Below are 56626 nucleotides of genomic sequence, written 5' to 3'. Positions count from 1 at the left end.
GGAATCCGGCAGGCCCACCGTGCGCGAGATTATGACCCCGGACACCACCTGCATCGGCGCCGGGGAAACCGCCTTGGACGCGGCGAAGAAGATGTCCGCATTAGGCGTCGGGGCCATCTCCATCTGCGGAACCGACGAAAACTCAAAGGCATGCTCACCGACCGCGACATCGTCGTGAAGGTCCTCGGCGCGGGCAAGGACCTGCCCAGACCAAAGCCGGCGACCTCGCCCAGAACGACGTGGTGACCGTCGGTGCCGACGACGACGCCGAAGAGGTTCTGTGGCTTTATCGAGCAGTAGTGCAGTTGTGACGTCGCTTGTCGATGAGTTTGGGAGGCGCCCCGTTCCACGGACGGGTGGTGTTGAGGAGTTTGGGAGGCACCGGGTCTCTTGCCAGGGCAGCATCGGGATGCCCCTGGTGAAAGGTGCTGGTCATGCCCCAGATGTCGAAGGTCGAGCTGTACGCGGCGATCCGGTGTGACCATCGCGGCGGCATGTCGATGCGGGAGCTTGAAGGCAAGCACGGCGTGACGTGGCGGACGGTTCGCATGGCGCTGGATTCGGCCTGGCCTGAGCCACGGAAGAAGCTGCCGCCCCGGGCAACGGCTCTGGATCCGTACAAGCCGGTGTTTGACGGCATCCTGCGGGCGGATCTGGATGCGCCGCGGAAGCAGCGGCACACCGCCACCCGTATCTTTCATCGCCTGACCGATGTCGCCCGCGTCCTGCCCGACCCCAAGGTGGGCGACCTCCTCGAGACCATCTCTGCCTGACGCAAGCCAACGTTCCCAGGCGAAATCGGGTGTGAGTAGTTGGCCTGCGAGCAGTAGCGCTGAGATTGATCATGGTTGTGGGTTGGGGGCAACCGTTGTACCGATCCAAGGCGGACACGTGTACTGACGCAACGCAGGGTTCCCGCCGCATGTCGAATGTCGTACTTGCCCGCTTTTGAGTACGGGTTGCTCAGAGAGATCGGGAGGCGGCCGAGGAGAGTGGTCGGTGGAGAGAGAAAACCAGGGCTGAAACAGCTGTTCTTCGGAAGTGATCGTCATGTATGCCACCGGATGCGACAGGTTCACCGGCCGGGCCGGTGGCGAGGGGATGCGGGTTCCCGCTCCGCGCCGCCCGGTGGACGACAGCAATGACGTGACCGAGGTCCTGGAGCACCGGCCGCAGGCCGCTGGTGCCGCACGGCATGCCGCGCACAGAGCGCTGGAGCGCTGGGGCATGGACAGTGACGCCGTGCTGCTGGTGGTGTCTGAACTGGTCACCAATGCCGTCGAGCATGCCGAGCCGCCGCTTGCGCTGCATTTGCACCGTGAGCGGGCCGGCAGCCGGGTGTGGGTGGGGGTCACCGACGGCGGCCCCGCCGAGACGGAAGGCACCTGGACTGCCTCCTGCGCGGACGACGAGCACGGCCGCGGCATCACCATCGTGGACACGATCGCCGACGTGCACGGCACCCGCACCCACGGCGGCGGCGCCACCCACTGGGCACGCATCCCCGCCTGAACACACAGCCCCGGCCCCACCCTGATACGGGGCCTGGCCGGTCCGGCCGCATCAAGGGAGCGCCATGCGTGCCGGGCCATGAAGGGGGCGGAATTCCGGGTCTTCCCGCCGGGATTCCGCCCCCTTCGCCATGCCGGACGTCCCTTTTCGGCGAGACGGTCGGCTCCCCGGACGGGCGGTGGCTGCCGCTCGGTATCGGGTCACCGGGGCTGTGTGGGGTGCGGCTCGGCGCGGCGGTGGCTCCTCCTGATGGCCGTATGTCCCGGAATGTGTTCTTGGTCGGTTGGTGGTTTGCTGCGGGTGCGGTGGGCCGGTGTCCGGTGCCGCCGTTTCGTGGTTCGTATCCGCCGGAACTCAAGGAGGAGTTCTATGTCCGTCTACACCCCTCAGCAGATCGGCCAGCAGCAGACGCAGCAGCCGTACGGCCAGCAGTTCGGCCAGCAGCCCTGGATGGGCCAGGGCCAGTTCGGCGGCCAGCAGCAGCCTTGGGGCCAGCAGGGCCAGGGGCAGTTCGGCATGCAGGGGCAGCAGCAGATGCCCCTGCTCGTGACGGAGTTGTCGCTCAGGTGTGCGTCGAGTGCGGTGACTGCGGTGGTAGAGCAGCTGCGGATGGACCCGCAGATCCTGATGGGCATCCAGGCGCAGGGGCAGATCCCACCGCACGCGTTCAGCGCGGTGCTCACCGAGTGCGCCCGTCGGATCGCTCCGGTCGTGCACATGGCACTGGGGCAGGTCTCCGGCCAGGGCCAGGCGAGCCCGTACGGCCAGCCCGGTCAGGGCCAGTTCGGTCAGCTCCCCGGCCAGCAGGCGCAGGGCCAGTTCGGACAGCTTCAGGGGCCTGGTCAGGGCCAGCCTGGTCAGGGGCAGTTCGGTCAGCAGCCCTGGGACCAGATGCGTGGCCAGCTGGGACAGTCCGGGCAGTTCCCCGGCCTGGGGCAGGGTTCGTTGGGGCAGCCGCAGTTCGGCCTGCAGCCGGGCATGTGAGCCCCGGCCGGGCAGCGCCGCACCTCGCACAGGGCGTGCTAGTCCTGCCCGGCCGGACGCCTCCGCGCCGGACTCCCGAGACACGGGCGGCGGGCGGCTGGCGGGAGCGGAAGGGTGCCCCGCTCCCGCCGGCGACCTCTTCGGACACGAACACACAGGTGAGATGGCGGTTGACGGATGAGTGAGCAGGATGGCAACGGCGGCAACGGCCGCGTGAAGCCAGGCAACGGCGGCAAAGGGATGAAGTCCGGAAGCGAGTCGGGAAAGCCCTCTCGGGCCGCGGACGAGCCAGCCGAGGGGCGGAGCGAGGAGCGGCGCGAGCCGGCAACGCCGCAGGACCGGGCCACCACTGTGCGGGAGGGGTGGGGCAGGTATCTGGTGACGCCGCGGCCAGTGGGGCTGTTGGGCGGAGGGGTGCCGCCGATCGAGGCGTCGGCGCTGTTCGCGCTGCTGGAGGAGGATCCCGACGTGGAACCTGTGGTGCAGCTGCCGCCCTCGCGCCGCCCACATGGTCTGGGCGCGATCGCAGAGCCGCACCCGGCCTGCCCGCCGACGGCCGTGGTCGCGATGCCCGACGAGCGGGCCCGCGCGCTGGCCGCGAACCCGCAGGTCGTCGTGGAGATCGACCAGCCCCTCTCCTACAATCCCGCCCCGGCGTTGGGCGGCGTGACGCCGCTTATGGATCCCGCGCTGGCCGTGGTGCTGGAGGAGCCGGAGCACATCCGGGTGCTGGTCAAGGGCAGCGACGGCGACGTGCTGCCCGGCGCGCACGTGTGGGCGATCGGTGCCGCACCGGTGCACGGCGTGACCGGCAGGGACGGCCGGGTGAATCTGCAGCTCGCCGCGGACACCCCCGCCACCGTGCGGGCGCTGTATGTCCGCCCGGTGGCCGGTTACTGGCCGCTGCGCATCGACCACCCCCGCCTCACCGGCGGTGGGGAGATCATCATCGAGGTACAGGCACTGACGGAGACGTTCGAGAATTTCCCCGGGCGTGCTGTGACCGGCTGGGGGACACAGGCGATGCGGCTGCACCAGATCCCGCCCACCTACCGCGGCCACGGCATCAAGATCGCCCTGCTGGACTCTGGTGTGAACACCGCCCACCCCGATCTGAAGGACACGGTCGCTGCGGGGCATGATTTCACTGGCACAGACGGGGCATGGCAGGTGGATGCCACCGGTCACGGCACCTGGTGTGCGGGAGTGATCGCGGCGGCCGACAACCGCACCGGTGTCACCGGGATCGCCGCCGAGGCCGAGGTGCACGCGCTGAAGCTGTTCCCCGGCGGGCGGGTCAGCGATCTGCTGCAGGCCGTCGACTACTGCATCGCCCACAACATCGACATCGCCCAGATCAGCCTCGCCTACACCGTGCCCTCTCAGTTGGTGGCGTGGAAACTGATGGACGCGCACGCCGCCGGCATCACGGTCATCGCCCCGGTCGGCGACACCGCCGGCCCGGTCACCCATCCCGCCGCCCTGCCCGGGGTCCTGGCGGTCGGGGCGATCGCGCACACCGGCACCTACCCGCACACCCACCCGCTGACCGCCGCCCAGCCGCCATGGCCCGGCCCCTACTCCGCCCCCTTCACTCCGGCGGGGCCGGGTGTGGATCTCGTCGCGCCCGGCGCCGCGGTGGTCACCACCGCCCTCGGCGACGGCTACACCCCGGCCGACGGCACAGCGATCGCCGCCGCCCACGTCACCGGCCTGGCCGCCCTGCTCCTCGCCCACCACGACCACCTGCGCACCCAGGCCCTTCCCCGCACCCCCGCCCGCGCCGACCACCTCCTGGCCCTTCTGCGCACCGCGTGCCGCCCCGTCCCTGGCACCGACCCCTCCCGTCTGGGCGCGGGAATCGCGGACGCCCCCACCGCCCTCGGTACCTCCGCCGCCTGGCAGCAGGAACACGGCACGCACCAGATGTATGCGGCGGCCGGCGGGCTGTACCCGCCCCGGCCCTGACGCCAAGGGCCGCTCCGATGCTCCGTCCCCGGCGCACACCGGTCGCTGCAGCCACAGCGCCGGGGACGGACCCGCATGCCAGCCCCCCACAAGGCTCAGGCCGTCGGCTGTCCAGTGCCGAACCTCGAAAACGGGCCTGGCCTCACACTCCGTCCCCGGCGCCGTGGCGAGAGCGCTGGGGACGGACCCGTGCATGTCAGCCGAATAAGTCCCGCGCCCGGATCGTGCGGATGCGTAGCCCACCGCCACCGTGCCCGGCGCGGCGGCAACCGCCCGCCCAAAGCGGCGACCGTCGTCGGGCGCGGCGGTTGCCAGTCGGCGCGCACTGCGTCCCAGAAGTCCTGCCAGGCATCAGACTCGGTCGCACCCTGTCCGACCACGTCCGAGCCCGGGCAGGAGACGACGTAGCCGTCCGGAGTCACCTCAACCGACACCATTCGACGACGCTCCACGGCCTTCACCACCCAAAGGGCGAAACGGAATCGTCAGCAGATGCGGCGCAGTGTGCCGCTCAATGCCCCGATTCCGGGCCGGTGCGCTGTGCGGAGTTGTCGACGACGCAGCCCGGGCCGGGGAAGACCTCGCTCTCGTGGCCGTCGTCGTAGCGCACCCGGTACGGCGCCTCGCCGCCCGGCCCGAGAACTTCCACCACCCTCACGCGGTGCTAGGCAGAGCCGACCTTGCGACCGGGAAACCGCAGCACATCACCCACATTCACCTGCATCCGCGACTCCTTCCGCCGGTCCGGCCCAAGGGCCGGAGGTGACTGATGGCCTTCAGTGTGCGCCCGGCGACACGAACCCGCACACGGAAAGATGAACCCGCACTCCAGCCCACACGTGCGAAAAGCCGTACCGAAATGGTTACTTCTTATGGTTCCCTTCGGTTCCACGGAAGAAGAGCGGCAATGATGCTTCGCGGTACCAGCACGGACCTCTTCGACGTGTTCGGCCGTTCCCGGCTGAGGATCGAGAAGATCGGAGATGGTGCTGAAGGACGGCACTGTGCGAACGGTGCGGCCCAGCCCAGGGATCCGCACGAGTGCTTCTTCTGCGAGGCCACGCCCACCCACGTCTACACGGGCCAGGCGGTGGTGATGAACATCAAGGACACCGTCTACGGGCGTGCCCTGGGGAACCCGACGTCAGCGCCCGGCACGTCGGCCAGCAGCCTGCCTGCGGAATGGGGCCTGATCCGGGCCGCGCCGATGCTACCGGCCCGCGCGATGCGGCAGTCGCCTTCGCTGGCGCAGCAGCCGCGCGCGGTCCCCCGGCCCGGGCCTTCCCGACGACACAGTCCTCCCCGGCGCCTGCGCAGCAGCCAGCGCCTGACGCACATTGGAAGCGGTACGGATGTCCAGCCCCCCGGCCACGGTGACCACATCATGCCACCGCCCCGGACCGACGATCGTGGGGCCTGGTGCAGGCGTGCGGCGAGGGTGGATTTGTCAGCCCCCGTCGATGCCGGTGACGGTGATCTCCCGCCCGCGTCCGTGTCGTGTGCTTCAACTGTCATGGTCATGTTCCTCCGGGGTGTTCAGTTGGGGCGGGCGGCCAGGCGGCCCGCGATGATGTCGCGGATCCGGTCGATCATGAGCGGCGCGTCGCCGGACGACATCGCGGTGACGCTCATTGGGCAAGTCCGCGGAGTAGTGGCAGGAGAGTTGTTGGAAATGGCGTGGAGGTAGCCGAAGCCGATCCCCGCGTTGCGGGCGGCGGCGCACATGGGGCCGATCTCCGGATCGACGAAGGCGTGCTCGGGCTGCTTCGTCAGCCAGTCCTGATCCTCGAGCAGGATCGACGGCGAGGTCACGTGGAGCAAGAGTGCGAGGTTGGTTCTTATGCCGGTCCGGCTCGATTTGGTGGTCGGTGAGGACGCTGGCGGGGACGCCAGTTCTGGCGTGTGGCTACGCGCCGCGCGTATGCGGTGGTCTGCGTTCCGGAGCACTGTCAGGGCTCGGAGAAGTTGCTCAGCTTCCCAAGGCGCCTTCCACTGCGGGACGGGGGTGCACGGTCATCGGACAGGCCGCTCTTCGTGAGGGACAGGGGCACTCGATCCTGTTGGCTCGTGGGCGATGCCGTGCTCGACGTGGATGCGTGCTGAGGAGTGGGCGAAGCGGGCCGCTTCGTGGTGTGCCATGAGCCGTGGCAGGTGTTCGAGGTGTTTGCCGCGGCGTTTGCGGGGTGGTGTGACGACCTGGCTGTAGGTCTGTGTTGTCAGGCCCTGGTAGCCGGCGTCGGCGAGGACGTGCAGGTCGATGGTGTCGGCGAGGGGGTCGACCAGGCCGGCGTCGCGGGCTTGGGTGATGTCGGCGACCGACCCGGCTCGCACGTCACCGCAGAACAGCAGGGTCCGCGTTCGTCGGTGAGGACGAGGGCCTTCGTCGCGTTGATGCGGCTCTTGCCCGAGATGAAGCGACCGCGTCCGCCGCTGTGCGCGGAGGGCCGTCGGACCCGGATCTCGGTGGCGTCCATCAACGCGGTCTGCCCTGTGGGGCCGAGATGAGCGATGACATCGGCCAGCGTGCGAAGCCGCAGGCCGCCCTCGATACGGCAGCCGCGGTCGGCGAGCAGAGGCCTGATCTCGCCGACCGCACGCGTAATAGTGGAGCGATCGACCTGAAACCAGCAGGCGAGGACATCGTGCGTGACACCGTGCCGAAGGTGGACGAGCGTAGCCAGCAGCCGGTCGACGAACACCAGCTTGACTTCGCCCCCGCACCCACGGCTCGACAGCGCGGACGATCAGCCCGTTCCGCATCTCTCCGGGCCTGCCACACCGGCCCCAACTCCGCCACCAGAGCGGCGATCACGGACGCCGAAAGGCCCGTGACCGCGCTCCGACATGATCAACCTGCGTGCCTCGACCCTCACCACACACAGCCCAACGACCCAACCCAGCCGTCGTCACCGGTGCCCATGCACGAGCTCGTAAGTACCAATCACTCATCTCTGCACGCGCGCCGGGCTGCTTCACTGCCTTCAGCCCTGAGGAGCAGGGTTGCACTAGAGGGAGAATGATCATGGGTGACAACACCACCGTCCACGGAGCGATCAAGCTTGTCTGGCCTCCGCCTGGCGAGGTTGAGGCGGCAACGCTGAGCGCCGACGAGCAGGAATTCATTGCCGCACTCGAGCAGGAAATCTAGTCCTCACAAACGGCAATAGAATGGCGGTGGGCACGTACGTGTCCACCGCCATTTAGCAAGCAAGGGAGCCAGGATGACAGTCATTCCTCAGGGAAAGATGAGCATCGCCCCCAGCACGGAGCGCTCATTTTCACTCTTCGAAGCTGCCCAATTAGCCGAAAAGGCACTCCAAAAGCTTGGCCTGAGGCCGGAGCTACGCGACGCCGGTAACGGTGCAGATCCAACCGCCTGGCTCTGTATCCTCCGTGACAGTGAGGGAAGATGCCCCCCCAGGGGCGGCGGGCTCGGAAAGGGGAGTCGGGAAGAATCTCGAGTCGGCGCAATTTTCGAAGCCATTGAGCACGTCCTGACCGGACCTTTACAGTTTCCGTTTCAGCATGCCGAAATGAAGTCGGCCATCGATGTCGCCGAGCAAATACGAGATGAAGCCAGTTCGCAGATCCTCGCCGATGCGGGTCGTGAACCTATCGCATGCTTACCCTACAGCTCAATTTCCGGCAACAGGACCCTCTGGGCTCCCGCATACCTCTCATGTCCCTGGTATGTAGACCCCAGTGAAGATCGGTACCGCAACTATCTGGGTGACAGTACCGACTACCGCCAGCTGATGCGCTACACAAGTAATAGCGGCCATGCTATTGGGGCCACGAAGATAGAGGCGATCGTCCATGCCCTGAACGAAGCAATCGAGCGCGATGCACTCTCGCTGCTAATCATTCGCGCATTCATGACAAAAACCTCACGGCTGCGGGTGGTCGATCCGGATACTTTACCTGCCGATTTGCGCAATATACTCACGAAGGTGCAGAACCACACAAGTCGGCCAATTCATCTAATTGAGATGACCACCGATATAGGGGTTCCGAGCTTCTGTGCTTACCTGAAACCAAGTAATGCGAAGCCTGCTGAATGGGGGGCCGGCACCTCGCTCAGTCCCCACTATGCCATACGTCGCGCACTTACGGAACTCCTCCAATGCCTGCTTTTCGAGGGGCAGATGGAGCCTGTGGATCGAGTGGACCGAGTAGCGCGCATGAGAATCTGGCCGATTCTGCACACCTGTGCGGCTATGGACTTGACACGGAACCTGCAAGAAGCTCTCGCAAGAGACTATGAAGATCGGGAAGCCCCAAACACTCCGGAAGAGCACCTGCGGGAGTTGATCCGCCTGCTAGAACGAAAGAACCTGACTCCTTATTGGCGGGATATACGAACACTAGAAAACGGTATCTCTGCCGGACATATTCTAGTGCCAGGACTTGAAAGATTCATGCTGATCACCTCTGGCGGCGTTATACTTCCGGGGCCGCGGGGAAAGAATGCTCGGTTGAACATGATGGATCAGTAGGTCACCGCCTACGCGAACGCTCTTCACCATTAGTTGACGAAGAGAGACGGGCCGGTTCCTTTAGGCTGGACCCACCGCGTTGAGGCAAGCTTAGAATCAATCAGGCAGGAGCATGAAACGCATAGAATCCAGGCTCACGCTAAGCTTCCAGAGGCGCCCGAGTCGACCCGCTTGGGCTAGTCGTAACTACTGTTATCTAGTGATTTCTGCGAGCATCAGCGGGGTAGGGACTTATGGTGCACAAGTTGCAGCCGCCGTCATCGTACTAAATCAAGACGGTGACACTGGCGATGTCGGGCTCGTGGTGATCGCTCGAACCATCCCTCTGATAGCCCTCACAATAATTTCGGGTGTGATTTCAGACCGTCTCCCGCGACATATTGTGATGCTTTCTGCAAACGTCATCTGCTTGTCGGCGCAAGGGACTCTTGCACTTCTCTTCTTTACGCAAAGCTGCCAGTTGTGGAAAATTATACTGCTGGCAGCATTGGGCGGAATCGGGCAATCTCTATTCTCCCCGGCAGCGGAGGGAATGCTGATGGCAACGGTACATAGGAATAGTGCAGCAAAAGCCTTTTCCTTTTACCGCTTGTGTGTGCAATCCTCTGGGGTGGCTGGTGCAGCCGTTGGGGGCGTGATGATCTCGATGATCGGTCCTGGCTGGTTACTTGCAGCCGAAGCGGGAACGTTCGCGCTTGCCGGCTCCTTTTACTTACGCCTAGATACCCCCCCGCCCTGCAAAATAGCAGCGAGGGAGAGATTTCTTTCTGGACTACGCGCTGGATGGCGCGAGGTCGTGACTCGCCCGTGGCTGTGGGGGATCTTGATCCAGTTCGCTATAATCAATTCCGCTCTATGTGCCATCATGTCTGTGTTTGGTCCTACACTTGCCGAAGACAATCTAGGAGGAATCTGGGTGTGGGGCATTTCAATGGCCGCGTTCACGGCAGGCATGGCAATTGGGTCAGTATTGATGATGTATTGGGAACCACGGCGCATGCTTTTCGCCGGAACCGTTTGCGCATTTCCTATTTCTGGACCTGGGATAAGTCTCGCGATTCCTCTCCCAGTAGCCCTCTTGGTGATTGTGATGCTTCTATCCGGCCTGTGTATCGAGGTTTTTAGCGTCAATTGGATGACTGCCCTTCATCAGGAGATACCGCCGGACAAGCTCTCCCGAGTGTTGGCTTATGAGTGGCTAGGCTCTGTGGCCCTCCTGCCAGCTGGAATTGCTCTCGCCGGTCCATTGGAGAGGACAGCAGGCATTCCGCACACCCTCTACGCTTGCTCAGTTCTGATGACCCTCCTGACTGCAAGTGTGCTGACCATACCGGGAGTGCGCCGAATGGTCCGTCGAGCCACCTAGAGATGCTTTCAAGAGGAAGGCATTTCTGCCCGTGTAGGAAATGGCTGGATTTTCTAGGATGTCGCATTTCATTGAGGAGGAAATCAGCCGTGAATACGGACACTAGATCATTAATCCCCCAATGCTTTTCGGTGGATGACCCCTATCCTATCTATGCTAGGATACGCAAACTCGGACCAGTACAGCGGGACAAAGAATCAGGATACTGGTGGGCATTCGACTATGAATCAGTTCGCGCCCTGACTTTTGCATCTCACAGCGAAGCCGCTGGCCTCAACCTATTTCCTTCAGAGTACGGGGATCGGCCGCTGTTCAAACTGTTGAAGAAAACTCTTCTAGATCCTCCGGAGCACACTCGGTTTCGCGCGCCACTGGCCCGTTGTCTTGGTCGAGCAAAAGTGGAAACCTTGCGCGAGGAAATCGCAAACGTGGTTGACGATCTGCTCGACGACCTGGCACGAAAGGCGGCTTCTTCGGGAACTGTAGAATTCGTTTCACAATTTACCGAACCATTGCCGGTCTCTGCCGTGGCAAAACTACTAGGCGTTTCAGAAATGGATGCGAACATAGTCCCCTGTCTTAGAAGTTTGAGTGCTGCTCTGGGGCCCGGGGCAAGTAAAGCGAATATCGAGGCGGGCGACTGCGCCGCAAATTACTTGGTAGATTGGGCCGCTAATCACATGCAGGTTTCTGAAAAGGGTCCGATTTCGTTACTTCTCCACCTCCAGGAGAGTGGTGACGTTGTGAGTGAATCCGACTTTATCGCGTCAATGGTCTCGATTCTATTCGCAGGGATCCAGACGACGAGCTATCAGATCGGAAACTCCCTCCTCGCCCTTCTGCGATTCCCTGAGCAATTGAAATTCTTCCATGAAAGCAAAGGTGATGCCTCGACGGCAGTGGAAGAACTCCTACGCTTTGACACATCGATGCAATTTAGATCTCGGTATATCACCGAGGATGTGGAGGTGAAGGATGGGGTGATAATCCCAGCCGAGTCCAATGTTATAGCCATGGTCGGTTCGGCGCATCGCGATCCAGAGTACTTCGATCGGCCTGATGAACTGGATTTGAGGAGAGCTCCGAACCCACATTTAGCGTTTGGTGGCGGAATCCACTACTGCCTTGGTGCTTCACTTGCTCGATTGGTGCTGACAGTTTCCCTACCTGCCCTAGTGGAGCGATTCCCGAATCTTCGCATTGCAGGTGAGTGTAAACGGTCCGCTGGTGGTGCGTTCCGCGGCTTTGATCAAATTCTGCTTGTGCTGGGCGCCAGCTAGTGTCCTGAGTCGGAGATTCGTCGTTACAGCAGTCCGGCATGAGTGGTCCCGGTCCGAAGATCCCGCCGCTGTCGTTGACCGATGCCCGACGGGCGGTGCGTGAGGGGTTGGGTGCGTCGCCAGTCGACCGAGCAGGCGCTGGCTTTGCGGTCGCGCGTTGTGTTTGCGTGCGCTGAGGGACACTCGATCATGGAGGTGTCGCGGCGGCTGCGGATCGCCCCGGACGCTGTACGCACCTGGCGAAGGCGCTTCCTCGACCGCGGTTTGGACGGCCTGTGTGACGAGCCGAGGCCGGGGTTCCGCGGAAGATCACCGATGCCGATGTCGAGAGGGTGATCGTCACGACTCTCGAAGAGTGGCCGCGAACGCCACGCACTGGTCACCAGGTCGATGGCGAAAGAGATGGGCTTGTCACAGTCGTCGGTATCACGGCTCTGGCGGGCCTTCGGGTTGCAGCCGCACCGGTCGGAGACCTTCAAGCTCTCGACCGATCCGTCCTGCTGCGCGCCGGCCTCGTCGACATGGCCGCCACCGGCGACGGGTTCGTGTACGGAGCCACGCGTGTACGGAGCCACGGAAGAGGCCGCGAGCTTCCTCACGTCTTGGAATCTCCCTACGTCGGCAAGCTCATGGAACGGGCCGACTGGCTGACCAGCACGTATATGAACGAAAGGAGCGGACGTCCGCGACGGCATGAAGCAGATCACCCAGCGCTGGTCCGAAAACCTCAGGGCTGACGCCCCGCCCCTGGGAGAAGGTGACCAATTGTGAACAGGCTGACACTGGTACACCTGACCTTCCTCGGCATGGGCAAGCCAGCCGCCGCGGTGGAATTCAGCCCCGGACGACCGTGATCTACGGTGCCTCCGATACGGGTAAGTCGTACATCGAAGAGGCCGTGGACTACATGCTGGGCGCAAGCGACCTCAAGTCCATCCCGGAGGACGACGGATACAGCAGCATCCTGCTGGGCCTGCGAGTGGACGACGGCCGGGTTCTCACCCTCTCCCGCGCCCTGGGCAGCGACAACATCGCGGTGTTCAACGGCGACCTACGGGGATTCCCGTCCCAACCGGCCGACGCGACGCTCAAGCACAAGCACCACCCCAATTCCCAGAAGAACATCTCCTGGTACTTGCTCAAGGTGATGGGCATCGACGGGCGCCGAATCCTACAGAACTCGCGGGGTGACGTCGTCCCGCTCAACTTCCGGGACCTCGCCCGCTTGGCTCGTCAACGACACACGCATGGCCGCATGCGATCTCCCGTCCTCGGCACCAGGCGCAGAACGGGACCAACGAGAAGTCGGTCTTCAAGCTGCTGCTCAGTGGCCAGGAAGAGCCGGCTCGCCCAGCCGGCAGCGGGCTCAGCCAATCCCCTCTGCGGCATCGGCAACGGATGGCTGAGGCGTGCTCGCTGTGCTGCTGGGGACGTGTACGGCTCGAGCGCACTGTTCGTCGCTTCCGTCACGGCCGTGGTTTGTGCCCTGCTGGCGGCCGCCGACGGGGCCCGTCCCGAACTGGTGGTCTGCTGCTGCTCCCCCCGGCCGCCGTGCAGCTCGCCGCCGTCGACCACGCGGCGCACCGGTTGCCCGACGTGCTCACTCTGCCAGTTGCCGCGGCAGTGCTCGCCCTGCTGGGCGTCGCCGCGCTGCAGCCGATGCCGGCGGCAGCTGGACGTGCGCACTGTTCGCTCTCTCACTCTGGGAGCCAGCTACTTCGCGCGCTGGAGCGGTGCCCCGGCCGGCGGCCAACCGCCGACGCTTCGCTCTGTTCCCACCGGCCACCAAGACGGCAACTCACCACCACAGCCGACCCGTAGGAGAATCGATTGATGACTCACTTCGACGAACTCAAGATCGACCGGCAGCGCGGTAGCCGCGCGCACGAGGCCCTGCTCCTTGGAGCCACATGGAGCGAAGTCATCGCGTCGCTGGATGTCACCTCCGACAAGGCCCGCGGCGCACTGCGCTTGTACGCCGACGGCCAGCACTTTCTCTACCAGGAAGACGTTGAGCGCGGCGAGGCCCGGCCCCGCGGGTTCGACGCAGCCCAGTACACCACGGCTCTCGCCCTGATCAACTTCGGCGACGACGAGCCGACGCGAACCGCGACGAGCCCGCGAGCCGGTCGGCCGGTACCCGGCCGCCGACGGGGCGGCTCGCGATCTGCGGGAATAGCGGTGGGTGACCGTTCCGGATGCACACACCGGAGGGCATTGCTTCGCTGAGATGGCCCCTCTCCCCGATCAAGGAGTGATCATGAGCCTTGGAGGCGTCCCCGGTGGCCGTGCCGAGCAGATGCGCCAGAAAGTGCAGGACCTGAAGGAGGCCGCGGAGCGCGCGACCGACCCGGACGAGCGTCGTCGGCTCCAGGACCAGGCACGCAGGCTCCGTGAGCAGAGCAAGCAGGCCGATGCCAGGGGCGAGGAGGACGTCGACCCCATGTAACGGCCTGACCCCGGCCGCGTGATGGCGCTCACGCAGCTCTCAGGGCCCGCCGGTCGTTGGATCACGGTGCAGACCGCGCTCTGGCTGCACCCGCCCGCGACCGACCGCGGCACCGGCGGCCCTTCTCCCCACCCCGGGGCTTAGGGCCGCCTTGGCGTCCGACGTCGGGCTGCACGAGCCCTTAGCCTGGCACTCATGGCCTCTCAGCCCAGCCGTCCGCTGAGGCCGAGCACCAGTGCGCCAATCGCACTTTCCGCAGCACGCGCCACCATCATCAGCCGGCTGCCCTGAATGCGGGTCGATTCCAGGCGGTCACTGCACGCCATGGACGCCTGGGAGCGTCAGATAGGTCATCTCCCGCACCGCCAAGAGGTTCTTGTCTTGAGGTCCTCGGAGATCGCCGCGAGGCGCTCGATTTCGGCATCTGCGTCTGCAGGCCGTCGGAGGCGTGCCCGGAGCTGGGTTCCGAAGGGATCGCCGCGTGACCGGCCCGCAGCATGACCGCGAACCTGCAGAGCACCAGCGTTACGGACGCTACCTGCAGGCCCTCGACGCTGTCCCCGGCAGCGGAGGAGGCCGACCTGGTCGCCGCCATACTCCGTGACCCGGACGCACAGATGGCGCAGAGCGCGGTGGTCCACCACCTGGATCGCCGGGCCGCTCAGCTGCTGACCAAGTCCAGTTGACCACCTGGGCTCACCTCATGACCACCGTCATCGAGCACCGGGACGGACTTCCTCACCCGCCGGCCGCGCGAGTGGTCGCTGCTCAGAGCCATCGCGCTGCACGAGCCATGGGCCGCGGAGCAACTCACCGCGGCAAACCCACTGGTTCAGCGCCTGGCCGTGACCTTCTAGATCATCACGTCACACGACGCCCTCAGCCTGCTCGCCGAACGGTGGCGAGCCCGTCGAGTCCGCAACGCGGCGAGCCGCTGGATGGAACAACTGGATCAACCGCCGAACTGACTAGGGTCCGTCTTCAAAGATCATCGGATGGTGGATCATGGTTGGGTGATACGTCGCCATGAACTCACTGATCAGGAGTGGGAGTTACTTGCTCCGCTGATACCGCGGGCCTCCACCGGGCGGCCACGTGTTGAGGACCGGCAGGTCTCCCTCCGGAACGGGGCCTGGGAACTACGCTGGCACCCCCCTCTGACCGCCGAGGGAGCAGCGTGCCGCCGTCCTTCGTCCACCGGATCACCAAGTACAACCCCGCCGACCGCGACGAGCGCGGTCACTACACAGGCGCCGAGGACACTGTCAGCGAGCACGGGCCGGTCGAAGCGGCGTACCTGGCGGCGGTGGCCGCCTTTGCGGAGGGGACCTCCGGCGTCAATCGGCTGGAAATCCGCGAGCCTGCGGTCATCGGCCCCACTTCGGCGTAGAGCCGCCAACCGGGGGACACAGCCTCGACGGGCTCTTCCCGCCCGACCTCACTGGCTACCACGACGGGGCCGAGGTCTCCCTCCCGGTCGCCCTGGAGCTGATCCGGGCCACGCTCCGAGAACAGGGTGCCTGGTGCCGGCTGGAGGCGGGGGACACCTTCACCGTGCACGTCGGGTGGGACCAGTACGTGTATGTGGGCAGCGACCGGCCCTGCGTGGACGCCGTGGCCCGTACCCGGAAACTCGGACTTTTCCCGGAACCGCTGCCGGCCTCGCCCTACACGGCGGAGTCCGACGAGCCGGAAGTGGCGAGGGCAGCGAACGAGGACTTCTGGACGTGCGTGCGCACGACCCTGGCCTCACGGCAGACGGCGCTCCTGGAGGAGACCTACGTATGCAACGCCACACGCTGGCACCGCATCACGGCCGAGAGCCTCGACGCTGTGCGCGCAGGTCTCGGCCCACGCGCCCTGCTGACTGTCTGGCCCGACCTGACCCCCGACGTCGGCGCGGTCCTCGCCGCGCTGCCCCCGGAGCACTCCGTGGAGTTCGTGTGGGAGACCTAGGACGGGACGATCAACCACGCGATCGACGACACCGAGTCCCCCAAGCTCGCCGCCCTGGTGGCTGGCGTTCGGGCGGCCCGCGCCCTGCCCCTGACCCTTGAGGAACGCCACCCACTGCTCAGCGCCGTCCTGCCTGACGGCGACGGCGTGCTGCGCGCCCGGTGGTGGACGGATCGCGCCGGGCGGGCCTCGACCTCAACGAGGCGCTGCAGGGGGCGGAGGTCGCCTACGTGTGTGTTAAGCCGCCAGCCGAGTTCGACCTTGGGGTCTTCGCAGCGAAGACGGCGATCATCCGCAATGAGGTCCGTGCACCCATGGCCGTAGATGCTCGGACGGCTGGTGCTGTGGATGCGGGCGGCCCCACCCACAGCGGAGGAGCGAGCCGGATCAGGCGCCGCCATGGCGACCCGAGAGCGGGCCCGCACCGCGAGTCTGGACGTGGCGCCGGTGCCCATGTCGGCGGGCGATGGCGGTACGCGTCGGTCATCGCCCGGCACGTGCACGGCGATGGGAGGGAGTCCGTCCAGGTCGCCATCGACGTCGACGGCTCCACGTCCGTGACTGTCCGGTCGTACTGGTGGCCCCAGGTCGGCATCACGGCCGCGCACCCAGGCTCGGTGGAGCCGACCACCGGTCGAGCGCAGCACGCTCCCGCCGAGATGCCGGCGGCACCGCCCCGTCACTGAACCCGGGCTATAGCTGGCGCAGAGCCTTATCGGCCAACCTATCTCCCGTCCGCTCGGTGCTGCCCTCGCCGCGGGTTCCCTGGTATGCGGGGAGATGATCACCGTAGACACCCCCCGCCGTATCAGCGTCTACGAAGGAGTGCGAGCCATGCTGAGGCTGGAGAGCATCATGGGGCACACGGTGAAGCTGTGCGCGGCCGCCAGGCCCACGGGCGCGGAGATAAGCATCGGTCTGGAACACGGATCACGGGACTTACCCCGCGAGCTCTCGTTCGCGGTGCGGGCGCACCGCCACACCCGTCTTCACCCTCGGCGCCGCGTGTGCAGGTGCCGAAGGCTTTGGATCGGGCGCGGCCAGGACCTGCACGTATCGCATGTCGAGTTCGAGCGCCTGAGGGCCGGCGAGCACACCGTGCGAAGGTGGGACGGGGGCTACCTGGGGTGGACGGGGCTGCACGTGGCCACCCGAGGTGCAGACCTCCCGAGCGGTGCCCTTGCCACCATGCAGTTCACGCCAAATGGCCTTGAGGAGCTCGGTCCATACCTCGAGCTGCGGTTTGAGGCCGCGATCGGCGGGGTGAGCATCGGTGAGACCGGCCGGCTGTTTCAGGTAGAGGACAGCCGTTTCCTGCCCGTGTGAGCCGGAACGAGACAGACGCCGTGCGTGCCCTCCACGGTGTCTCGCGCGCCGGGCCCCGTCCTGACCCGCAGGCGGGGCCCTCCGCACGCTCCGGCAGTTCCACTTCTGTCACCGGTATTGGACGAGGCGCCTATCGTGCCGTGAGGTGGAGAGGTGCCACTGCCGGTGAAGTAGCGTCATGGTCATGTCGACGCCGCAGAACCCGTACGGGCAGCAGCCGAATCCGAACGGCCAGCCGCAGTATCCGCAGTACCCGCAGCAGCCGGGGCAACCGCAGCCCGGCTACGGCCAGCCACCCTACCCGCGGCCCGGCTACGGGCAGCCGCCCCACCCTGCGGCGGGCGGCTGGGGCGGCCCGCCGCCGTACGGCCCGCCACCGGCGCCGCCGAGGAAGAACCGGACCGGCCTGACGCTCACCCTGGCGCTCGGGGCGATCCCGCTGGCGACCAGCGCTCGGACGGCGCGGGCGGCGGCAGCGAATTCCCGGCGGCCGACACGGCCGCCAGCCAGGTCCAGGACATCTCGATCAGCTTCAGCAGCTCGGGCTCGTCGTTGGCACCGAGGGCCAGGGTTTTTGTCGTGGTGGCCTGCATCGCTGCGGTTGCGTACGTGCGGCCGTAGGTGCCGCGGTACTTGGCGAAGCGCATGATGATGAGGAGCTCTTGATGGCCCCGTACGGTGACGTCGACTGCCGGCCGGGCACCGCAGAACTCGCAGCCCGGCGCCCACTGCGCGTACGGAGCGTGTGCGGCTGCGGCTCCGTATTGATCGGGGTAGGGCGGCAGCGGAGACTGGGGTTCTCCGTGAGGGGTGGTCATACTGCAGCCGTCTTTTTTCGTGCTGCTGGCTTGACTTGAGGGCGGCCGCGATGTCCGGGTGGGCGGAAAACGCGGCAGCGGCGACGCACTGGAGCGTCCACCACAGGGTGTCTATCTGGCAACGAAGTAGTCGTCCACTGGGAAGTCGGTAACGCGGTCGTGCTTCTCCTCGAACTCTGCCAGGACGGCGTGGATGCCTGCGAGCGCCTTGCGCTCCGCTTCAGTGGCCGGGGCAGGGAATGCCGTCACTGCGGTGACCTCCTGCCCTCGAGTGCTCGGCGGCGTACGAGCCGTTCGTGCGTGAGACGGATTCCGCCAGCCCCGGGACAACCGTGATCCGGTGCTGAGTCGTGTCCTGGCCCGGGCGGAGAGCGACCGCCGACAGCAGGAGCAGGCCACGCTCGGGATGGCGGGCGATGCGGCAGCGCACCGTTCCCTGCGTGATGCCGAGTGTCGTCACGACGCGGGCCGTGTAGAGGGACAGGGAGCGGTGGAGCAGGCCGGTCCGCGGCAGGCGGTCACGGTGGCCGCGTGGTCTATGGGCTTCGGCCCAGATACGGACTGCCGCTTCCGGGTCCTTTGCCGACCGGTCGACGACGTAGTGCGGGCCGGTGATCAGCTCCTGGACCACGACGTGGTCGTCCAGCTTCTGCGCGGCTGCAGCCTGTCGGATTCTGTTCCAGGCGCACGTGAGTTCGTCGGCGCTGCCGCATCTGAAGGGCTGCGAGATGACTCCAATGTGGGCGGGGGTCACCACGAAGGCGGGCAGTTGAAGGAGTTGAGTCCAGCGGAGGGCCTGACCGAGGCTGGCCGTGCGCAGGGTGCGAGGGGTCGGTGTCCCTGCGGATTCCAGGGCGGCGGCCTGGAATCCGCGGTCGTGGGTCGGTACGGAGGTGCTCATCGCACGCTCGCGACGTGGTGGACTGGTGCGTCGATGCCGACGACGAGCCGATCGGCGATGTCGGCCAGGCGCTGGGCGCATGCTCTGGCGTCGGGGCCCTGCACGACCCAGTGGGCCAGGCGGTCGTCGATGCTGCTGAGGGGCGGCGCAGAGACGTAGGCGCCGAGACGCTGGGTCAGCACCAGTCGTTCGAGCCAGGGCTCGAACGTGTCCAGACCGGGCTCGCCGGGACTGGACGCGCTGAGTTCGGAGATCCGGCCGCTGAGGCGCGGGTAGGCGAACTGGACTGCGGCAGCTGATGCGGCCTGCTGGGACAGGTCCGGTTCGGCCCCTGTGACGACGCGGCCGCGGCGGCTGGCAGGTCGATGCCGAGCGCGAGCTCGACCAGGAGGGGGATGAGGTCGCCTCCCAGGGTGGGGCTCACGTGGATGATGCGCGGGCCCCTATGGGTCGCCGCAGCCTGATGTGGAGCAGGCCGCACGAGATGCCGAGGGTCTCCACGGCGCGGCGCACCACGGACATGACGGCCGGATCGCGCACGAGGGGGTCATGTGCGCGCACCACGTGGCCCACCTCAAGGACCGTAGGCGCCGGGCCCAGCAGCTTGCGGGTGATGGCAACGATGCTGGTCCGCTCCGGCCCCAGCACGATCGTCTCGGCGCTGACCTCCTCGCCCTCCACGAACTCCTCCACGAGGCATCCCGTCACTGCGAACGCCGACAGGCCCAGGACGCTGGAGCTGGTCGCCGCACGGTAGGCGGCGCGCACCTCTGCATCGCTGTACGCGCGCCAGAGGCCCGCACTGGCGTCCAGGCCGCGCGGCTTGACGACAACGGGAAAGCGGAGCAGGTTCGCGTAGTCGACGGCGTCCTGCTCGGTGTCGGCCGGATAGGACCGGGTCGTCGGCACGCGGTGCTCCGCCAGGAGGCGCCATGTCTCGGCCCTGTCCCGGCAGCGGAGCGCCGATTCCGGCGCCATCCCCGGAAGCCCGAGATCCTGCGCGAGGCGCGCAGCAAGCTCGACGTGCTGGTCCATGTACGTCATGACGCCGGCCACCGGTCGTTCGGAGGCGAACTCCTTCACCTTCGCTGCGGCCAGGTCGGGCGCTCGTAGGTCAGCACTCAGGAATCTAGCGGTGTGCGAGGTCGTCCACGTCGGTGCGCTGCTGTCCACGAGCACAATCGGATGGGATGCGGCGATGCGTTCCAGGCAGTGCCTCGTGTTGAGCTGGCTGCCCGCGTCCAGCAGGAGGACGGGGGCGGTGGAGTGCGGATAAGGCATGTGGTCGGTCCTTCAGGTGTGGTGCGAAGAGGAGTCAGGAGGTCACTGAGGCGGGAGCTGGAGCAGACGCGGGGTGCAGGAGTGCCCGCAGGGGCAGGCAGAGGGCGGCTCCGAGCAGTCCGGCTGTGAGGACCGTGGCCGCGGCGAGCAGGTCCCCGCCGGTCTCGATGGCCCAGGAGGCGAGGAGCGGCGCGGTGATGACGGCCAGCGCAAGCTGCGTGCCCCACACGCCGGCGTACAGGCCACGGGCTTCGTCCGGGCTGATGCGGTTGATGAGGTCGGAGGCCGTGCTGAAGAGAAGGACTTCGCCGGTGACCGCCGCGGCGGCGGCAAGGCTGTATCCGACCGTCGTCGAGGCGAATCCGGCCGCGCTCATCCCGACGCCGAGGATCAGCGAGGAGAGCGCGAAGAGGCCCACCATCGGCTGCGGGCCGGCGGCGCGGCGGCTCAGCACGGGCATGAGGACCGGTGTCACGATGACGACGCCCGTAGCGGCCGCCACCTGGGTCCAGCCGTAGGCGGCCGCGTCCAGGCCGTCGACCGCCATGAGCATCGGCAGCACGGTGAACATCCCCGCGCATGCCGTGAGGGCGCACAGGCTGGCCAGACACACGAGCCAGAGCCGGATGTCGCGGAGCGCCTGACGGTACGACGAGCTCACGGCGGGTGCGGGCCGCCTCCCGGCGCGTGCCTTCTCCGTGCGCATGAACACCGCGGCGATCAGAGCGAAGACGGCGCAGGCGACGGCGTTGAGAGAGAAGAGGAACCCGATGCCCGTGTCGGCGGCGAGCATGCCGCCGGCCGCGCCGGTCACGGCCGCGCCGACGTTGACGGCGAAGTGGCGCCAGCCCGAGACGAGGGCGCGCCCGGCCTCCGTGGGGATCTGGTCCTGAATCGTGGCGGAGACGATCGGCCGGTGGGCGTCGTAGACGACGCCCACGACGAACGACGCGGCGATCACCGCAGCCGTCGATTCCGCGACGGCGAGAAACGGCAGGGCCGCTGCGGCGCAGACCATGGTGGCGATCAGCGCGGTGCGGCGGCCGAGCAGGTCCGACAGCCAGCCGCAGGCGAGTTGGCCGACGAGCCAGCCGAGCCCGAAGGTCGCGATCGTGCCGCCGGTCAGCTGGGTGCTGTATCCGAGCTCGGCGAGCCGGTAGGACAGGAAGGGGAAGGCGAAGCCTGCAGCGCGGGCGATGAAGGTGCCGATGAGCAGTGCCCAGATGACCCGCGGCCACCGTGCGGACGGCGGTGAAACGGGGGCGGGTGTGGGTGTTGGGGACAGCGACATGCGTACCGCGGTGGTCACAGGCGCTCCAGGGATGAGGCGGGAGAAGCGGGTGCGGGGCGCCGCCGATGTGGTCGGGGCGCCCCGCTGGGGCTGGCTGCCTCCGCGTCTGCAGATGCCCGAGGATGTCCGACGGGGGGCGATCACCCTCGGTGCGGGCCAGCCCGGCCATGGCGAGGGCTCAGTGCGTCAGGTAGCTGTAGTAGACCCAGCCCGTCTTACCTGCGTTTGCGCCGCTCGTCACCTTGCCCCACGCCCAGTTCTGGCCGTTGGGGTAGGCGAGGCAGTAGTGGGTGAAGCCGGTGCCCTTGGAGAGGATCCCGAGCGACGTGTAGCCGGTGCCCGGGCCTGTCCGAAGGTTGACGGCCGTGGTCGTCGTCGCCCGGTGGGGCTCTGCCCACTGCCACTGGCACTTGGAGGGAATGGCTGCGGACGCGGTCGGTGCGACGGCCAGGGAGGCCCCGCCGATCGCCATGACGAGCGCGCTGGTGACGGCCACAGCACGAGACTTGATGCGCACTTCTACTCCTGATGGTGAGCTGAGGATGGGCCGACAGAGGGCCGGCGGGAAGGGCGGCTGAGAGACGCCGCGCGATGAGCGCGTCCGGCGAGAGGGCGCACTGAGGGGGGCCGTCTACACGAGGGGGGAGGCCGTGAAGTTGTGCGTCTGGTAGCCGGCGCCGTCGTTGCGCCAGTCGAGCCGCAGCTGGCCGTCGGCGTAGGCCTTGGCGGAGCCGACGGGGTAGCTGATCGTTCCGCTGGTGTAGGAGCCGTTGCCGTAGCTGTTGCTGTGCTCCAGCTTGTACTCGATGCCGTGGTAGTAGCCGTTCTTGACGACCGGGTCGGTGCCGTAGACGGACTTGGCGATGAAGACTCGCAGGTAGGCGTCGTTGAAGGTGCCGGTGTCGCCGATGGCCATGACCGGCCCGTCCCACGAGACCTTGGCGTAGGCGTAGACCGTGCTGCCGGACCGCGCCGAGCAGAGGCTCACCTTGAAGGTGTAGTTGTCAGCCCACGGGCCGCTGTAGCCAGCGTGGTCGACCGTCTTGGTGCTCGTGCTGCACTTGTAGGTGAGCGCGGACGCGGGCGTGGCGGTCAGCAGGGTCGTGCCGGCGAGGGCGACGGTGGCGAGCGCGGCCGCTCCGAGTCGGCGTCCGGCGGACATGGAAGTGCGCATGGTGAATCGGCTCCTCGTGAGATGTGCCGCAAGCGGGCATGAGAGGGCAGGCGGAAATCAGGCCAGTGGTGGCGTGAAAGGAATCGCGGCATGCGTCGCGCTACCCACGTGGGGGAAGGCGACGGAAACCGGAGAGAACTGATGCCTCATCGGGCGCGAACCAGCTGTTCGCGCTCAGGGCACCTTTGAGGGATTACGCGGCCAGGCAGAACCGGGACGCTTCACGGCCTCGCCCCGCATTCACCGCAGGGCTCACGAACAAGGCCCGCCGCGCCGTCACGGCGCGCAGCATGGACCTACGAGTGATCGTCGAGCGGCGCGACGACGTCGCGGCTCGGAAGTGCTGACAGCACATGGAGACTCCCCAGGGGATCGGGAGCTTCAGGCTCAACAGGGGCCTGTAGGTGCCCAGGACAGCGCCCTGGGCACCGCTGACAGGCGCCCGGTATGCTGAGCGCAGGGGCGTGGTCGCACACGCCCCTGAAGCATCGAGTGGATTTGGATGGCTTCCGGATCTCAGGTGATGCAAAGACTCGGACGAGTCTTATGGCGGTCGTCCCTCTGCAAAGGGGCGACCGCCCTTCTTGTTTCTCATGCGCTCAATGTGGCTGCCGCCGCAGCCGCGGTGAACGCATGAAGCCCACGCCCGTCAGTTCAACGGGACATGGAGTGTGTGCGAGTCCCTATCTTCTTCATTCCTCGCCGATCCGCCACCAAGGGGAAACGAGGTTTCCTCTCTCGTTTCCTCGGGCGCTCTGCCGACTACGTTTCGTCCGGCGGATCACGAGCTGAGCCGGCAGTCAGTTTGCCCTGCTAGTTATCCAGCTGCGCAGCATGAGCAGTCGGGCCTGGCGAGTGAGCGCCGAGCTCTTGAGTGATTGCGAGCGCGGCAGTGCGGGCGAAGGGAGCCGAGCGTCGAGATCCGCCGGTGTCCGCGCTCGTCAGCCCTTCAGGAGGTCGCTCACCATGTCGCATCCGCCCGTTCCGCAAGGGCCCCCGCCGCACGGCAGTTTCGGCCCGCCCGAGCGCCGGCCGCTGCCGCATCTTCCGGTCCCCGCCCCGCCGCAGCCAGTGCCCGGGCACGGATGGCCGCCGCCGGCGCCCGGAAGGAGAGGCCGCAGTCGACGCAAGGTCGCTCTGCTCGTGGGCGCAGCCGTCGTGGCCCTGACCTTGGTGGCAGGCGGCGTGATCTGGTTCGCCTCCCAGACGGAAGAGACCGCGCACAGCGTGGCCGGCGAGAAGCCCAAGAAGCCTTCGCCGACGCGCATCAGCACGGACGGCCAGAAGGTGTGGAGCGTGGCCGCGCCTGTCGCCGGGTCGGGCCTGGAGGACCGGACGGTGTCGGCGCAGGGTGCTTGGCTGACGCCGGACATCTACGCCACGGGAGCGCCTGACGCCGTGACCGGCTACAACCCGGACAGCGGCAAGGAGCAGTGGAGCATCCCTCTCAGCGGGAACATCTGCGCGGCCTCCCGCACGCAGACCCGCAACGGCTACATCGCCGTGGCGCACTCGAAGGCGAAAAAGGTCCGCAGCCGCTGCACCGAGTTCGCGCTGATCGACATTGACGAGGGCACCACCGTGTGGCGCGCGTCCATCCCCGAGGCGAAGGCGACGCTGGGGCTGCGGATGTCCGTGGCGGTGAGCGAGGACGTCGCCGCGGCGGGGTGGCCCGGCGGCTCGGCCGGATACCGGATCAGTGACGGCCAGCAGCTGTGGGACGCGCCGGCGCCGGGCTGCGACAGCGACGAGCACACCGGCGGCGCGCAGCTGATCACCCTGAGCGTGTGCGGCAGCATCCAGAAGGTGGGCCACCGTGACCCGCGGACGGGGAAGGCGACCTGGCGCTACAGCACCCGGGCCACCGACGCGTGGGTCGCTTCCGCCGAGCCCCTGATCGTGGCCCTCAACACCGGGCAGCTCTACGAGCAGTGGCATGCGAACCGCCTCGTCGCCGTCTCCGCTCAGGGGCGGGCTCAGGCCACCTGGGAGATCGGAGAGAAGTACGTCACCGGCTGCGACGACCAGAGTCCCGCGTGCGGCGCCGTCGTCACCACCAAGGACACCTTGTACCTCGCCACGGACAACTTCCACGACGTCAACAGCATCACGGCCTTCGACATCCGCACCGGCCGGACGAAGTGGACCTATACCCCCGACACAAAGCTCTCCCGCGTCGTCGCACCCATCCAGGGGGACGGAGCGGGCTTGATCGCCTACATGCTGCCGACCAGCCTGCGGGGAAGCGAAGTTCTGTACCTGGCGGCCGAGGACGGCAAACCGACCCTGCTCATGAAGACCCCCGACGGCGCCGTTGGGGGCGACGCCTCCCTGGCGTCCCCGCCGGAGAACGCGATGTTCGCCAAGGAAGCGCCCGATCCGGCCTACTTCGCCGACGGGCGGCTCTTCCTCCACTACAGCGGAAGCTTCAACTTGGACACCGGCGCGCCCATGACCATGATGCTGGGCACCCGGTGACCCCGCCGACTCACGCTTCCCCACACACCACGGAGACACTGTGAGCACCCCGGACAACTTCCTTGGCAAGGCGCTGGGCGAACTCGGCCCGTTCACCGGCCTGTACGCCCTGGACATCGTGGACGGCGTCATCGACGACTTCGCTCCGGCCGGGCGCGAGGACCTGGTCCTCCGGTTCGCTCGCCCGGCGCCGCTCCTCGTCGTGGAGGGGCTGCTCGGGATGGACGAGCGGTACGCGGCAGGCATCGGCCAGGCAGTGCCCGCCCTGCTCGGAGAATCGAGAAACTCGGAGCGTGCCGAGGAGAACCTGGTCCGCCTCATCCGCCAGCTGGTCGTCGAGAAGCAGGAGGGACCCGGCCCCGACCTCGTGTCCTGGATGCTGCACTACGCGCCCGACGGGCAGCACGCCGCGGTCGAGCGGCACATACGGCTCCTGCTGCTGCAGGTGGTCGCCGAGGCCACCAGGCGGATCGGCTGGGCCCTTCACGACCGTCTGCCCGGCCCGGGCGAGACGCGCGCCGCCGCGGACCGCCGCGGCCTGCCCGTCACCGGCCACGGTCCGGTCGGCGACCGGCAGGCGCTGGCGCGCCTGATCGCCGACTCAGCCGTCGAGCGCCTGCTGTTCCGCCTGCCGGGCATGCATCTGTCGATACCGGCCGCCGGGGTCCGGTTGGCGCCCTGGGGCGGCGTGGACTGCTGCCCGGAGTTGCTGCCGGCCGCGTTCCCGCCCGTGCGCGTGCCGTACACGGGCAACGAGGAGGTCCCCTGGCTGCCCGCCCCCATCTTCACGACAGTCCCGCCGCGAAGCCGGTGACGAAGCCTGCCCGGCGAACGCAGTGTGGCCGGTCCCTTCGCACGGGACCGGCCACCGGCGCAGCGGTGCGTCAGCGGGGTTGGACGACCATCGGCATGGAGGTGGGATGCGCCATGGACGCCGTCGACTCCTTCGGCGGCTTCGTGCCGGGCACGGGCCGCAGCTTCCAGCGCGGCAGGATCGTGGCCAGCGTGATCGTGGCCTCCATCCATGCGAACTTGTCGCCGATGCACTTCCTGTTGCCTGCCCCGAAGGGCACGACGTGGTCGCGGGGCCGCTCGGCAGCCTGTTCCGGCAGCCACCGGTCGGGGTCGAAGCGGTCCGGGTCCGGGTACAGGCCGGGATGGCGGTGCAGGGCGTACAGGCTGAGCAGGACCTCGGTCTCGGCGGGGATGTCGAAGCCGCCGATGGTGACCGGTTCCGTTGTCCGCCGCATCAGGGTGACCACGCCGTGCAGCCGGATCACCTCGTCGAGGACGCGGGTGATGCTCGGCAGCTGGGGTACGTGCTCGAAGGCGACCTGGCCTTCCCCTACCACCTTGTCGATCTCGATCAGCAGCTCCTCCTCCACGTCGGGCCGTTCGGCCAGGTGGTGCAGGGCCCAGGCGAGCGTGGAGGCCGTCGTCTCGGTGCCGGCGAAGAGCATCGTCGTCAGCTCGTCCCTCACCTCCTCGTCCGTGAGGCCGTGCCCCTTGTCGTCGCGAGCGGACAGCAGCAAAGAGAGCAGGTCGGTGCGCTTCTCGGGATCCGAGGCGCGGGTCGCGGTGATCACGTCGTCGATGACCGAGCGCATCCGCGCCGCCGCGGTGTCGAACCGCTTCCAGATGGGCCAGTTGTCGGTGAACTGCGGTGCCAGCGCCCGCCGGAGCATGTTCTTCAGGATCACCGGCAGGTCCTCGCGGACCGCCTTCACCGCGGGGCGGCCGATGTCGGCCGCGAACAGCGTGGCAGCCAGGGTCTCGATCGCGTACGTCCCCATCACCTGGTGCACGTCGATCCGCTGGCCCGCGGTCCAGGAGTCGGCGAGGGCCCCTGCCCGCCCGCTCATCACATCCGCGTAGCCCAGCAGACGCTCCTTGTAGAACATCGGCTGGATCAGGCGCCGGTTGCGGAGGTGCTGCGGCCCGTCGCTGTTGGCGAGTCCGTTGCCGACCAGTGGCCGGACCCGCTCGAACAGGCGGCCCTTCCGGAACGACTTCGCGTGCTTGACCATGATCTGGTTAACCGCGGCGGCGCTGGTGGCCACCACGATCGGCATGCTGCCGATGTCGAGTCGCAGCACCTCGCCCTCGGCATGCAGAGATCTGAGGGCGGCGAGAGGATCCCGCGCGAGCCGGGGTATGTGGCCGAGGCCGGGGATCCGGCCCTTGGCCGGGGGTATGGCCGCCAACTGAGACACGGAGCGTCCTTTCGCCGCCGGTGGTCGCCTCGCGATCCGGCGTGCTGGTCGGGAAACGTGCGGTGGTGAGGAGCCGTAAAAGATCAACTATGCGGCATAGTAATTACTGGAGTGGGAGTGTCCACAGAGCGCAAAGCAGGCGAAAGGCGCTGAGGTAAAGGCCACTTCCGCCATGGCGGTGCTTTCGGCTCGACGGCCGTGCTCTTCGATCCCATCGGGCATGCCCCCTGCGCGAGCCTCGGCACCTGCCTGGCATCAGGAGCGGCCGCGGCTTCTCGGCTGGTTGCCGGCGCATCCGCGTCGATACGCCGGGGCCGGGCCCGTGGGGAAAGCCCTTCCTGCCGCAACATCATCACGGCATATGCGCGGGACACCAGCAAGAGGAAACACCGTTTCCCATTCAACTGTCCCCGCAGTAAGGCCTGCCCATGTGAGCTGCGTGAACGGGCGATTAAGGTGGCGCGATGACTCGCGTACTGGGGGACCTTGAGGACACCGTGATGACACATCTGTGGGGAGCAAGAGCCCCGATGGCAGTCCGGGAGGTGCAGGACGTGCTCCGGGCGGAGGGCCGCGCTCTGGCCTACACGACGGTCGCGACGGTCATGGACAACCTCCACGCCAAGGGCTTGGTCGAACGCAGCCGCTCTGGTCGGGCGTTTCGGTACACCGGGGTCGGCTCCCGAGCCGAGTATGCGGCCAGTCTGATGAAGCAGGCATGGGAGCGCAGCGGCGACGCCACAGCCTGCTTCGTCGCTCTGCTCTCGGCCATGACGCAGCAGCAGAGGGCCGTGGTGGAGAACGCCCTTCACATCGTGCGGTCGACGCCGCAGGGCACGCCAGGCGCGCAGGAGACGGGAGGTGCAGCGCAGTGACACAGGCAGCTGAGCGGGCGGCCGGAGCCGTCGCCTCCCGGACACGCGACGCGATCGTGGCCGAGTTCCTCGAAGGCCTGCGCCGGTCCCAAGGTCTGACGAAGAAGACACTGGCGGACCGCATCGGAATCACCGCGCGGTCGTACCGCAACTGGCTGGCGAGAGCCGCCCGCCTGCAGTCCGGGGAAGTCGACCGGCTCGTCGTCGCGCTGGAGATGAGCGCGGAGAACCGCGTCAATCTGTACCGGATGACGGGCCAGGTTCCGCCGGCCCCAGCCGTCAGCGAGCTGCGGCGGACGCCTGAGATGACTCTCTATCAGGACATGATCAACGCCCTGGGGCACCCGTCCGTCGTCTACAGCTACTGCTGGGACGTCGTGATCGTCAACAAGGCCTACAGAGAGGTCTTCGGAGGGGTGCGCGGCCACGCCACGGCCCACCCCCTGCGCAATACGCAGCGGTTCATCTTCTTCCATCCGGACTCGCCCACGCTCCTGGGCGGCGGGGACGTCCATGCCTTCCGAGAGCACTGGCTCATGCCTGCCCTGGCGCACTTCTCCGCCACCTTGCAGCAGTGCCCGGAGGACCCGCGGCTCCAAGCGATCGAGGAGGAGATCAACCGGCGCCCTGCCATACGGCGGGCCTACCGGCGGACGCCGGAGTGGATCGCGGAGAACGGCGACATCGCGATCAGCCCGTCCGCTCGCCTCTTCTGGGATCCTCGGGCGGGAAAGCTGGTCGACGCCCACATCATCACCGAAGCCCACCAGGGCTATCAGGCCACCACCCTCCAGCGAGCGACCTTCATCCTCCACGAGCGCTCACCGAAGACCGAGGCCGCAGCCTTCGAACAGGGAGTCCTGTTCGGATCCGACGCCGCCGGGCACGCCGGGTTGGGCGCCGCCCTCAAGCCGGACGGCAGCAGCCCGCTCAACTAGGTCCGGACAGACGGTCCTTGCTCCCCATGGACGCCTGTCGCCTGTGTCAGACCGAGGGATATGCTGCCTCCGGCTCACGATCTTGGTCCATGCGCGAGCAGAGCCCGCGGCCGCTGACCGAGGCCAAGCACAGACGACCCTGAGCAGCCCCGGCCGCCCGTCGTGACGGGGCCGCTGTCCACTACCGGAGGCTCCGTGACTCCCCAACCGCCCATATCCGGCGAGGGCCTCGTGCCACCGCCCGGATGCCCCGCACACGGCATGAGCACCGCTGGGCTCCGGCGACTGCCCGAAGCCGCCCACCCGGCCAAGCTGTACGAGGAGTTGCGCGCCCAGTACGGGCCGGTCGCCCCCGTCCTGCTGCACGGGGACATACCGGCGTGGATCGTGCTCGGCTATCGCGAGAACCTGGACGTGATGCGCACGCCGAGCAAGTTCTCCCGGGACTCGCGCCGCTGGAACGCCTTCCGGGAGAACCGGGTGCCGGCCGATTCCCCGCTGATTCCCCTGCTCGGCTGGCAGCCCTTGTGCGTCTTCGCCGACGGAGAGGAGCATGCGCGCCTGCGCGGCGCCGTCGTCGACGGCCTGGCCCAGTTCAACCGCCGCGGCATGCGCCGCTATGTCACGCACTACACCCGTGAACTCGTCAGCGGCTTCGCCGCCTCCGGCACCGCCGACCTGGTCCACGACTACGCCGAACCCCTCCCCATGCTGGTCGCCAGCCGACTCCTCGGCATGGCCCCCGACGAAGGCCCCGCCCTCGTGGAGCCGACCCTCGACCTCATGCGCGGCAGCGAGACGGCCGCAGCCAGCAATGCGACCGTGACCGAAGTCCTCCAGGACCTCGTGGCGCTCAAGAAGACCAGGCCGGGCAACGATCTGGCCTCGCACCTCATCTCCCACGAGTCCGGCCTCACGAACACCGAGATCGTCGAGCACCTGCGCCTGACGCTCGTCGCAGCCCACCAGGGCACCGTCAACCTGATCGCCAACACGCTGCGCCTGATCCTCACCGACCGCCGCTTCCGCGGCAGCCTCTCCGGCGGCCGGATGACCCTGCCGGACGCACTCGAACAAGTCATGTGGGACAGCCCGTCGATCGGCGTCGTGCCGGGGCGATGGGCCACCGGCGACACCGAACTCGGCGGCCAGCTCATCAAGGAAGGCGATCTGCTCCTCCTGGGCATCTCCGCCGCCAACGTCGACCCCGAGCAGCGGCCCGACCTCAGCCTGCCGATGCACGGCAACCGGTCCCACCTGGCGCTCAGCAGCGGCCCCCACGAGTGCCCCGGCGGCGACATCGGCCGCGCCATCGCGGACACCGGCATCGACGAGCTCACGGCCCTGCTGCCCGATCTGACCCTTGCAGTGCCCGAGAGCGAGATCGGCATCAAGGCCGACTGGCTGACCAGCCGCCCGGCCTCTCTCCCCGTCACCTTCAGCCGGCCGCGCTCCATCGCCGGATCCCCACTGGCGCAGCCTGCCCCGGCCGCGACCGCCCAGCCGCTTCCCCAGGCGGTCCAGTCGACTGCACCGCAGCCGGCGCACGCCCCAGCGGAACCTGGGCCGTGGTGGCGGACCCTGCTGCGACGCTGAGTCTTCTGTCTGCCCCCAAGCTCGCTGCTGTCGCCCACACCTCAGGAGGAAGAGATGACCCTCGCTGTTAGCCTCGCCATCGGCCTTGCCGTCGCCGCGGCCGCCGTGGCACTCGTCCAGAAGGTAGTCGTGCCGTACGTCGTGCTGCGGCTGCTGACGTCGCACGGCCGCCGCACGCGTTGACTTGATGCCGAGGGCCGCCGGATTCACCCGGCGGCCCTCACCCGTACATCGAGGACACATCAAACCGATCCGCGTCTTCCGGAACGTCGACCAGAGTCGGGGAGCAGGTCCACTCCGGCCGACGCAGGGGTCGAGGGGCGTGGTAGCACACGCCCTCAAAGCGCCCAGCGTTGGGTTGGGTTCGCGGTCGGGCACCTCGTGTACGACGACGCGCCCGAAGCGCAGAGGGAGGAGCCGACGACGAGGAGCTGATGGCCGCGCCAGGCGGGGTGTGATCGTCTGCGGGCGAGGTGACTGGAAGGCTGGGACCGGTGTCGTAGGTCCCGGCCTTCGGCTGTGGCCGGCCGATACCGACGGGAGTGTTGTTCTCACACGGGCAACTCACACCGAAACTCCTCTCTAATGAGTGATTTTCACGAAAATCCGTGTGACTTTTGCCTCTGATTGCGTGGAAGCTTCTATTGTGGTGAGTTGATAGGCCTGGGAGGATGAGTGAGTCTGTCAGCGCACGAAGAGGCCGCGATGAACGCGACCGAGGCACGCAACGCCCTCTACGCCCTGGTGAAGCGCGCCGAGGAAGAAGGGCGTACGACCCTGATCTGCAAGGGGCAGAAGCGGCAGGATCGCGTTCTACTGGCGCCGCTCGATGTGCTTCCTGCAGCACGGAAGACCGAGGTGCTTCCGTCCCATGTGCTGAGTGCCGCACAGAAGGACTTCGGTGACCTGATCACGCGCGCTGCTCAGGGCCAGCCGCAGGTGCTCCTGCGGAACACCACACCGGTCGCGGTGCTGCTGCCCGCCGACGCCGTCTTCGCTACCCACTCATCCGATCCGGCCGCGGCCACGGGCGCAGCGCCCGCAGGAGGTGCGGTGAACAGCCCACGCAATCCGGACCAAGGCAGCGTGCCGCGCAGGCTCGCCACGCTGGGCGACGCCATCGGCGCCGTACTCACCTCCGGCCAGGCCACCGGCCCCCTGTTCGGGCTGTCCGGACTGGACGCGGCGACGGGTGGTGTGCCGTCCGGCCGGCTGACGCTGGTGGCGGCCGCCCCGAACGTGGGTGGGAGCCTGTTGGGTCTGTCCGCCGCACGGCAGACCGCGCTCGTTGACGGCCACAAGGTCCTGTACGCGGCGTCGGGCCCGAACCGGGCCGACATCATGCGCCGGATCCTCGCCGCGGAGACCGGCGGCGACTACCCGCGCCTGAAGCAGGGCCGCCTCACCGCGCACGAGCAGCAGGTCGCCCAGCAGCTGGTCCAGGCACCCCTGCTGATCGACGACGGCAGTGACCTGACCGCCGAGGCCATCGCGGAGACCGCCCCGCACGTCCAGGACCTGTCCCTCGTGGTCGTGGACCGGCTTCAGGCCTCTCCCAGCGCCCGTCTCCCGCTGTCCGGCAACCGTCTGCCGGACGCCTCCCAGGTGCTGGCCTCCCTCGCCCGCACGCTGCACATCCCGGTCCTGGCCATCATCGACAGCGATGACCCCGCGCTCCTCGGTCTTCTCGACGCCGACGTCCTGGTCACGCTCGCACCGGCGAAGGACCCCTCCAAGGTCCAGGTGACGGTCGCGGAGCGCGACTTCGGCGCGATCGGCTCGGCGTACCTGCGGCCCGACCTGCTGCATGCCCGCTTCCTCGACGCTGGAGCGGCCCCTGCCGGCCGTGCGGGTGTCGAAGGATCCGCCCGGAGCCTGGGCAGTGCAGTGGAGCAGGATCTCGCCCAAGCAGCGCTTCCCTACACGTCCGGTGCCCAGCAGGGTCTGCCGGCCTTCGTCACCCACATGTTGGCGGGACTGCGCACCGCACTGGCCAACGGCGACCCCGAAGCCCTTACGGAACTCGGGCCTTCCCTCGCTGAGACGGCCGCGGCGCCGCCACAGCTGCCGGACACCGCCGAGGGACGCCGACTCGCCGCCGCGCTGCAGGCGTACGGCACCGCCGCGTTCGCGGAGACCACCGGGCAGCCCGCCGCTGCCGCTGTTCAGCCCACCGCTGACAGCGGGCAAGTTCCCCACATCGACGAAGAAGACGACGGGGACGGTCTGGTCCCGGGGGATGAGGAGGACGAGCCCGAGGGAGCGGTCTTCCCCGCCCTGAGGATCCTCAAGGATGCGGTCGCCCGCTCGAAGATGCACCCGATCCCGGTCATCCGCACTGAGGAACGCGACAGCGGACCGTGGTCTCTGATCAGCGAGGACATGGACGGCGAGCCTCGCTGGGTCCACCCCGACGTCACCCTCACACGCGTCCCCCACATCAAGGCGAACGGCAAGCGCGTCCGGCGCGACCAGCTCGACGTGCCCGACTCCTTCGGCCAGGGCGTGCTGTGCCTGATCGACCGTAACGGCAGCTATCCGTCCGCCTGTTCAGCCGTCCCCCTCGCCCCGAACAAGCTCCTGCACACCGGCCCCCTGGACACTTTCGACAAGACGCAGGCCGGCATCTACCTCATCGACATCCCGGAGTGGAACCGCACCGACATGCCGCACCCCCTGGGGCGGATCATCGAGCGGCCCGACGAGCAGGGCCGCGTGTGGGTCACCACCCCGCACATCAAGCAGCTCGAGAAACTCGTCCGCGAAGGCCACCTTGCCGCCGCACCGACCATCCACGACTCCTGGACCGGGAAGGCCAACGAGTCGCTCTTCAAGCCCTTCTACGAGGCCACTCGGAAGGCACGGACTGAGCTCGTCCAGATCGGCGGTGACCCCTACAAGGCGTACAAGACCCGGCTATCCATTGCGTTGCGCCTCCTGTGGCCCAAGCGCCCGGAGCAGCGGTCCCCGTTCTGGCGGCCCGACTGGCGCATGAGCATGGTCGCAGAAGCATCCGTCCGTCACTGGTCGGTGGCCTTCAGGGCCGTCCAGGACGGGCACAAGCTCGTCGCCCTGCGTAACGTCGACGCGGCCGTCTTCTGGACGCCTCCCAGCACGCCGCCCGCCACGTACCGGATCGGAACCGGCTTCGGTGAAGTGAAGGCCAAGTTCATCCAGCCCGGCGAGATGATCCCGGAAGGTGACGACTGATGGCCGGGCCCACAGGCCACGGCGGCTCCCTAGGTGCCGCCGTCAACGACCTCCTGCGCTCTCAGGTCACGCCTCGCCACCGGCTGTCGTCGTATACCGCCAAGCACTGGCATTCTCAGCTCAGCCAGCTCACCGCAACCCACCGCGGTCACCAGGCCCTGGAGGACGTCGGCCTCCATGTGACCACCAAGACCCTGATCAACTGGCTGTCCGACCCCGAGTACAACATCCGCCGCGGCTACCGCGACCTCATCCACACCGCCTACGAGAACGCTGCCATCGTCCCGGCCGGCCCGATCCCCGAGCACTTCAAGGACGGGCAGTTCGAGATCAGCGGCATCGTCAAGACGGGCGATGACGAACGTGAGCGCGGCAACCGCCGGGCGGCACCTCTGCGTATCGACGGCAGCAGGGGCGACTGGAGCGAGATCGAGGAACTCTGGTTGGCCGGCGAGCTGGCCGACGACGAGTTCGAGGATCACTTCATCGATGACGTCATCGTGGCGGACATCGGCGAAGGCACCGACGGGTGGGAGTTTCCCGGCGCCTCGTACTCCGTCGAACTCAGGTAACAGCTAAGCACCCAGGGACTCTATGCCGCCGATCGGGATCAGCCGATCGCCGGGGCCGGGATGCGGCGCATCACCACCGCGCCAGCCCCCGACACAGGCAACCGGATCACGCTGCTGTACCGCGTCCACCGCCCGAGAGCGGACAGTAACCCGCCGGCAGCGTCTGTGACGCGTTCGGACGTTCCCACCTGACGCTCGAGACGATGGAGATGGTGCTGAAGGACGGAACCGTCCGCACGGTGCGGCTCAGCCCGCGGGATCCGCACGAGTGCTTCTTCTGCGACGCCCCGCCCACCCATGCCTACACCGGCCGGGCGGTGGTGATGAACCTCAAGGACACCGTCTACGGCTGTGCCCTGGGAAACCCGGACCTCCGCGCCGAGGTGTTCGCCGCCGGCGACTGGCCGGCCTGCCACACCTGCCGCACCTTTATCGACGCCGGTCAGTGGGACCTCCTCGCCCGGCATGCCGGTCTGCGCCGCCTGCCGACGGAATGGGTGCGATCCGAGCAGCGCTGACGCTACCGGCCCGTGCGCCGCGGTAGCCGTCTGCGCCGACGCAGCAGCTGTCGAAGGCGTCGGTAGACGTCGGGGAAGGGTTTCCTCGGCCGGGACCGCCTGCGGGCCGGCTATCCACGGCGGTAGCCCGTTCCGCTCGCCAGCCGCGGGCGGGCAGACGTCGGTCAGGCGGGCGCGGGTGGCGCGCAGCAGCCGTTCAGGTGGTAGGGGATGTGGTGCCAGTGCAGGCGGGTGCCGCGGCGTCGCGCCGCGTTGCGGCCGGATATGAGGGCGCCGAGGCCCGCGCAGTCGCAGAAGGCGATCCTGGAGAGGTCGACCACCGCCTCCTCGTACACCGTGACCGCGGCAATCAGAGCCCGGCGCACGTCGGGAACGGTCAGGATGTCCAGTTCCCCGGCCACCGTCACCAAGGCATGCCGGCTCCCGGTGTCGGCGACGACGGTGGTGGTGATCTCCATGCGCCCCGCCCTTCCCCGCATCGGCGTGCCAGGCCCCGCTGGAAGCGACGTGTGACCGGGGCCCGGCCGTTGCCGCAGGACCGCTCATCGACTACGGCATATAACCAGCGAAACCCGAACAGACAGGCTCTGTCCAGAACAGAGATCCGGGCCAGGCTCCCGGAAGCTACTGCCCCTCGGCCCGGGCCAGCTCCCATTAGGGGCAGCGGGTGTAGGTGTGGAGCTGGTCGACCACGGTGAAGCCAGCCGCTTCATGAAGCTGGAGGACGGCCTCACGGTGAGGACTGTCGCCGGGGGCGTCCAGGCAGGTGGTGACGTGGTGGATGCCGCGGTCGGCGAGGTTGGTCAGGCACTGTTCGAGCAGGATGTGCCCCAGGTGCCGGCGCTGCGGCGCAAGGGTGATCCATTCCAGCACCGTGGTGCCGTCGACGGGGCCGCTGATGCGGGCCTCGCCGATCATGGTGCCGTCCCGCTCCCGCAGATACAGCTGCCAGCCCGATGCCTCGGGACACGGGGTGAGGTCGGTGATCGCGTACAGGCGGCGGCTGAGAGTGTCAAGGCGGTGGTGGAGATAGCGCGAATGGTCGGTGCCGGAGAACCCGCACACCTCCAGCGCCCGCCTTGTACCGGGACGGTTGCGCACCGCAAGCCCGGCAGGCGCCAGCACGGTGGGCTCCGTGTAGGCGTGTACCGTCCGCCGCCCCAGCTGCGCGAGCATGTGCCGGATCAGCGTCTCGGCGAGGTGCTGCTCGTCCTCCCGGCAGTGAAGCCACCGCAAGAGCCCTGGGCCGTCCCCGGCGGGGACGGCCCAGGCGACCGCGCCCAGCACCTCACCGGTCGCGGAGACCAGCACCTCGCACCGCAGCCCCTGGCGTTCCAAGGCCTGGTCGAGCACGGCCGGGGTGACGACCGGATGCCCCGGCAGCAGATCGGCATGGACCAGCCCCAGCACCGCCGCGCAGTCCTCACCCCTGAACGGGCGCACCCCCACATCCGTTCCCGTACCGACTTCCGTGACCACCGCGTGCGTCCGTCCTCTCTGACGTGCCTCTGCCACATCCTCCCCCACCCGCCGAGGAGAGGACCGTTACGCCACGCACGAAACCACCCGAACTCCTCCTGTTTCTGCCTTGCTTGCAGTGACCAACGAGGACCTGCGGGTCGAGAACGGCCAACTCCGCCGGGACCTCGCACACAAGCCCTCGGCCAGCTGAGAGACCTGCGGCGCGGAGTCCCGGCCCACTGATCGCGGACACCGGCACACGGTGAGGTCTGGGCAGCGGCCAGCAAGTTCCGAATTTCGATGACGCTGGTGCCGGTGCGCTCGGCGATACGAGCGGCCGGCTCCCCGGCCCGGTACGCGGTGACGATCGCCGCGGTCAGCTTCCGGCGGGCCGTATGAACTGCCTCTTGCGCCCCGCGCAGTGCCGCAGCCGCCTCTCCAGTGCGTCGTCCTCGCTCGCCATAGCAGTCATCGTGCCAGCGGCCCCAGGACCGGTACGGTGGGATCGTTCCAGCACGAGGCAAGGCGTGGTGGCATGGCGGGCGAGACGCTGGTGACGGTGGTGGGCAACCTGACCGCCGATCCGAAACTGCGGCACACCGCCTCCGGCATCCCGGTGGCGGGTTTCACCGTCGCGTCCACTCCCCGCGTGTTCGACCGTGACCGCAGCGAATTCGTCGACGGCGAACCGCTGTTCCTGCGCTGTTCGCTCTGGAGACAAGCCGGCACAATCGCTCACCCGCGGCATGAGGGTCATCGTCACCGGACGCCTGCGGCAGCGCACCTTAGACGACAAATGCCGTCCCAGCGCGGGCCCGCCCCGACGGCCAGCCCGGTATCCGATTCCGCTTCCACGCACTCGTCCCCGACACCGACGGCCGCCGATCCACACCCGTTCTGACCAGGAGCAGGGTCAGCCCAGAACGCGTGACACGGATCATCCAGAACGGCCAGTGCCTCGTCCAGTGACGAGACCGTCGGCAGATGATTCGCACGGACGCCAACGGCCGTTGCAGTCCGCCCCGTCCACCCGCCACCCCTCATCAGCACGCCGCAGTCGAGCAACCCGACGTGAGACCCACTCCGACACCGTCCCATGGCGCACGCTCTTCCGTGATCACAGCGGCGCCGCCCCGGCACCATGCACCCCACTGCGACTTCCGCCTTCGCGGTGCACGGGGATGCGCTGCTCGGCCCACTTCCTCAGCCGGGCCTGGTCCATGTCGGAGATCTTCACCTCTCCCACCGTGCAGACGGCACGTCCGAAGAAATACCAGACCGAGCACGGCGACGACCCCCAAGGCCGAGCAGCTCTCCGCCTACCTTGCAACAAGGCATGCATGGCCGCGGCGGAGAGCACGTCAGCCCGGCCAACCTGCGCCGCTACCTCTTGCCGTTCCGCGTCTACCAGCTCTGGGCCGAGCAGCGGGCGTGCAGCGACGTTCCATCGCCGGAGGTCATTGCGCAGGAGTGCGCAGCCCGTGGGATCACCGCGCAGCACAACAAGCCGCTCACCACGTACTACATCGCCGAGCAGGCTGTCGACTTCGAGCGGCGCTGGAAGACGTTGACCCGCCACCAAGCGCAGTCACAGCAGTGAGGAACCGAGACCTGGTCGGCACTGCGCAATAGAACCGCAGGTCACCCCTGCGCTGCGCAGCCGCAATGCCTGTTGCGCAGACCCAGTGCGCACCTCGAGAGAGCGGGCTCCTTCGCCGAGCCGGGAGGACCCCATGAGAGCCCTGCGCATCGCCCCCGACACCGCCGTCACGGAACTCGACCCGCCCGAGACAGGTGCGCACGCCGCGATCCGGGATCACGTCGGAACGACTGGTGCGGTTGATCAAGGTGTGTATCACCGACGGGCACTCCTGCACATACACGGAGACGGACGGGTGATCGGCTCGCGCAGAACATCACGGCATGGGCCCTGGCGAGCGCATGGCGTGGAATGGCCCTGTACCCGTTCCACGGGCCGGTCATGTCACACGACGTGCTAGGACGGGGAGGTGGCTGCGCTGGACGACGGCCTGGCCCGGCACGCACACACGGTTGCGCAGACCGTACGGGAGACACTGGGGGAGTGGCGCACTCGGCCGCCCGCGTCCAACGAGGCGGCGCTGAGTGAACTGCTCGCCTACGCTGCGCGGGACGTCGCCCGCAACCGGTAGCCGGCCCTGCGTGCCAACCCTCCCTACATCGCTCTGCGCACCGCCGTGCCCGAGCCGTTGAGGAGTTCGTTGATGAGCTGCTCGGTCTCCGTCTCCAACGAGCAGTCCAGCGCCCGGTTGACCTGCTGGACGCGGGTGATGGCGGTGTGCAGGCCCTGCCGGTTCCCGGCCGCATGCTCGATCCGAAGCCAGTCCCGATACAACAGCTCCGCCGTGTCGTCGACGTCGAGCCCGGTCGCGACAGCCTGGCGAGCTGTGCTGAGGTCGTGGTGCTGGCCGGCTGGTGTGCGGTAGGTCGCCACGGTGTGTGCCACGTCGATGATGCGGGTGATCATCTCCTGCTGGTGGGGTTCAGCCCAGGGCAGGGGCTTGCCCCCGAACGGCCGGCCGCGCACCAGAGCAAGCGCCTTCTCCAGCTCGGGCAGGCCGGAGGGACCCAGCGGCAGAGCTCGTTCGACAAATTGCAGGAAGCGGGTCCAGTCGCAGCGCACACTGGTCGAGAGCCGGTACGGGTCGCCGCCGGACTTGCGGCGAGGCACGTAGAGGCGGCCGGCGGGATCACCGCCCAGGGACGAGCGCAGGCCCTGCATCCGCGCGTTGAGGGTGCTCGTCGACCAGGGGCTGACGGGATCCATGTCGGAGCACAGGGCGTCTGCGCTCCGCCCGGGCCGGAAGAACAACAAGGCAGCGAGCTGCGCCATCCGCGGGCCGTGACCGGTGTTCTCCACGCCATCCACTTCGACCGGCCCCAGGACGCGGATCTCTGGGGCATGCAGGTCATGTGTCTCGCACTCCTCTGGGCCGTCCTCGGCGGGATGCTCTGGGCCAGCGTCCCGGGCGGGCGTTTCTGCGGCTGTGGCCACCGGTGCGCCGGTGGCCGGCTCGTGTTCCTTGTCGGCCTCGGCAGGCGGCGGCAGGGTGGCGGGCGGGAGCCGCAGTCCGGACGGGTCGGTGGTGGCGGCGAGAAGGGCCGGGAAGACCTCGCCGCTCACGTCTGCTGCCGTCGATGAGGTGATTGTGCCGCCGTCGGGCGCGGGACCAGCGGAATCCTCGGCCTCGGGCTGCTGCACCATGTCGGGTTCGTCCGGCACGTCCTGCCACGGGCCCTCGGCCGGATGCGCCGGCTGCGCGGCCACCTTCAAGGCTGTGGTGATCTGAAGGTAGGAGGCGTGCTCCAGGCGCTGCACCGTAACGTCGGTTCCGGCGGATTCGAGAGGCTGTGGGTCGCTGACCGAGGCGTTGAGGATCTCTGCCTCCGGGAAGTGCGTTGCCGTTGTGCTCGCTGGGGCGACGAGGGTGACGGGAGCCGTCCCAGCCTTGTCGATCACATCGGCGAACTCCCAGGCAGTATCCGGGTCCAGCGATGTCGCGAACAGCAGCAGGTAAGGCTGATGGCTGGTGTCGGGCATCTGGTGAGCCTCCAGGAGCCGTTCGCTCAGAGCGCGCAGTGCGTGTGTGCCCTGCCTCATGTGCGCGATCCGCGCGGTGGGCAGAAGCTGTGGCAGGTCCGCGCCGAACCCCACGGTTACGACTTCGACTTCGCTTGCCCACGGGCTCATCCCGAGCTCCAGGGCGAGTGACGTGCACACCTCTGTCATGTGGACCGGGTCGCCGTCCAGCAGAAGGGCGGGCACTCGGGCGAGGTTGAGCAGCAGCAGGTCGCCGCCCACGGTGCGGCCGACTGTAACCAGCCCCGGATACGGGGCCGATACGTCGAGTGCCGCTTCGTCGTCCAGGAGAGGGGCATCGGCGGGCATGACCCACCAACCTCCCGTCCCGGAGACGAAGGGAGCCTGCGGCTCCTGGGTCAGGTCCTCCGGCAGCACCTCCACCGTGCGGGCGCCGATCCGCGCGGCCCGGACAGGCGGCAGGCCCGTGACGTTCTCCTGCCGGGCCATGTGGGCCATGGTCCGCAGGGCCACGTCCAGGCGAGCGGCGCCGCCCGGCTCGGCGGTCGCCGGCAACTGGGCCTCCGCCGGGGAGGTCTCCGCCGCTATGGCGATCGTCTCGCCTGGCTTTCGGCGGCGGCGCTGCAGCATCCGGCGCACGGCGAGCGCGCCGGTGATGGCAGCGGCCAGCAGTGCACCGGCGCCCAAGACCGTGCGCAGGGTCAGCGGATCGTCGGACGGGGAGGACGCCGGCGTCGGGGGCACCGTGACGGCGGGGGAGGAGGCAGCGGAAGCGGACGGCTCAGCAGAGGCGGCAGAGGATGAGGCGCTCCCGCTGGGCTGCGGCGTCGCGGGGGCCGTTGCAGCAGGGGAGTCTTGCCGCTGCCCGGGCTGCCCAGGCTGCTCGGCGGGACGGCTGCTCGATGCACAGGGGGCCGACGACGCCTGCTCATCCTCCGTGCCGGCGCCTGGCTTCTCTTCGCCCTCCGGGTTCTGGGTGGCCGGGGGAGTGGTCTCCTGACTGTCCGCCTCGCCGCCCGGATCCTCGTCCGGCGGCGGAACAGGCTGGTCAGGCTGCGCGCCTGGCACGGTGACCTGCTGCCCGGCGTACACCACATCCGGGTCCGTGATCGCGGGGAGGCCGTCCGGCTGCGGCTTGCCCCGGCTGGCCTCGAACAGGCGCGGCCACTCATCGCCGCTGCCCAGCTCCTCTTCCGCGATCTTCGATAGGTAGTCGCCCGAGTGGACGGTGACAACGTGCTCGCCCTGGTCAGGAGCAGCGAGGCCGTCGCCCAGCTGGGCACGGACGTCTCCTGCCGAGGCGACGGCGTCCGGCATCTCCATCAGCCAGCCCGGCTGCAGAAAGCTGTTCGACCTGAAGACCTGGCCGTCGACCATGGTGCGGCCCTCGTTGAGCGCAGCAATCTCACGCCACCGCTCACCGTCACCCAACTCCCTCTCCGCGATGCTCCACAGGCTCTCCGCAGGCCGCGTCTCCCGCACCGTGTACCGGGCCTTGGTCGTGCTCGTCGCGGCCCCCGCGGCCTTATCGGCTTCGGCCTGCAGGGCTGAGGCCGGGCCGGGCACGTGGGCCGCAACAGTCGCCGGCGTAGCCGTGGCTTCCGAAGCCAGCGCCGAACTCGTCGGCAGCAGAACCAAGATGCTGCCGATCAGAACGGCCGCGGCCCGCTGAGAGACACCCAGACCGTGCGGAGCATGCCAAGTCCGGCCACGCAGCTGTGCGATCAACTCGCGCACGGCGCAAAAGGTGAACTGGGCCCACCCGATCCAGCCCACCGCGACGAGCAGAACAAGAAACGCCGCCCCGGTGTCCTGCCGGTCCAGCAGATGCATGAGGTCGTCTTGGGCGGAAGCCCAGATGACAGGAGTGATCCAGGTCAACAGCAGCGGCAGCCCGCCTACCGTGGCCGCCAGGACGAGAAGACTCAAGGCCGCCTTGAAAACCCTGCCCAGAGTGCGGCCCGCCGCTGCGGTGGAGGAGTGGATGGTGCGCATCAGTTTCCTTCGGGAGCAGCGACGCCGTGCAGGAGGGTTGCCTTGCCATGGCCGGTCACCGACAACGAGCCGATCCCGACCACTGACAGGAACTTCGTGTCGTACGAGCCGACGACGGTCACCGTGAGCGTCTTGCCGTCGCCGGACACGATGACCGTGCCGGTGGCGCCGGCGGAGCGCAGGTACGCCTGCGCGGCTGCTGCCGCGTCCTGTGGATCCACGACGATCGCGTTGCCGCTGATGGCCTCGGCAGGGTCGATTGCCTGCCCGCCTGCCCGAGCGGCCTCGCCGGCGATGTAGTCGGCGCGCTCGGTGGCGCGCATCTTGCTGCCGCCGTCGACGGCGACGCCGATGATGCCGATCAGCGCGATCACACAAACAGCGACGAACACGGTGACGCCACCCCGATCGTCCCCCCGTGCGAGAAGCACCCGACGCAAGATCATCAGTCACCCCGCTGTCTGTACTGATCCACCACCGAGGTGGCTGTCGACGTGAGTGTCCTGGCCCCCGGCACGCCCGGCAGCAGCAACTCCGACAGATTGACCGTGCAGGTGACGGTCACGGTGACCGTCCCGACCTGACCCACCGGCACGCTGAGACCCCCAGTGTTGACACCGACACTGGTCGACGCGCACTTGATGCCCTGATCGCTCAGAGACTTGGCGGCCGCCGAGTTCGCGGCGCCCTGGGCCGCCGCCGCTGTGCGGTGGATGGACGCCTCTCTGGCCGCATCCTCGGCAGCAGCGTCGATCTTCGACCCGGACATGACGATGCGCCCGCCGGCGATAGCCAGACAGATGAACATGATCAGCGCCGGGAGGATGATGGCAGCCTCGATCGCGGCGCTGCCCTCATCGCCGCGCATTCTGCGAGCCCACCGGGCGATGTATCGCACGTGGTTCACCCTCCTGGACCGTCCAGCGCTCCACCGGGCCGGACGCCGACTGGCTGACCTGCAGGCCCGACAGGCCTGGGATCATCGATAAGGCCGTGCCGGAGACTTGCACCCGCACGCGCTGCCCATCGCTGTTCACCGAGACGCGGTAGCCGCTCAGGCTGTCACCCGCTGTGCGGCCCAGCACGTTCCGTGCCCGGGCCGCACCGTCGTCGGGGCCGGACTCGTAGGCACGGGCTGCGGTGACGCCCTCGCGAGCAGCGGTCAGGGCGATCTGGCGGGCGTAGTACCACATGGATGCCTGGATGACGGCCACGCTGGCGAGCAGCACGAACGGGAAGATGATCGCCATCTGGATAGACGTGTCACCGCGGTCGTCGCTCCATCGTCGGCCCTGCCACCAGCTCCTCAACCGATCCGGACAGGTCATCACAGCCCGGAGAGCATGGTGTTGTACTTGACGATCACGACCGTGATGGTTCCGGCGATCAGTACGGCGCCGGTGACGGCCGCCACCCAGATGATGACCGTGGTCGTGCTGACGTCGCCGCGGTCCGGCCGCCGGCTGGCCTCGTCCAGGCTCTCCTGCAGGCGCGTGCTCAGCCAGTGCACAGCTCGGTAGGTGCGGGCTGCGGTGTGCTTCATGATCTGTGCTCCTCACAAGCGTCCAGCAAGTCGGGATGGTCTTAGACGGTGAGCATGCGGATCACCGCGGGGAATGCCATCAGCAACATCACCAGCACGGCGAGCAAGGCGCCCGGCGCGGTCATCTTCTCGCTGGCGGCGTTCGCCTCTGCGGCCTGATCGGCCAACAACTCGGGGTTGAGCGCGGCGGTTCGCGCCCGCAGCGCCTTGTAGACGGCGGCGCCGTCGGTGGCCGAACCCCGCATGATGTCGGCGACGTCATCCAGGACGGGCAGCTCGTATTCGGCGGCGAGCTCTTTCAATGCCTGAAACGGCGGAATCTTCTCCAACCGTGCCCGGCGCAGCGCTCCCTGCAGATAGACGAAGGGCCAGCCCCGGCCGACCTCGGCGGCCTTCTCCAGCGCCTCCGCAGGCCCGGCGTCAGCGGCCCGCTTGAGTGCCACAAGGTCCAGGTAGGCGGATAGGGCGTGCGCGAACTCCTCCCGCGCCCGCTTGGCTTGGTCCCTCACCGCGAGATCCGGCGTGATGAACAGCAGCCCCGCGACGAGGAGACCGACGCCAGCGGGCACGTAAAACGGCAGAGCAACGCCGGCGATAATCCACGGGACTGTCGCGATCACCGGGCAGAGTAGGCCCAGGCCGGCGAGCGCGGTCTTCTTCAGCATGAACTGGCCCGGCGCCTGACCGAGCAAGGCCAGATTCGTGGTGGGAAGCCGCACGCCAGGCAGGCGCTCGAGGCGTGCCACCAGCCACCGGCCCCACCGCTCCTCACGAGCCAGTTCAGGCCCGGGCATAGCCAAATGGGCAGGAGCGCTGCGAGCGAGCGCCGCGCCCAAGGCCGGCTGGGGGCGGAGCAGCTCACGCACCAACAGCGCGAGGCCGGCGCCGACCGTGCCGCCCGTAGCTACGATGGGAAGCAAGTTCATGAAGTGACTCCCTCCGGCTCACGGCCTGGTACGGGCAGGTCAGGCTCCGGCGTAGACGCGTGCAGCCGGACCGTGCTGGATGGGTCGGGAATGAGGAAACGAGGGATGCGACGGAAGGAACCCAGCTGCCGCATCAGGGCGAGCACCCCGATGAACCCGGCTGTCAGGAAGGCGAGAACCAGCTGGCCGAGCAGTGTGGAGTACGGCTTCGTGTACGACGGCACGAAGAACCCGGCCACCACGACGCCCACGGTGATGCCGGTCATCCACCGCACTGTCGTCCGCGGCTTCGCCCGGTCCGCCTCGATGGAGCGCTTGCGGGCGACCTCGTCGCGGACCGTGCCCGACAAGTCCTCCAGCGCCTGCGCCAGGCCTGGGCCGCGGTCGTTGACTGACAGAATCAGCGCGGCGACCACCTTGTCCGCGGTGATGTCGTTCAACTCGTCGGCGAACGCGCGGAGCGCCGCCTCAGGCCGCCAGCCCAGGCGCAGCCGGTCGGAGAGGTTGGTGATCTGTGGGGCGAGTTCATCCGGCGCACCCTGACGGCTGGTGACCATCGCCTGCTCCAGGCCCATGCCCAGCCGGAGCAAGCCGGCCAGGCGCTGAGTCCACTCGCTGAGGGCCTCCAGCTGGCCGATGTGTGCCTGGGCGAGCTGCGACGGTGCAATCAGCCAGGGCACGCCGAGGACGGCCGCGCCCAGGAGCGCCCCACCCACGAAGTTCCCCGAGATCAGCCACACGAACACGAAGATGACGACCGCCGCGGCCTGCAGAGTGCGCTGACGTAGCCGGGCGTCCTCGCTTCGCTCGTTCGCGCGCAGGGCCTGCCACCTCTGCCGCAACGGCGCCCGGCGCGGCGCCGTGGTACCCACGACACCGGCAACGACGCCGATCAGACCGCCGACGACGGCCATGCCGCTCAGCAGGGCCCACAGCAGGATCATCGGCTGACCCCCACCTTCAGCGGCAGCGGTGCCTGCCAAGCCCCGTACGGCTGTTGCAGCAGTGCCGAATCGAAGCCGACGCGGCGCAGGTCATCTACGCAGCCGGGGTCCATCCGGGGTACCGCCCGTACCTCCCCGAACTCGACACCGGGAGTGAAGATTTCGTTGGTGGCCGGGCGTCCGTTCTCGCCGATCTTGGCCAGCTCCAGGACGTGGGAGACGTAGCGGTGACGGCGACCGCCGATCCGCGTCTCGTCTGTCATGTCGACGTACACGATGAAGTCCAACCCGTTCGCCGTCTGCCGGTAGGCGAGCTGCTCGGAGAGGTTGCCGTGGGCGAGCGCGTACAGCTCGGCGATCCGGTCGAAGATGATGTCCGGGCGGCGGGCATGGATGGTGCACAGATTGCCGCCCGCCCCATTCGTCAGCGCCTGCATCATGGCGACGACTTCTGGGCCTCTCACCTCGCCGACCACGATCCTCTCCAGCGACATCCGCAACGCCGGATGCATCAGGTCCAGGAGCGCTACCTCGCCGGCGCCGCGGCCGGTGACGTCCCTCTCACCGTTGGACTCGCGGCCCACCAGGGAGACGACCTGCCGGTGATAGCCGTTCGCGTGGCAGAAGAGCTCGTCCTCGGTCTGGATGGTGGCAAACCGGCACTCCGGGTCGAACTCCTTGAGCATCGCTCGCAGCAACGTGGTCTTCCCGGCCTTCTGCTTGCCCGCGATCATGATGTTCTTCTCGGCGCGCACGCATGCCCCGAGGAACTCCCGCAGGATCGGGTCGATCGTGCCCAGCTGCACCAGGGCGTCGAGATCTGCGTGGGAGACCCGATGCCGGCGGATGACCGCATAGGTCATCGGCCCGAGTCCGGTGATCGCCTGCAACCGGGATCCGTCCTGCAGCGACAGCGCGAGGGTGGGGTTCGCAGTCGAGATGGTGCGCTCGCCGTGCCCGGAGCCGCGGGCCAACTCTCTGAGCAGCTCCAGCAGTTCCTCTTCCGAGTCGGCGATCGGCCCGACCATGCGACGCTCGCCGTTGCCGTAGTCGAGCCATACCTGGTCCGGGCCCTGGATGATGATGTCCTCGACCCGCTCATCGTCCAGATACGGCTGCAATCTGCCCGCCCTGAAGAGCAGGTCATAAACGGCACGCCGCAGTGACTCGTCCTCCTGGGGCGTCATCGCCTTCGCGTCCGACCACAGGGCGACCGCCTCATTGATCCAGTCCAGGCAACGCTGCTCTTCGCTGGCCCGGCCCATATCCGGCGTGGTCTTCAGCAGCTCCTCGCGCTGCTTGGCGACCTGAGCCGCTATGTGTCGCGCGACCTTGTAATCGACGACCGTCTGCGGCGCGGGGGCGCCGAGCGCGTGCGTACTCGAGGCGGCACCCGCAGGCACAGGTGCGCCGTTCGCCTGATGCGGCCACGCCTGCTGGGGACGGCCCTGCGGCTCAGGCACGGACGGATCGGGGTGCAGAGGCCTAGCGCGCACGGATCAACCCCCTGCTGCAAATGCGCCGCGCGGATCGAGCCGGGCCCGCCGGAGGGCGACCCGCTGGACTAGCAGGCTGCTGCTCGCCCTGGCGGCCTTCATCAGCTTCGACTTCGTGAAGTGGCGCGGCTGCTCGTCGCCGTCGGACAGCACGCGGGCGTCCTTCGGCGCGTACGGCAAGGTCGCCACCACGGGCACCTGCAGGACCCGCTGCACTTCGCCCGCAGGGTAGGGCCCCTCATCGATCACGATCACCCCGACGTCGCCGACGCGCTCCTCCAGTGTGCTCACCTGGCCCTGGGCGGCCTGCAGACAGCGCAGGGTGTTGCGGACCACCACGACCACAGCATCGGCCTGTTCGGCCAGGACGCCGGAAGGCCCATACGCGCCGCGCCGGCCGAGGTCGATAAGGACGTCGTGGCCGTGTTCGGCCGCGATGCCGCGGAACATCTGTGACAGGGCCTTCCACACCGAGCCCAGGCTCGCCTCCTGCGCAGGCTCGGTGATGCCCGGCAGCAGCAACCGGTCCCGCGGGGAGTCCTTCCTGCCGTCCTCACTGCTCAGGTCGATCAGCTGCCGCCAGAAGGCTTCGCTGAAATCGCCTTTGCGAGCCGCGACCGACAGGTTGCGCAGCCCGTACCGGTCTCCGAGCGTGCCCTGCAGCAGTCCGTGCAGCACAGCCCCGCCGTCCGGGTCGCACTCGGCATGGATCAACCGGCGGCCTGGCACGAGCGGCCACGAGAGAAGCAACGCGAGCGTGCTCGTGGTCACACCGGGCGCGCCACTGCAGCCTGCCAGCGCGATCACCGCCATCAGTCACCGTCCGGAGCGGACAGGACCAGGCGCAGCGTGCCTGCGGACACCCAGGCGGCAGCCGTGGGGCCGTCAGTGGCGGAGGTCGCGACGTCGACGACCACAATGCCGGTGCCCGGGGCGGCCGCGGAGGCCTTCACGATCCGGCCGGCGATCGTCTCAGGAGGGGTGTCAGAGGTCTTGCCGGCGGCCTCGCTGCCCTGCGCCGGGACGTGAACCAACTGCACCTTCTGCCCTGGTACCAGCGCGGTGGCAGGAACCTGTTCCGGCTTCAGCCCAATCGGCACGAGCTGCTCGCCAGCGTTCACCAGCGAGTCCTTCGTCACCTGCGACGGCGCCAGCAGGGAGCCTGGTTTGAGCTCCGCCGCGGCCCGCTTGCCCACCACGGAGTCCAGATCTCCTGCTTGTACCGCCTTGACGGCCGGGTCCAGGGCGACAGAAGCCTTCCCGAGGTCGGCTTCGGTGAGGACCTGACCTACCTGGACGTCGCGGACCACGGTCAGTACCTCCGTGCGGTGACCGGCCTGCAGCAGCAGCACGGCGACACCGGCCCCACCGGCGGCGATCAGCGCGAGGGACAGGGCGATGACACCCGGTCGGCGCCTGCGGGCTGAAACCCGCGGGGCAGTCACCGGTTCGGCTACGCGTCCCTCGCCGTTCGAGCCGACGGTTTCCGTACGTTCCTGGGTCTTGCTCAACGTTCTGTCCTTCCGGCGGTGTTACCTGACGACCTGGAGTTCGCCGACGGCCACCTGCACGTTGGTCTGCCGGATCTCGGTGAGCTGGCCGGCTTGTCCGCCGCCCTGCCAGTCGATCGACCACGTTGAGGTCGCCGTCACCTGGTACTTGGCGTCCTGCGCGCCCGCTGAGGTCTTTGAGTACACGTGTCCGCAGGTGGGTGACTCGGCCATCCCCTCGGATGCCTGGTAGGGCGTGCCCGGGCCGTTGCACGCCACGGAGGCGCCGTCGCCCATCTGCCACACGATCTTCGAGACCTTCGCCGTCGCAGTGACGGTCACGCCGCCCGCCGAGGCCCTCGCTGTGTTCGGCCCGTAGGTCGTGGCGCTCTGGTTGACCCACATCCACATCGGGACACCCACGGTGTACTTCCCGGCTGCGCGGGGGCTGGCGATGTCCGGTCCGAGCAGTGTCATGGAGTCGACAGCGCGCTGAGCTAACTCCTGGGGGGCCACCTGCGGCACGGGAGGCTGGCCCTCTGGCACGACGATGAAGCCGTCCGGGTTGTTGTCACCGCCGTCCGAACACTCCATGAAATACAGGTCGTTCTTTTCGGGGGCTTTCCCCTTCCAAGCCGGGTGCTCGGCCGGCGGCTTCGGCGCAATCTTGGTGTAGCGGCACTTCACCTGGCTGCCGCTGCTGTCGCCACTGTCGCTCTGTGAGCCCCGGGCCTGTCCACCGCTGCCGTCGGTGTCGTCACCGACGCCGACGCAGAACTTGATGACCTGGCACTTGCCGGCAGCGACATCAGGGTCATCGTCGGCCTGCGCCATGCCGGCCGTGACCAGGACGAGGGCGCCGGTCAGTGCGGCGAGGCGCCGGGTCAGCAGGCTTGGTCTTGAGCGGTCAAATTCGTGACCATCCACTTCGTCCCCCACTTCTCAAGCGTTGCGGTACTGACGTATCGGGTGAGTCGCTCCGCAGGCAGCGGTACCTTCTCCTTCGAGGCCCTGTCGATCAGCGTCCAGTTCGTGGTGTCGACGCAGTCCTCGACCGTGGCTGTGGGGATCTTGGAGTCCGTCACCCGGACGACCTTCGGCTGTAGCGCTGGCTTTCCGGCCGTCACCTGTCCGGCCTTCCGCATGGCCGCGAGATCGGCCTCGATGTCGGTCAAAGCCCGGAACGTGGTGTTCTTCTTCAGGTCGGTGCCCGCGGAGGAGGCCCTGCCGTAGGCCTCGGCCTGCGCGTCCCATGAGCTCCTGTACGCCGCGATGACGGCGGCGTCCTCGGCGTCGACGGTGGAACTAGGGGAGGGCGAGCCTGCGGTCTGAGCAGGGCTGGATTCAATGGGCGACGCGTTCCCACCGCTGTTGCTGCAACCAGCCAGCGCGAACAGACTGCCTGCCAGAAGCAGGACGGTTGCGTGCCTCCGGGAGCGAACAGCGACGCTCCTGATCCGTGACGAGCGCGATTGTGGTCCAGTCACGTTGTCTCCCCGTATGCGGTGCATTCGTGCAACTCGGGCTGGCTCCGGTCGATTTCCTACCGGGGCCAGCCAACTTTGGCAGCCTTCGCCAGTCTTGGCTCGGAAGAGGAAATCGTCTTTCCCCTCTCGGCACCGGATTGGGGTACGAAGTCACTTCTGCGCCGGCGGGCACCGACGGTGAACGCCAGGTGGGTGCGGACCACCGTCAGGGTGTGCGGTATCTCAGCGAGGCAGCGGTGGCTGAGGTGATCGGATACGGCGGACGCCTACCCCGCTGGGGCAGGCGTTCGCCGATTACGGGCGGATCGCCAAGACCCTGCACCTGCTCGCCGTGGTCGACCCGGTCGACGACACCTACCGCCGGCAGATGAACCGGCAGCTCACCGTGCAGGAGTCCCGCCACAAGCTCGCCCGGGACGTGTGCCACGGCAAGCGCGGCACCATCCACCAGGCGTACCGGGACGGCATGGAGGACCAGCTCGGCTCCCTCGGCCTTGTCCTCAACGTGGTGGTGCTGTGGACCACCAAGTACATCGACGCCGCCGTCACCCAGCTGCGGGCCGAGGGCCACGAGATCCGCGACGAGGACATCGCCCGGCTGTCGCCGCTGAAGCACAGGAACCTCAACGTGCTCGGCCGTTACAGCTTCACCGCCTCCGTCCCGGACGGCGGGAACCTGCGACCGCTGCGCGACCCCGAAGCCCCGGGACTGGACGACGACGAGGACAACGACGGCTCGGAGGAGTGAAGCCGATGCCCTCGCCGACCGCTGACGGGCCCGCGAGCCGGGTCGGCCTGCCGCCCCCATCCGCATACCTCACCCACCACGCAATACAGCCACCACTCCAGGTCCATCAGGCACTTCGCGGGAGTTCACCTTGACGAGCCGAGTCAGTAACTCCCCTGGCAGGCCCGGGTACGCCTCACGCCTTCAGAAGTGCGGAAGATCCGAAAGGATTTTTCGGTCTTGTGTCATCCGGACTGCGATGGACGGGGTTGTAGAGGGTGGAGAGGCGCCCTCCACCCCGTTCGCTCAGATCCGCGAGGAGATTGTGTTCATGACCCGTATGAAGAAGTACGTGACGGCAGCGGCGGTTGCGGCTGCGCTGGTGGGGGCGCCGACGATGGCGCACGCTATCGCGACTGCCAACACCCCCGCTTCCATGGCCGGTATCCAGACTGCAGCCGCTGCCAAGGCCTCTTCGTCGGCCTCGGTTCGGGTGGTGGCGCCGGGTGAGCGGATTGCGGCCGCGCCGAAGGTGCAGCTGTGGCTGACCAAGGACGGCAAGCACTGGTCCACCCCGACGATGACCAACCAGTTCCGCAGCGTTACTGACGGCAACATTGACATGAGCCGGCCCGGCGTCAGCCTGCAGGCTGAGCCGGTCGAAGGCCGCTACTTCCTGTCCGGCGTCTACAACGGCAAGGGCGACGCGGCCACCGTCAAGGTCAAGACGGAGCAGGGCACGGTAACCGGCACCATCGTGCGCCTGGCGGGCAAGCCCGGCTGGGGTGCCTGGTATGCCACCAGCAAGCTTCCCAACGGTCCGAAGAGCAAGGACGGCAAGCGCTCCTTCGTCCACAGTGTCACCGTTTACGACGCTGCCGGCCGCACCATCGCCAAGATGACCTCTCCCAGCTTCGGCTGAAAGGTATTGCGCCGGTAGCGGGTGCCCGGTCAGGCTGGCCGGGCACCCGCCCTTAAACCGTGACTATCCCGACCTTTAAGGAATCCGCTCGCTGTGACGCACGAGAACCACGGTGACTTCGCCGAGTTCGCCGCTGCGGCCTGGCCTCGCCTGGTGCGCACCGCGCATATGCTCACCGGCGACTTCCACGAGGCCGAGGATCTGGTGCAGACCACACTGGTCAAGGTCTGCGCACGGTGGCGGCGTATCCCGCGCGATGACATCGACGTGTATGTGCGCAGGGCGCTGGTCAACAACAACCTCAGCCGGATCCGCAAGAAACGCGTCACCCATCTGCTGATGCCGTTCCTTCCCGAGACGGAGCACCGCACCCACGGCGGGCATGCGGAGGCCGTCGGACACCGTGCCGCCCTCGTGCAGGCGCTGTCCGCGCTGCCTGCCCGCCAGCGGACCGTGCTGGTGTTGCGCTACTTCGAGGATCTGAGTGACCCCGACATCTCTGCTGCCCTGAACTGCTCGCTCGGCACGGTCAAGACCCATGCCCGGCGCGGACTGGCGGCCCTGCGGGCTCATCCCTCCTTCACCACCGACCCGTCTCCCTTCTCCGGAGCTCACTGATGACGTCCCAGTTCCACACGGAGCGGCTGCGTGAAGCGTTTACCGAAGCCGGCTACGACATCACACCCTCTCCCGCGCCGCTGGCCGCAATCGAGACGGCGGGCCGAGCACGCCGACGCCGCCGCACCGCTGCACTGGCCACCGCCTGCGGTCTGCTGCTGGTCCCGCTGGCCGTCACCGCCATCCCATCAGGCCTATCGTCCTCTGCCACCCCAGCTGCACTGCCTGCCGTACCAGCGCCCCGCACCGCCCAGGTGGTGGCACCAGGTGAGCGGGTCGAGGTCATGCCGCAGGTGCAGCTGTGGCTGACCAAGGACGGCAAACACTGGTCCACCCCGGAAAAGGCCGACCAGTTCCGCAGTGTCACCGACGGCAACCTCGACAAGAGCCGGCCCGGCGTCAGCCTCCAGACCGAACCCGTCGGCAAGAACTACTTCCTGTCCGGCGTCTACCACGGCAAGGGCAACGCGGCCACCGTCAAAATCGAAACCGCAAAAGGCACCGTGACCGGCACCATCGTGCGCCTCGCCGGTGAAACCGGCTGGGGCACCTGGTACGCCATCAGCCCACTCCCCGACCAAGCCATGATCCAGAACAAAGGACGGCAGGAGTTCATCAACAGCGTCACCGTTTACGACACTGCCGGACACACCATCGCCCAGACCATCCTCCCCGGCTACGGCTGACAGGCCTGCAAAACCTCCCGGCTCACCACGATTGTCGACGTAAATGCTCTGCGCGCCTAGCAGTCCTGGAGCAGCCTCTCTACGCCCGCCTCCGCCCACTCCTGTAGGTGCTGACAGCCGTCTCTGCCCGCAGTGTCGGCGTACGAGGCCGCCTCTAACCGCCGACGTCCCTCACTCCGAAAATCACTCAAGTGCCACATAAACCCGGCGGCCCGACTGCGCTGCCGTCCCCAAGCATGCCTTCCCACACCACACACCGCGGCACGACGTCCCGTCCGTCGCGCTCTCCATCTACAGGACGTGCACGGCGTCGAGGCGGCCACCGCTCCCCGACTCTCCGGCGGCGGCGGCGACGGTGGCTGCGCAGACTGGTTTCAATACTGATGACGCTCAGTCTGGCCTTCTGCTCTGCAGTGGTAGGCGCGTACACGATGGTGGACATTCCGCCCCCGCACCCGGAGGCGATAGCACAGAGCACCGTGTTCGTCGATGCCCATGGCGACTACCTCGGGCGGCGGGGCCCAGTGGACCGCCAGGATGTACCACTCGCACAGGTGCCTTTGCCTGTGCAGGAAGCGGTGATCGCGGCGGAGAACCGGTCCTTCCGCACCGACTCCGGGATCGCGCCGACCGCGATCGCCCGCGCCGTGCTCGCCGCCGTCACCGGAGGCAGCCGGCAGGGCGGCTCGACCATCACCCAGCAGTACGTCAAAAACGCCCTGCTCACCCCGGAGCAGACCCTGTCCCGCAAGGCCAAAGAAGCGTTGATCGCCGTCAAACTGGACCGCACCCACACCAAAGAGACAATCCTTGAGGGCTATCTGAACACGGTGTACTTCGGCCGCGGCGCCGCCGGCATCCAGGCAGCCGCCCGCAACTACTTCGGCGTCAACGCCAGCCAGCTCACCGTCTCCCAAGGCGCTGCGCTCGCGGCCATCATCAACCTGCCCTCTTACTACGAGAAGGCCGGGTCCGACCCCAAGGTCACCACCACCCTGCAGCGCCGATGGGCCTGGGTGCTCGACGCCATGGCTGCCAGCGGCGCCATCACCCCCAACCAGCGGGCCTCAGCTACCTTCCCCGCCTTCCGCTACTACCCGCCCGGCCGCACCGAAGGTCAGCGCCAGTACCTCATCGACGCCGCCACCACGGAAGCCGTCAAGAAGCTCGGCATCACCCAGGAGGAGCTGGCCCGCGGCGGATACACCATCCATACCACCTTCGACCTCGCCCTGCAGGACATTGCCGCCGAAACCGTCCGAACCCGCGCCGAATCCGCCACGCGCGCCCGCCCGGCCAGCAACGGCACACAACTGCATACCGCCATCGCCGCCGTGGTCCCCGGTGACGGCGCGATCCGCCTGCTGTACGGCGGCGCCGACTACGCCCGCCAGCTCTTCAACGACGCCCTCCATGGCGCCATCGAAGCCGGCACCGCCCTTAAACCTCTCACCGGAATTCGCCTGAACCAGCCGCTTGACCGCATCCGCCACAATCCTGCCCCCACCACCGTGCAGGTGGCTACCGCATACGCAGCCCTTGCCGCGAACGGCCACTACGCCGCCCCCTACACCGTCGCCAAAATCACCCGCAACGGCCACACCCTCTACACCCACCCAGCGATCACACCCGCCACAGCACGAACCACCACCCGGCTGCGTATCCCCGCCCCAAACAGCCCCCGGGCCACACATACCGGCTCCGCAGCCCACCGCACCGCATGGACCACCACCTACAACCCCCGCCTCGCACTGACCACCGCCCTCTTCGCCGAACACCCCGCAACCACCACCAAACCCGCTACCCCTGCACTCCTTACAAGCCTCACAGGCACCCAGCCACCTACTAAAGCCACGGCCGAAATGACAGCTGACCTCTGGACCAGCATCCTCCAAACAAAGAGATAACAGCCCTACCGACCGAAGGCTCTAGCCCCCGATCACGTTCGCGGTGCTCCCGTCAACGATTACCCAAGTGCTGCAGCATCAGATCACGTACGTCCGCAGCATAAGAGCTCTTGACCGCCAGTCGTTATCTAGCAGAGAAATATCGACCGCCGCAAACAATGTACAAAACTCACAGGTCACATCGATCCAACATTGGAATCTACAAAAACCGTAGCTGCATGCGCGGCCCGCAGCAGCTAAAAGTCGTCCTCGCGGGAAAACGCGTCCATTCATCGAAAGTTGACGCCCGAGCCCCACCGATACCACCCCTAGCCAGCAAAAACAAACGCGTCGAAAATTTTAGATCGCCGCACATTTGCACCATCTAGAAAATTGAACTAGAAAGGGCTTCGTTATGATCTCCCGACGTCTGCAATTCCGGACCGGAACACTCCTGGCCGCCCCCCTCCTAACAGGAGCAACGATGGCCGGAACATCGGCACACGCCGCCGCAACCGCCTCCACCTGCACGCCCATCTGCGTCCTCGACGCCCGCACGGGTAGCCACTCCGACTTCGACCGCCTCGTCCTCGACTTCAGTAACGGCACCCTGCCCGGCGCAGTTACGGCAACCGCCTCATCAGACGGAAGCTACGGCACCCCCAGCGGAAAGACTGAAAAGATCGAGATAGCAGGGCAGTTGTATCTCATCTTCGACGTTTCCGTGGCCATGCACACAACGACGGCGGAACGGCCACTTACGCCGCACCTCGAGTGAAATCGGTCAACCTGCCGTTACTCAAGGGAGTCCAGCTGCTGAGCGATTTCGAAGGGCATGTTCAATTCGGCCTCTCCCTGGGTGACATTTCACGGTACCGGACTTTCACACTAGCTAACCCCAACCGGGTAGTTATCGACATCTATCGCTAGTTTAATCTCATTCGGATCTCTAGCTAAATGCACCTGCGCATAAGCTAGCTTCTAGCTCGCCTGCTGATGCATGGTGTCAATGCTGCGGAAGATCCTCAAGTCGTAGTCTTCCGCAGCGCTATGCAGAATCCGGAATGCGACTCTCTATAGTACCCCGTTTTGGCCGCTGATTCCCTATAGATGCGACCGAGCATCCTTTCTGTAGGAAGAGGTGCATGTTGATGGGAAACTCTTGCGGTTCTGTCTCCTGCGGTACGTCGTCGCGGTCAGAGAGTTTCAATGAGGAAGCCGAAGAGTTTCTCATCAATAGCAACCACCACCTACTGGACCTACCCGCCCGTCGCGAGTAGGAGAAACAGCCAGCACACTTGCGCCAATCGGACCATGATCAATCTCGGCGCCAACGGCTGTACCGATGTTCCCCGAGGCCGGTTTGCGCCCTGGGGATGTGCCGCGCCTGACGGTAATACCGAAACATGACGCGACACCGCCCGTATCCCAGCGATCTGTCCGATGCACGCTGGGACTCCTGGAACCGACTCTGTCAGCCTGGCGAGCCGAGCGGAGAGGCAAGGGTCTGGACATCGGGCGCCCACCCGAGCACGACTTGCGACGCATCATGGACGCCATCCTGTACGTCGACCGCACGGGGATCCCGTGGCGTTACCTCCCGCACGACTTCGCGGCGTGGGAAACGGTCTACGGATACTTCGCCGCATGGCAGAAGGAGGGC

The 56626-nt window shown here is 67.6% G+C and carries 56 protein-coding genes and 3 pseudogenes; 33 read left to right on the top strand and 26 right to left on the bottom strand.

The genetic code is table 11. The features are described from left to right. Nucleotides 1–434 precede the first annotated feature (434 nt). Nucleotides 435–773, top strand: coding sequence for a hypothetical protein (locus tag ACF08N_RS33940; RefSeq protein ID WP_392328573.1), 339 nt, complete (start codon nt 435–437; stop codon nt 771–773). Nucleotides 774–1050: 277 nt separating this feature from the next. Continuing rightward, complete coding sequence (locus tag ACF08N_RS33935; protein ID WP_392328572.1) at nt 1051–1512, top strand: ATP-binding protein; 462 nt, start codon at nt 1051–1053, stop codon at nt 1510–1512. Between the two features lie 354 nt (nt 1513–1866). On the opposite strand, the gene ACF08N_RS33930 is transcribed toward ACF08N_RS33935, so the two are convergent. Next, nucleotides 1867–2526, bottom strand: coding sequence for a hypothetical protein (locus ACF08N_RS33930; RefSeq protein WP_392328571.1), 660 nt, complete (start codon nt 2524–2526; stop codon nt 1867–1869). A 147-nt stretch (nt 2527–2673) separates the two neighbouring features. Between ACF08N_RS33930 and ACF08N_RS33925 the strand changes: the two genes are divergently transcribed. Next, the gene (locus tag ACF08N_RS33925; protein WP_392328570.1) at nt 2674–4464 is read left to right on the top strand and encodes a S8 family serine peptidase; all 1791 of its coding nucleotides are present in this window, start codon (nt 2674–2676) and stop codon (nt 4462–4464) included. Nucleotides 4465–4975: 511 nt separating this feature from the next. Here the strand turns inward: ACF08N_RS33925 and ACF08N_RS33920 are convergent. The 3 genes from ACF08N_RS33920 to ACF08N_RS33910 form a co-directional block, all read right to left on the bottom strand. Further along, nucleotides 4976–5116 (bottom strand): DUF1918 domain-containing protein, encoded by a 141-nt coding sequence (locus tag ACF08N_RS33920; protein WP_392328569.1) that lies wholly within the window; start codon nt 5114–5116, stop codon nt 4976–4978. A gap of 884 nt (nt 5117–6000) precedes the next feature. Then, nucleotides 6001–6285, bottom strand: a complete 285-nt coding sequence (locus ACF08N_RS33915) for a hypothetical protein (RefSeq protein ID WP_392328568.1) — start codon at nt 6283–6285, stop codon at nt 6001–6003. A 395-nt stretch (nt 6286–6680) separates the two neighbouring features. After that, the gene (locus ACF08N_RS33910) at nt 6681–7163 is read right to left on the bottom strand and encodes a transposase family protein (protein WP_392328567.1); all 483 of its coding nucleotides are present in this window, start codon (nt 7161–7163) and stop codon (nt 6681–6683) included. Nucleotides 7164–7486: 323 nt separating this feature from the next. On the opposite strand from ACF08N_RS33910, the gene ACF08N_RS33905 reads away from it, so the two are divergent. From ACF08N_RS33905 to ACF08N_RS33855, 11 genes are all read left to right on the top strand, one after another. After that, on the top strand, nt 7487–7612 hold the full coding sequence (locus ACF08N_RS33905; protein ID WP_392328566.1) for a hypothetical protein: 126 nt from the start codon (nt 7487–7489) through the stop codon (nt 7610–7612). Between the two features lie 73 nt (nt 7613–7685). Next, the gene (locus ACF08N_RS33900) at nt 7686–8960 is read left to right on the top strand and encodes a YcaO-like family protein (protein ID WP_392328565.1); all 1275 of its coding nucleotides are present in this window, start codon (nt 7686–7688) and stop codon (nt 8958–8960) included. A gap of 199 nt (nt 8961–9159) precedes the next feature. After that, complete coding sequence (locus tag ACF08N_RS33895; RefSeq protein ID WP_392328564.1) at nt 9160–10326, top strand: MFS transporter; 1167 nt, start codon at nt 9160–9162, stop codon at nt 10324–10326. Between the two features lie 89 nt (nt 10327–10415). Beyond that, the gene (locus tag ACF08N_RS33890; RefSeq protein WP_392328563.1) at nt 10416–11606 is read left to right on the top strand and encodes a cytochrome P450; all 1191 of its coding nucleotides are present in this window, start codon (nt 10416–10418) and stop codon (nt 11604–11606) included. A gap of 81 nt (nt 11607–11687) precedes the next feature. Next, a complete protein-coding gene (locus ACF08N_RS33885; RefSeq protein ID WP_392328562.1) occupies nt 11688–11942 on the top strand; it encodes a helix-turn-helix domain-containing protein in 255 nt (84 codons plus the stop codon). Nucleotides 11943–12456: 514 nt separating this feature from the next. Further along, nucleotides 12457–13440: a hypothetical protein gene (locus tag ACF08N_RS33880; RefSeq protein ID WP_392328561.1), complete on the top strand. Its 984-nt coding sequence runs from the start codon at nt 12457–12459 to the stop codon at nt 13438–13440. Then, the gene (locus ACF08N_RS33875; RefSeq protein WP_392328560.1) at nt 13440–13835 is read left to right on the top strand and encodes a hypothetical protein; all 396 of its coding nucleotides are present in this window, start codon (nt 13440–13442) and stop codon (nt 13833–13835) included. The genes ACF08N_RS33880 and ACF08N_RS33875 overlap by 1 nt, the downstream gene beginning before the upstream one ends. A gap of 31 nt (nt 13836–13866) precedes the next feature. After that, nucleotides 13867–14055 carry a DUF6381 family protein gene (locus ACF08N_RS33870; RefSeq protein ID WP_392328559.1) on the top strand — a complete coding sequence of 63 codons (189 nt, stop codon included), beginning with the start codon at nt 13867–13869 and terminating at the stop codon, nt 14053–14055. 1177 nt (nt 14056–15232) lie between these two features. Then, nucleotides 15233–15445, top strand: coding sequence for a hypothetical protein (locus ACF08N_RS33865; protein ID WP_392328558.1), 213 nt, complete (start codon nt 15233–15235; stop codon nt 15443–15445). Between the two features lie 164 nt (nt 15446–15609). After that, entirely contained in the window at nt 15610–16011 is a 402-nt protein-coding gene (locus ACF08N_RS33860) for a hypothetical protein (RefSeq protein ID WP_392328557.1), read from the top strand. An 834-nt stretch (nt 16012–16845) separates the two neighbouring features. Beyond that, the gene (locus tag ACF08N_RS33855) at nt 16846–17337 is read left to right on the top strand and encodes a hypothetical protein (protein WP_392328556.1); all 492 of its coding nucleotides are present in this window, start codon (nt 16846–16848) and stop codon (nt 17335–17337) included. A gap of 413 nt (nt 17338–17750) precedes the next feature. Here ACF08N_RS33855 and ACF08N_RS33850 read toward each other — a convergent pair whose 3' ends face one another. The 7 genes from ACF08N_RS33850 to ACF08N_RS33820 all read right to left on the bottom strand — a co-directional run bounded on the left by ACF08N_RS33850 (nt 17751) and on the right by ACF08N_RS33820 (nt 22802). Next, the gene (locus ACF08N_RS33850) at nt 17751–17984 is read right to left on the bottom strand and encodes a hypothetical protein (RefSeq protein ID WP_392328555.1); all 234 of its coding nucleotides are present in this window, start codon (nt 17982–17984) and stop codon (nt 17751–17753) included. A 391-nt stretch (nt 17985–18375) separates the two neighbouring features. Next, on the bottom strand, nt 18376–19056 hold the full coding sequence (locus ACF08N_RS33845) for a hypothetical protein (RefSeq protein WP_392328554.1): 681 nt from the start codon (nt 19054–19056) through the stop codon (nt 18376–18378). Beyond that, nucleotides 19053–19238: a hypothetical protein gene (locus ACF08N_RS33840; protein ID WP_392328553.1), complete on the bottom strand. Its 186-nt coding sequence runs from the start codon at nt 19236–19238 to the stop codon at nt 19053–19055. The genes ACF08N_RS33845 and ACF08N_RS33840 overlap by 4 nt, the downstream gene beginning before the upstream one ends. Nucleotides 19239–19476: 238 nt before the next feature. Beyond that, entirely contained in the window at nt 19477–20337 is an 861-nt protein-coding gene (locus ACF08N_RS33835; RefSeq protein ID WP_392328552.1) for an acetyl-CoA carboxylase biotin carboxylase subunit family protein, read from the bottom strand. A gap of 34 nt (nt 20338–20371) precedes the next feature. Further along, on the bottom strand, nt 20372–21646 hold the full coding sequence (locus tag ACF08N_RS33830) for an MFS transporter (RefSeq protein ID WP_392328551.1): 1275 nt from the start codon (nt 21644–21646) through the stop codon (nt 20372–20374). Between the two features lie 160 nt (nt 21647–21806). Continuing rightward, a complete protein-coding gene (locus tag ACF08N_RS33825) occupies nt 21807–22145 on the bottom strand; it encodes an SH3 domain-containing protein (RefSeq protein ID WP_392328550.1) in 339 nt (112 codons plus the stop codon). A gap of 114 nt (nt 22146–22259) precedes the next feature. After that, entirely contained in the window at nt 22260–22802 is a 543-nt protein-coding gene (locus ACF08N_RS33820) for a hypothetical protein (RefSeq protein ID WP_392328549.1), read from the bottom strand. A 1143-nt stretch (nt 22803–23945) separates the two neighbouring features. Between ACF08N_RS33820 and ACF08N_RS33815 the strand changes: the two genes are divergently transcribed. Both ACF08N_RS33815 and ACF08N_RS33810 read left to right on the top strand, forming a co-directional pair. After that, complete coding sequence (locus ACF08N_RS33815; RefSeq protein ID WP_392328548.1) at nt 23946–25280, top strand: PQQ-binding-like beta-propeller repeat protein; 1335 nt, start codon at nt 23946–23948, stop codon at nt 25278–25280. 40 nt (nt 25281–25320) lie between these two features. Then, nucleotides 25321–26094, top strand: a complete 774-nt coding sequence (locus ACF08N_RS33810; protein WP_392328547.1) for a hypothetical protein — start codon at nt 25321–25323, stop codon at nt 26092–26094. A gap of 70 nt (nt 26095–26164) precedes the next feature. Here ACF08N_RS33810 and ACF08N_RS33805 read toward each other — a convergent pair whose 3' ends face one another. Next, entirely contained in the window at nt 26165–27493 is a 1329-nt protein-coding gene (locus ACF08N_RS33805) for a cytochrome P450 (protein ID WP_392328546.1), read from the bottom strand. Nucleotides 27494–27957: 464 nt separating this feature from the next. Here ACF08N_RS33805 and ACF08N_RS33800 point away from each other — a divergent pair, with 464 nt between their 5' ends. The 7 genes from ACF08N_RS33800 to ACF08N_RS33770 all read left to right on the top strand — a co-directional run bounded on the left by ACF08N_RS33800 (nt 27958) and on the right by ACF08N_RS33770 (nt 35202). Further along, nucleotides 27958–28368 (top strand): BlaI/MecI/CopY family transcriptional regulator, encoded by a 411-nt coding sequence (locus tag ACF08N_RS33800; protein WP_392328545.1) that lies wholly within the window; start codon nt 27958–27960, stop codon nt 28366–28368. Beyond that, the gene (locus ACF08N_RS33795) at nt 28365–29306 is read left to right on the top strand and encodes a hypothetical protein (RefSeq protein WP_392328544.1); all 942 of its coding nucleotides are present in this window, start codon (nt 28365–28367) and stop codon (nt 29304–29306) included. The genes ACF08N_RS33800 and ACF08N_RS33795 overlap by 4 nt, the downstream gene beginning before the upstream one ends. A 261-nt stretch (nt 29307–29567) precedes the next feature. After that, entirely contained in the window at nt 29568–30902 is a 1335-nt protein-coding gene (locus ACF08N_RS33790; protein ID WP_392328543.1) for a cytochrome P450, read from the top strand. Between the two features lie 54 nt (nt 30903–30956). Beyond that, nucleotides 30957–31085 carry a hypothetical protein gene (locus ACF08N_RS33785; protein ID WP_392328542.1) on the top strand — a complete coding sequence of 43 codons (129 nt, stop codon included), beginning with the start codon at nt 30957–30959 and terminating at the stop codon, nt 31083–31085. Nucleotides 31086–31607: 522 nt separating this feature from the next. Then, nucleotides 31608–34112, top strand: a complete 2505-nt coding sequence (locus ACF08N_RS33780) for a DnaB-like helicase C-terminal domain-containing protein (RefSeq protein ID WP_392328578.1) — start codon at nt 31608–31610, stop codon at nt 34110–34112. Next, nucleotides 34112–34684 carry a hypothetical protein gene (locus tag ACF08N_RS33775; RefSeq protein ID WP_392328541.1) on the top strand — a complete coding sequence of 191 codons (573 nt, stop codon included), beginning with the start codon at nt 34112–34114 and terminating at the stop codon, nt 34682–34684. The genes ACF08N_RS33780 and ACF08N_RS33775 overlap by 1 nt, the downstream gene beginning before the upstream one ends. A gap of 203 nt (nt 34685–34887) precedes the next feature. Continuing rightward, nucleotides 34888–35202: a hypothetical protein gene (locus ACF08N_RS33770; RefSeq protein ID WP_392328540.1), complete on the top strand. Its 315-nt coding sequence runs from the start codon at nt 34888–34890 to the stop codon at nt 35200–35202. Nucleotides 35203–35366: 164 nt separating this feature from the next. Here the strand turns inward: ACF08N_RS33770 and ACF08N_RS33765 are convergent, their stop codons facing one another. Both ACF08N_RS33765 and ACF08N_RS33760 read right to left on the bottom strand, forming a co-directional pair. After that, nucleotides 35367–35660 (bottom strand): lipid asymmetry maintenance protein MlaB, encoded by a 294-nt coding sequence (locus tag ACF08N_RS33765; protein WP_392328539.1) that lies wholly within the window; start codon nt 35658–35660, stop codon nt 35367–35369. Between the two features lie 196 nt (nt 35661–35856). Beyond that, nucleotides 35857–36645 (bottom strand): GNAT family N-acetyltransferase, encoded by a 789-nt coding sequence (locus tag ACF08N_RS33760; RefSeq protein ID WP_392328538.1) that lies wholly within the window; start codon nt 36643–36645, stop codon nt 35857–35859. 553 nt (nt 36646–37198) lie between these two features. Here ACF08N_RS33760 and ssb point away from each other — a divergent pair. The 3 genes and pseudogenes from ssb to ACF08N_RS33745 all read left to right on the top strand — a co-directional run. Further along, a pseudogene (gene ssb / locus ACF08N_RS33755) lies at nt 37199–37460 on the top strand (single-stranded DNA-binding protein); the annotation flags it as partial. A 539-nt stretch (nt 37461–37999) separates the two neighbouring features. Next, nucleotides 38000–38263 (top strand): hypothetical protein, encoded by a 264-nt coding sequence (locus ACF08N_RS33750; RefSeq protein ID WP_392328582.1) that lies wholly within the window; start codon nt 38000–38002, stop codon nt 38261–38263. 409 nt (nt 38264–38672) lie between these two features. After that, complete coding sequence (locus ACF08N_RS33745; protein ID WP_392328537.1) at nt 38673–38834, top strand: hypothetical protein; 162 nt, start codon at nt 38673–38675, stop codon at nt 38832–38834. 23 nt (nt 38835–38857) lie between these two features. Here ACF08N_RS33745 and ACF08N_RS33740 read toward each other — a convergent pair whose 3' ends face one another. From ACF08N_RS33740 to ACF08N_RS33685, 12 genes are read right to left on the bottom strand one after another with little or no spacing between them, the layout of a single operon-like run. Next, complete coding sequence (locus tag ACF08N_RS33740; protein ID WP_392328536.1) at nt 38858–42238, bottom strand: hypothetical protein; 3381 nt, start codon at nt 42236–42238, stop codon at nt 38858–38860. Beyond that, nucleotides 42238–42684 (bottom strand): TadE/TadG family type IV pilus assembly protein, encoded by a 447-nt coding sequence (locus tag ACF08N_RS33735; RefSeq protein WP_392328535.1) that lies wholly within the window; start codon nt 42682–42684, stop codon nt 42238–42240. The genes ACF08N_RS33740 and ACF08N_RS33735 overlap by 1 nt, the downstream gene beginning before the upstream one ends. After that, a complete protein-coding gene (locus ACF08N_RS33730; protein ID WP_392328534.1) occupies nt 42684–43106 on the bottom strand; it encodes a TadE family protein in 423 nt (140 codons plus the stop codon). Before ACF08N_RS33730 ends, ACF08N_RS33735 begins: the two co-directional genes overlap by 1 nt. Next, complete coding sequence (locus ACF08N_RS33725) at nt 43093–43566, bottom strand: TadE/TadG family type IV pilus assembly protein (protein WP_392328533.1); 474 nt, start codon at nt 43564–43566, stop codon at nt 43093–43095. Before ACF08N_RS33725 ends, ACF08N_RS33730 begins: the two co-directional genes overlap by 14 nt. Beyond that, the gene (locus ACF08N_RS33720) at nt 43566–43781 is read right to left on the bottom strand and encodes a hypothetical protein (protein ID WP_392328532.1); all 216 of its coding nucleotides are present in this window, start codon (nt 43779–43781) and stop codon (nt 43566–43568) included. The genes ACF08N_RS33725 and ACF08N_RS33720 overlap by 1 nt, the downstream gene beginning before the upstream one ends. Before the next feature lie 41 nt (nt 43782–43822). Beyond that, nucleotides 43823–44707: a type II secretion system F family protein gene (locus ACF08N_RS33715; RefSeq protein WP_392328531.1), complete on the bottom strand. Its 885-nt coding sequence runs from the start codon at nt 44705–44707 to the stop codon at nt 43823–43825. After that, nucleotides 44704–45651, bottom strand: coding sequence for a type II secretion system F family protein (locus ACF08N_RS33710; protein ID WP_392328530.1), 948 nt, complete (start codon nt 45649–45651; stop codon nt 44704–44706). The genes ACF08N_RS33715 and ACF08N_RS33710 overlap by 4 nt, the downstream gene beginning before the upstream one ends. Beyond that, on the bottom strand, nt 45648–47147 hold the full coding sequence (locus ACF08N_RS33705) for a CpaF family protein (protein WP_392328529.1): 1500 nt from the start codon (nt 47145–47147) through the stop codon (nt 45648–45650). The genes ACF08N_RS33710 and ACF08N_RS33705 overlap by 4 nt, the downstream gene beginning before the upstream one ends. A 3-nt stretch (nt 47148–47150) precedes the next feature. After that, complete coding sequence (locus tag ACF08N_RS33700; RefSeq protein WP_392328528.1) at nt 47151–47960, bottom strand: hypothetical protein; 810 nt, start codon at nt 47958–47960, stop codon at nt 47151–47153. Beyond that, on the bottom strand, nt 47960–48658 hold the full coding sequence (locus tag ACF08N_RS33695; RefSeq protein ID WP_392328527.1) for an SAF domain-containing protein: 699 nt from the start codon (nt 48656–48658) through the stop codon (nt 47960–47962). Before ACF08N_RS33695 ends, ACF08N_RS33700 begins: the two co-directional genes overlap by 1 nt. A gap of 21 nt (nt 48659–48679) precedes the next feature. Then, a complete protein-coding gene (locus ACF08N_RS33690) occupies nt 48680–49576 on the bottom strand; it encodes an ATP/GTP-binding protein (protein ID WP_392328526.1) in 897 nt (298 codons plus the stop codon). After that, entirely contained in the window at nt 49522–50124 is a 603-nt protein-coding gene (locus tag ACF08N_RS33685; RefSeq protein WP_392328525.1) for a hypothetical protein, read from the bottom strand. Before ACF08N_RS33685 ends, ACF08N_RS33690 begins: the two co-directional genes overlap by 55 nt. 265 nt (nt 50125–50389) lie before the next feature. On the opposite strand from ACF08N_RS33685, the pseudogene ACF08N_RS33680 reads away from it, so the two are divergent. From ACF08N_RS33680 to ACF08N_RS33650, 7 genes and pseudogenes are all read left to right on the top strand, one after another. Then, nucleotides 50390–50872, top strand: a pseudogene (locus ACF08N_RS33680) (Tn3 family transposase); the annotation flags it as partial. Nucleotides 50873–51182: 310 nt separating this feature from the next. Further along, nucleotides 51183–51773: a hypothetical protein gene (locus ACF08N_RS33675; protein WP_392328524.1), complete on the top strand. Its 591-nt coding sequence runs from the start codon at nt 51183–51185 to the stop codon at nt 51771–51773. A gap of 93 nt (nt 51774–51866) precedes the next feature. Next, nucleotides 51867–52391, top strand: a complete 525-nt coding sequence (locus ACF08N_RS33670) for a SigE family RNA polymerase sigma factor (protein ID WP_392328523.1) — start codon at nt 51867–51869, stop codon at nt 52389–52391. Continuing rightward, nucleotides 52391–53077, top strand: coding sequence for a hypothetical protein (locus ACF08N_RS33665; RefSeq protein WP_392328522.1), 687 nt, complete (start codon nt 52391–52393; stop codon nt 53075–53077). Before ACF08N_RS33670 ends, ACF08N_RS33665 begins: the two co-directional genes overlap by 1 nt. Before the next feature lie 383 nt (nt 53078–53460). After that, nucleotides 53461–54984, top strand: a complete 1524-nt coding sequence (locus ACF08N_RS33660) for a transglycosylase domain-containing protein (RefSeq protein WP_392328521.1) — start codon at nt 53461–53463, stop codon at nt 54982–54984. A gap of 463 nt (nt 54985–55447) precedes the next feature. Continuing rightward, entirely contained in the window at nt 55448–55741 is a 294-nt protein-coding gene (locus tag ACF08N_RS33655) for a hypothetical protein (RefSeq protein WP_392328520.1), read from the top strand. 628 nt (nt 55742–56369) lie between these two features. Beyond that, nucleotides 56370–56626: pseudogene (locus ACF08N_RS33650) on the top strand (transposase); the annotation flags it as partial.

Source organism: Streptomyces sp. NPDC015127 (assembly GCF_043080095.1).
Classification (GTDB): Bacteria; Actinomycetota; Actinomycetes; order Streptomycetales; family Streptomycetaceae; genus Streptomyces.
The sequence above is the reverse complement of the archived record's forward strand: the minus strand, read 5'-3'. Positions and strand labels throughout refer to the sequence as shown.

What these genes read in the sequence shown, in the direction of transcription:
- ACF08N_RS33940 (WP_392328573.1), top strand. Translation starts at nt 435, where the DNA reads ATGCCCCAGATGTCGAAGGTCGAGCTGTACGCGGCGATCCGGTGTGAC.
- ACF08N_RS33935 (WP_392328572.1), top strand. Translation starts at nt 1,051, where the DNA reads ATGTATGCCACCGGATGCGACAGGTTCACCGGCCGGGCCGGTGGCGAG.
- ACF08N_RS33925 (WP_392328570.1), top strand. Translation starts at nt 2,674, where the DNA reads ATGAGTGAGCAGGATGGCAACGGCGGCAACGGCCGCGTGAAGCCAGGC.
- ACF08N_RS33905 (WP_392328566.1), top strand. Translation starts at nt 7,487, where the DNA reads ATGGGTGACAACACCACCGTCCACGGAGCGATCAAGCTTGTCTGGCCT.
- ACF08N_RS33900 (WP_392328565.1), top strand. Translation starts at nt 7,686, where the DNA reads ATGACAGTCATTCCTCAGGGAAAGATGAGCATCGCCCCCAGCACGGAG.
- ACF08N_RS33885 (WP_392328562.1), top strand. Translation starts at nt 11,688, where the DNA reads ATGCCCGACGGGCGGTGCGTGAGGGGTTGGGTGCGTCGCCAGTCGACC.
- ACF08N_RS33875 (WP_392328560.1), top strand. Translation starts at nt 13,440, where the DNA reads ATGACTCACTTCGACGAACTCAAGATCGACCGGCAGCGCGGTAGCCGC.
- ACF08N_RS33870 (WP_392328559.1), top strand. Translation starts at nt 13,867, where the DNA reads ATGAGCCTTGGAGGCGTCCCCGGTGGCCGTGCCGAGCAGATGCGCCAG.
- ACF08N_RS33855 (WP_392328556.1), top strand. Translation starts at nt 16,846, where the DNA reads ATGCTGAGGCTGGAGAGCATCATGGGGCACACGGTGAAGCTGTGCGCG.
- ACF08N_RS33850 (WP_392328555.1), bottom strand. Translation starts at nt 17,984, where the DNA reads ATGCGCTTCGCCAAGTACCGCGGCACCTACGGCCGCACGTACGCAACC.
- ACF08N_RS33845 (WP_392328554.1), bottom strand. Translation starts at nt 19,056, where the DNA reads ATGAGCACCTCCGTACCGACCCACGACCGCGGATTCCAGGCCGCCGCC.
- ACF08N_RS33835 (WP_392328552.1), bottom strand. Translation starts at nt 20,337, where the DNA reads ATGCCTTATCCGCACTCCACCGCCCCCGTCCTCCTGCTGGACGCGGGC.
- ACF08N_RS33820 (WP_392328549.1), bottom strand. Translation starts at nt 22,802, where the DNA reads ATGCGCACTTCCATGTCCGCCGGACGCCGACTCGGAGCGGCCGCGCTC.
- ACF08N_RS33800 (WP_392328545.1), top strand. Translation starts at nt 27,958, where the DNA reads ATGACTCGCGTACTGGGGGACCTTGAGGACACCGTGATGACACATCTG.
- ACF08N_RS33790 (WP_392328543.1), top strand. Translation starts at nt 29,568, where the DNA reads ATGAGCACCGCTGGGCTCCGGCGACTGCCCGAAGCCGCCCACCCGGCC.
- ACF08N_RS33785 (WP_392328542.1), top strand. Translation starts at nt 30,957, where the DNA reads ATGACCCTCGCTGTTAGCCTCGCCATCGGCCTTGCCGTCGCCGCGGCC.
- ACF08N_RS33780 (WP_392328578.1), top strand. Translation starts at nt 31,608, where the DNA reads ATGAACGCGACCGAGGCACGCAACGCCCTCTACGCCCTGGTGAAGCGC.
- ACF08N_RS33775 (WP_392328541.1), top strand. Translation starts at nt 34,112, where the DNA reads ATGGCCGGGCCCACAGGCCACGGCGGCTCCCTAGGTGCCGCCGTCAAC.
- ACF08N_RS33770 (WP_392328540.1), top strand. Translation starts at nt 34,888, where the DNA reads ATGGAGATGGTGCTGAAGGACGGAACCGTCCGCACGGTGCGGCTCAGC.
- ACF08N_RS33765 (WP_392328539.1), bottom strand. Translation starts at nt 35,660, where the DNA reads ATGGAGATCACCACCACCGTCGTCGCCGACACCGGGAGCCGGCATGCC.
- ACF08N_RS33750 (WP_392328582.1), top strand. Translation starts at nt 38,000, where the DNA reads ATGCATGGCCGCGGCGGAGAGCACGTCAGCCCGGCCAACCTGCGCCGC.
- ACF08N_RS33740 (WP_392328536.1), bottom strand. Translation starts at nt 42,238, where the DNA reads ATGCGCACCATCCACTCCTCCACCGCAGCGGCGGGCCGCACTCTGGGC.
- ACF08N_RS33735 (WP_392328535.1), bottom strand. Translation starts at nt 42,684, where the DNA reads ATGATCTTGCGTCGGGTGCTTCTCGCACGGGGGGACGATCGGGGTGGC.
- ACF08N_RS33730 (WP_392328534.1), bottom strand. Translation starts at nt 43,106, where the DNA reads ATGCGCGGCGATGAGGGCAGCGCCGCGATCGAGGCTGCCATCATCCTC.
- ACF08N_RS33725 (WP_392328533.1), bottom strand. Translation starts at nt 43,566, where the DNA reads ATGACCTGTCCGGATCGGTTGAGGAGCTGGTGGCAGGGCCGACGATGG.
- ACF08N_RS33720 (WP_392328532.1), bottom strand. Translation starts at nt 43,781, where the DNA reads ATGAAGCACACCGCAGCCCGCACCTACCGAGCTGTGCACTGGCTGAGC.
- ACF08N_RS33715 (WP_392328531.1), bottom strand. Translation starts at nt 44,707, where the DNA reads ATGAACTTGCTTCCCATCGTAGCTACGGGCGGCACGGTCGGCGCCGGC.
- ACF08N_RS33710 (WP_392328530.1), bottom strand. Translation starts at nt 45,651, where the DNA reads ATGATCCTGCTGTGGGCCCTGCTGAGCGGCATGGCCGTCGTCGGCGGT.
- ACF08N_RS33700 (WP_392328528.1), bottom strand. Translation starts at nt 47,960, where the DNA reads ATGGCGGTGATCGCGCTGGCAGGCTGCAGTGGCGCGCCCGGTGTGACC.
- ACF08N_RS33675 (WP_392328524.1), top strand. Translation starts at nt 51,183, where the DNA reads ATGACCCGTATGAAGAAGTACGTGACGGCAGCGGCGGTTGCGGCTGCG.
- ACF08N_RS33665 (WP_392328522.1), top strand. Translation starts at nt 52,391, where the DNA reads ATGACGTCCCAGTTCCACACGGAGCGGCTGCGTGAAGCGTTTACCGAA.
- ACF08N_RS33660 (WP_392328521.1), top strand. Translation starts at nt 53,461, where the DNA reads ATGACGCTCAGTCTGGCCTTCTGCTCTGCAGTGGTAGGCGCGTACACG.
- ACF08N_RS33655 (WP_392328520.1), top strand. Translation starts at nt 55,448, where the DNA reads ATGGCCGGAACATCGGCACACGCCGCCGCAACCGCCTCCACCTGCACG.